This is a genomic window from Micromonospora haikouensis, from assembly GCF_000876225.1.
Lineage (GTDB): Bacteria > Actinomycetota > Actinomycetes > Mycobacteriales > Micromonosporaceae > Micromonospora > Micromonospora haikouensis.
The window spans coordinates 1-57,671 of sequence record NZ_JXSX01000003.1; the positions used below are offsets into that span (position 1 = coordinate 1).

The following is a 57,671-nucleotide window of genomic DNA, read 5'->3' on the forward strand; positions in this document are numbered from 1 at the left end:
ATAGGGCGTTTGAGTCGCATGCTCTAGACCCGAAGCGGAGTGATCTAGCCATGGGCAGGCTGAAGCGTGGGTAAGACTACGTGGAGGGCCGAACCCACCAACGTTGAAAAGTTGGGGGATGACCTGTGGTTAGGGGTGAAAGGCCAATCAAACTCCGTGATAGCTGGTTCTCCCCGAAATGCATTTAGGTGCAGCGTCGTGTGTTTCTTGCCGGAGGTAGAGCACTGGATGGTCTAGGGGGCCCACAAGCTTACCGAAATCAGCCAAACTCCGAATGCCGGTAAGTGAGAGCGCGGCAGTGAGACTGCGGGGGATAAGCTTCGTAGTCGAGAGGGAAACAGCCCAGATCACCAGCTAAGGCCCCTAAGCGTGTGCTAAGTGGAAAAGGATGTGGGGTCGCATAGACAACCAGGAGGTTGGCTTAGAAGCAGCCACCCTTTAAAGAGTGCGTAATAGCTCACTGGTCAAGTGGTTCCGCGCCGACAATGTAGCGGGGCTCAAGCACACCGCCGAAGCTGTGGCACTCACACGATACTTTGTGCCTCCTTGATGGGGTATGCAGGTGTGTGGGTGGGTAGGGGAGCGTCGTGCCGGGGGTGAAGCAGCGGGGTGACCTAGTTGTGGACGCGGCACGAGTGAGAATGCAGGCATGAGTAGCGAAAGAAGGGTGAGAAACCCTTCCGCCGGATGACCAAGGGTTCCAGGGCCAGGCTAATCCGCCCTGGGTGAGTCGGGACCTAAGGCGAGGCCGAGAGGCGTAGTCGATGGACAACGGGTTGATATTCCCGTACCCGCGAAGGAGCGCCCGTGATGAACCTCGTTGTGCTAACCATCCAAACCATCCAAGCCCTTCGGGTTGAGGGTGGGGAGCGTGGGAACCTGGCGGGTAGTAGTCAAGCGAGGGGGTGACGCAGGAAGGTAGCTGATCCCGGCCGGTGGTTGTGCCGGGGTAAGCGTGTAGGCCGTGTTGTAGGCAAATCCGCAACACATGTGGCTGAGACGTGATGCCGAGCCGATTCAGGTGAAGTCAGTGATCCTATGCTGCCGAGAAAAGCCTCTAGCGAGTTCTGAGCGGCCCGTACCCCAAACCGACACAGGTGGTCAGGTAGAGAATACCGAGGCGATCGGGCGAACTGTGGTTAAGGAACTCGGCAAATTGCCCCCGTAACTTAGGGAGAAGGGGGGCCGGAGACGTGAAGCCCCTTGCGGGTGGAGCGTTGTATGGCCGCAGAGAGCAGGGGGAAGCGACTGTTTACTAAAAACACAGGTCCATGCGAAGAAGTAATTCGATGTATATGGACTGACGCCTGCCCGGTGCTGGAACGTTAAGGGGACCTGTTAGCTCTTCGGGGCGAAGCGGAGAACTTAAGCGCCAGTAAACGGCGGTGGTAACTATAACCATCCTAAGGTAGCGAAATTCCTTGTCGGGTAAGTTCCGACCTGCACGAATGGCGTAACGACTTCCCCACTGTCTCAACCACAGGCCCGGCGAAATTGCATTACGAGTAAAGATGCTCGTTACGCGCGGCAGGACGGAAAGACCCCGGGACCTTTACTATAGCTTGACATTGGTACTTGAGTTAGCTTGTGTAGGATAGGTGGGAGCCGGTGAAGTCCATACGCCAGTATGGGTGGAGGCAATCTTGAAATACCACTCTGGTTGATTCGGGTATCTAACTTCGGGCCGTTATCCGGTTCAGGGACAGTGTCTGGTGGGTAGTTTAACTGGGGCGGTTGCCTCCTAAAGGGTAACGGAGGCGCCCAAAGGTTCCCTCAGCCTGGTTGGCAATCAGGTGTTGAGTGCAAGTGCACAAGGGGGCTTGACTGTGAGACTGACAGGTCGAGCAGGGACGAAAGTCGGGACTAGTGATCCGGCACTTGCGTGTGGAAGCGGTGTCGCTCAACGGATAAAAGGTACCCCGGGGATAACAGGCTGATCTTCCCCAAGAGTCCATATCGACGGGATGGTTTGGCACCTCGATGTCGGCTCGTCGCATCCTGGGGCTGTAGCAGGTCCCAAGGGTTGGGCTGTTCGCCCATTAAAGCGGTACGCGAGCTGGGTTTAGAACGTCGTGAGACAGTTCGGTCCCTATCCGCCGTGCGCGTAGGATACTTGAGAAGGGCTGTCCCTAGTACGAGAGGACCGGGACGGACGAACCTCTGGTGTGCCAGTTGTCCCGCCAGGGGCACGGCTGGTTGGCTACGTTCGGAAGGGATAACCGCTGAAAGCATCTAAGCGGGAAGCCTGCTTCAAGATGAGGTATCCCACCCACCTTTGGTGGGGTAAGGCCCCCAGCTAGACGACTGGGTTGATAGGCCGGAGATGTAAGCTCGGTAACGGGTTGAGTTGACCGGTACTAATAGGCCGAGGACTTGACTACAAAGCTGCTACGCGTCCACTGTGCAACTCTGCACAAACAGACGCCCACCCGTGAGGGGTTGTGGGTTGTTTGATATGTTCATAGAGTTCCGGCGGTCATGGCGGAGGGGAAACGCCCGGTTACATTCCGAGCCCGGAAGCTAAGCCCCCCAGCGCCGATGGTACTGCACTCGGGAGGGTGTGGGAGAGTAGGACACCGCCGGACATTCTTTCGTTCAGGGCCACCCCAACCGGGGTGGCCCTGAAACGCATTTGGGGACCAGACGCGGGGACGACCACGCTCGGCGGCACCTGGGCCGGGGACGCCGCCAGCGGATCGCGGATCCCCGGCCGGGATCAGGAACGCGTCTGGATCCCCTCGCGGATCTGGCGCAGCAGGTCACCGGCGGAGTCCACCGGCCGGCCCGGGAACATCGCCATCGCGACGCTGCCGTGGTCGGCCCAGCCGCAGATCGCGAAGTCACCGCCCTCACCGCTGGTCGTGCCGCACTTCATCACCCCGCCGAACCGGCCGGGGGAGACCTCCCGCAGGCCGGTGACCTTCCCGGTCTCGTCCGTCATGAGGCGGAACAGGGTGTCCAGGTCGCGTTCCGGCTGCCAGAGCAGGGTCGTACCGCCGAAGATGAGCACCGACCGCTTGTCGTCCGCCGGGTCCCGGTAGACGGTGCCGAAGCTGCGGTCCAGGTCGATGTCGGCGGACAACCCGTCGCGCAGGTACTCGGCGGTGCTGCGGGCGCGTTCGCTGTCGTCCCGTCGCAGGCCGGCGACGGTGTCGGGGCTGGACAGCTCGGTGTCCTTCTGCTGCGCCACCCGCCAGCCGGCGATGCCGAGCGCGCCCACCCCCGCGAGGCCGGCCGCCAACACCACCGCGAGGACGATGCGCCGGCGCCGGGATCGGGGCGCGCGGCCGGGGCCGTCCGCCGGGTCCTGGTTGCCGAGCCGGATCGGTTCCTCGGTGAGGTCGATCGGCTCGGGCTCGTCGGCGAGCGAACGCTGCGTGAGATGCGCGTCGGACATAGCCGACACCGTACGCGAACAACAGGTGGCGCACGTCAGGTCCTCGGAAGCGCTCCGTAGACTTTGAGGGTGACCGAGAGACTGGATGCCCGACGCCCCGACGCCCCGACCCTGTCCGCCCAGTACCAGCCGGGCGAGGTAGAGCAGCGACGGTACGAGCAGTGGGTAGCCGGCGGCCGGTTCCGGGCGTCGGCCCAGAGCGACAAGCCCCCGTTCACCGTGGTCATCCCCCCGCCGAACGTCACCGGCTCGCTGCACATGGGCCACGCGTTCGAGCACACGCTGATGGACGCGCTGACCCGGCGCAAGCGGATGCAGGGCTACGAGGCGCTCTGGCTGCCGGGCATGGACCACGCCGGCATCGCCACCCAGAACCTGGTGGAGCGGCAGCTCGCGGGGGAGGGCCTGTCCCGCCACGACCTGGGTCGCGAGAAGTTCGTCGAGCGCGTCTGGCAGTGGAAGGCCGAGTCCGGCGGCGCGATCCTCGGCCAGATGCGCCGCCTCGGCGACGCCGTCGACTGGGACCGGGAGCGTTTCACCATGGACGCCGGCCTCTCCCGGGCCGTGCAGACCATGTTCAAGAAGCTCTTCGACGACGGGCTGATCTACCGCGCCAACCGGATCATCAACTGGTGCCCGCGCTGCCTGACGGCCCTGTCCGACATCGAGGTCGAGCACACCGACGACGACGGCGAGCTGGTCTCGATCCGGTACTCGGCCGACGTGGTGGTCGCCACCACCCGGGCCGAGACGATGCTCGGTGACACCGCCGTGGCGGTGCACCCCGACGACGAGCGGTACCAGCACCTGATCGGCACCGAGGTCGAGGTGCCGCTGACCGGCCGGCGGATCCCGATCGTGGCCGACGAGCACGTCGACCCGGCCTTCGGCACGGGCATGGTGAAGGTGACCCCGGCGCACGACCCGAACGACTTCGAGATCGGCCAGCGCCACGGCCTGCCGGCCCTGGCGATCATGGACGAGCGCGGGGTGATCACCGCCCACGGCCCGTTCCAGGGCCTGGACCGCTACGAGGCCCGGCCGGCGATCGTGGCCGCGCTGCGCGAGCAGGGCCTGATCGTGGCCGAGAAGCGGCCGTACGTGCACGCCGTCGGTCACTGCTCCCGGTGCAAGACCACGGTCGAGCCGCGGCTGTCGCTGCAGTGGTTCGTCAACACCGGCCCGCTGGCGAAGGCGGCCGGTGACGCGGTGCGCGACGGCCGGGTGAAGATCGAGCCGGCCGAGCTGGCCAAGCGCTACTTCGCGTGGGTCGACAACATGCACGACTGGTGCATCTCCCGCCAGCTGTGGTGGGGCCACCGCATCCCCGTCTGGTACGGGCCGGACGGCGAGATCGTCTGCGTCGGCCCCGACGAGGAGCCGCCGACCGGCGCGGGCTGGCACCAGGACGAGGACGTGCTGGACACCTGGTTCTCCAGCGGCCTGTGGCCGTTCTCCACGCTCGGCTGGCCCGAGCAGACGCCGGACCTGGCGAAGTTCTATCCGACCAGCGTCCTGGTCACCGGCTACGACATCCTGTTCTTCTGGGTCGCCCGGATGATGATGTTCGGCCTCTACGCGATGGACGGCCGGCAGCCGTTCGACGTCGTCGCCCTGCACGGCATGGTGCGCGACGAGCACGGCAAGAAGATGTCGAAGTCGTTCGGCAACGTGGTCGACCCGCTGGACTGGATCGACCGGTTCGGCGCCGACGCGACCCGGTTCACCCTCGCCCGGGGCGCCAACCCCGGCCAGGACGTCCCGGTCAGCGAGGACTGGTGCCAGGGCTCCCGCAACTTCTGCAACAAGCTGTGGAACGCCACCCGCTTCGCGCTGATGAACGGCGCGCACGTCGACGGCCCGCTGCCGGCGGCCGGGGAGCTCTCCACCGTCGACCGGTGGATCCTGTCCCGGCTGGCGCACGTCACCGCCGAGGTGGACGAGCAGTTCGAGGCGTACGAGTTCGCGAAGGTCTGCGACCTGCTCTACCACTTCGCGTGGGACGACGTCTGCGACTGGTACGTGGAGTTGAGCAAGCCGGTGCTCGCCGAGGGCGGGCCGGGGGCCGACGCCACCCGCCGGGTGCTCGGGCACGTGCTCGACCAGCTGCTGCGGCTGCTGCACCCGGTGATCCCGTTCGTCACCGACGAGCTGTGGATCGCCCTCACCGGCGGGGAGACGGTCATGACGGCCGCCTGGCCGGCTGCCGACCGTACCGGAATCGACGACGCCGCGGAGGGCGAGGTCGGCACCGTCCAGCGGGTGGTGACCGAGATCCGGCGCTTCCGGTCCGACCAGGGCCTGCGGCCCACCCAGCGGGTGGTCGCGCGGCTCGACGGCCTGGCCGGCGCGGGCATCGCGGGCCACGAGCGGCTGATCCGGTCGCTGGTCCGGCTCGACCCGCCCGCCGACGACTTCCAGGCCAGTGCCACGCTCGCCATGCCCGGCGAGGTGAGCGTCGCGCTGGACACCCGCGGGTCGATCGACGTGGCCGCCGAGCGGGCCCGGCTCACCAAGGACCGGGCGGCGGCCGAGAAGGAGGTCGCCCAGGCCCGGGCGAAGCTCGACAACCCGGCGTTCGTGGGGAAGGCCCCGGAGCCGGTGGTCGCCAAGATCCGGGAGCGGCTGGCCACCGCCGAGGCCGACCTGGTCCGCATCGACGCCGCTCTGGAGGCGCTGCCCTCGTGACCGACCGCACCGACCACACCGACCGCGCCCGTGGGGGCGACGGTGGCCGCACCGAGTTCGCCGAGGTGGAGGCCGCGCTCAACGGGCGCGGCTTCACCCGCATGCACTTCGAGCTGGACCGCATCGAGACGCTGCTCGACCTGCTCGGCAGCCCGCAGCGGGCGTACCCGTCGATCCACCTCACCGGGACCAACGGCAAGACCTCGACCGCCCGGATGATCGACTCGCTGCTGCGGGCGTTCGGGCTGCACACCGGCCGCTACACCAGCCCGCACCTGGAGAGCGTCCGCGAGCGGATCAGCCTGGACGGGGAGCCGGTCGGCGAGGACCGGTTCGTGGCCACGTACCGCGAGATCGCCCCCCTGGCCGAGCTGGTCGACCAGCGCTCCGCCGAGCCGCTGACGTACTTCGACATGACGACGGCCCTGGCGTTCGCGACGTTCGCCGACGCCCCGGTGGACGTCGCGGTGGTCGAGGTGGGGCTCGGCGGCGCGGAGGACGCCACGAACGTGATCCAGGCCGGGGTGGCGGTGCTCACCCCGATCGGGCTCGACCACACCGAGTGGCTGGGCGACACGCTCCAGGACATCGCCCTGCACAAGGCCGGGATCATCCACAAGGGGGCCACGGTCGTCTGCGCGGCGCAGGAGGAGGAGGCCGCCCGGCCGATCCTGGAGCGCTGCGCCGAGGTCGGCGCGACCGTCGCCCGCGAGGGGTCCGAGTTCGGCGTGCTGCGCCGGTCGGTCGCCGTCGGCGGCCAGGTCCTGAACATCCAGGGGCTCGGCGGGGTGTACGAGGAGGTGTTCGTCCCGCTGCACGGCGCGCACCAGGCGCAGAACGCGGCGGTGGCGCTCGCCGCCGTGGAGGCGTTCCTCGGGGCGGGGGCGAAGCGGCAGCTCGACGTCGAGGCCGTCCGGGAGGGGTTCGCCGCCGTCAGCTCGCCCGGCCGGCTGGAGAAGGTGCGCACCGCCCCGACGATCCTGCTCGACGGCGCGCACAACCCGCACGGGATGGCCGCCACGGTCACCGCGCTGCAGGAGGAGTTCGCGTTCAGCAAGCTCGTCGGCGTGCTCGCCGTCCTCGGCGACAAGGACGCGGCGGGCCTGCTGGAGCTGCTGGAACCGGTGCTCGACCATCTGGTGGTCACCCGCAACTCCTCGCCCCGGGCGATGCCGGAGCAGGAGCTGGCCGAGCTGGCCCGGGAGGTCTTCGGGGCGGACCGGGTGGAGGTGGCCGAGGAGATGCCCGACGCGATCGAGGCGGCGGTGGCCCAGGCTGAGTCCGACGTGCCCGGCGAACTGGCCGGGGTCGGCGTGCTGATCACCGGCTCGGTGGTGACCGTGGCCGACGCCCGCCGGCTGCTCAAGCGATGACGTCCCCCGAGGAGGGCGCTTCGTCCACCGTCCCCGAGGAGGGCACCTCGTCGCCGGACGGGGCGGGGCAGCGGCGGTCCGGGCTGCGTAACCCCGCGGGGGCCGTGCGCGGCCTCGGCGCGGGGACGCTGGGCCTGGAGGCGCTGGTGCTGCTGCTCGCCATCCAGCCGATCCGGGTGGTCGGCGGCGAGCTCAGCGGCGCGGCCGTCGCGGTGATCGTGTTGTTGGCCGTGGCGGCGGTGGCGCTCGCCGGCATGATGCGCCGCCCGTGGGCGTGGCACGCCGGCACCGTGCTCCAGGGGGCGCTGATGCTCGCCGGGCTGCTGCACTGGTCGCTGCTGGCGCTCGGCATCATCTTCGCGTTGGTCTGGGGCTACGCCCTGCACGTGCGCCGGGTGATCCTCGGCCGCTGAGCCGCCGGTGGGTGTCAAGAAGGCCCCCTGCTCTGCCGAATGCCTGACAGGGGGCCCTTCCTTGCGCCTCAGGCGTCGGCGCGGGTGCGCCACTGGGTGAGGGCCACGCCGTGGCCGTCCGGGTCGCGGAACGCCGCCGCCCACACCTCCAGCTTGGTGCCCCGGTTGACGACCCGGGGGGCGTAGGTGAAGCGGACGCCGGAGTCGCGCATCCGCTCGTACGCGCCCTGGATGTCGTCGACCTCCAGGTTGACGTGGACGAGGCGGCGGCTCATGGGGGCGGCACCGGCGACCTCGCGCAGCACCAGCCGGGTCGCCCCGGAGGCGAGCACGGCGTTGCCGGAGCCCCGGTCGACCTCGGTGAAGCCGAGCGTGTCCCGGTAGAACTCCAGCGAGCGGCCCAGGTCGGTGACCAGCAGGGTGATGCCGACGCCGCTGATCGGGGCGGCGGCGTCGGCCGGCTCGGCCTCCGGGTCGTAGCCGAAGATCGCCTCGTCCAGCTCGGCCTGGTCCAGGGGCGCCGACCGGGCGCCCGGGTCGTCCAGCGGCACGTCGATCGGGTCGATGGAGGGGCGCGCGTCGACCGGGTCGGCGGGCGCGGGGCCCGCGTCGATGGTCTCCACCGGCACCGTCGGTTCGAACCGCTCGTCGGCCGGGTCGAACCGTTCCTCGGTCGCCGCGAAGCGTTCCTCGGCCGGGGACCGGGGGGCCGGGGTCGCCCGGCGGGGCAACTGGCCGGCGCTCGGCTCCACCAGCGTCCCCTCCAGCACGACCGGTCCGCCGGGGCGGTGGTGCATCACGACGGGCTCCCGGTCCTCCGGCAGCGGGCCGAGGTCGTCGTGCAGCGGGTGGAGGTCGTCGCGCAGCGGGTCGGGTGCCGACGGGTCGCGCGGGTCGTCGTGGAAGTCGTCGTCCGGGCCCCGGTCGGCCCACGGCGGCGCCTCCTGCCCGATGAGCACCTCGTCGACCGGGTCGGGGCCGCCGAACTCGGGCGGCAGGTCGGCGACCGCCGCGGCGGCGGTCTCCGCGTGGGTGGGCACGTCGTCCCAGAGGACCCGGACGTGGCGCTGGTCGTCCAGGGCCACCCGGATCGGCAGGGACTGGCCGACCGACGGCCACTTCGCCACCGGCACCCTCGGCTCGATGATCTTCTTCGACCGGGGCGGCATGCCCGGCGCGTCGATGACCAGTTGCAGCTCGCAGCGGCCGAACGCGTACGTGGTGGGGGGCTCGGAGGCGCTGTGCACGTGCCCGATGCCGACGACCCAGGTGCGCCCGCCGCCGCGCACGGTGGCCAGCGCGATCGCCAGCACCACCAGCGCCACGCCGAGCGCCACGATCGCCCAGCTGGTCATGCCCAGCCCGAACAGGACCACGAAGGTCGCCACGGTGCCGAGCACCGCGGCGATGAGCTTGCGTACCGGCGCGATGGGTCGGTTCCCGTTAGCCACAGTGGACCTCCCTGGAGTCAAGGGCCAGGCTAGGCCGGATCGGCGACCCAGGGAAAGAGCAGCCGCCGCGCCGGCGCCGGGACCGGGTCGCTAGGCTGACCGTACCCAGCCGAGCCGCCTTCCGCGCACAGGAGGAACCCAGCGTGTCCAGCAGCAGCCCGGACGAGCGCACCCTCGTCCTGATCAAGCCCGACGCGGTCCGCCGTGGCCTGGTCGGCGAGATCCTCTCCCGCTTCGAGCGCAAGGGCCTGCGGATCGACGCCATGGTGTCCCGGACGATGGACGGCGACTTCGCCGACCAGCACTACGCCGAGCACGTCGACAAGCCGTTCTACCCGCCGCTGAAGGGCTTCATGACCGGCGGCCCGCTGGTGGCCCTCGTGCTCGCCGGCGACCAGGTCATCGAGGTCGTGCGCGGCATGATCGGCAGCACCGACGGTCGCCGGGCCGCCGCCGGCACCATCCGCGGCGACTTCTCCCTGTCCAACCGGGAGAACCTGGTGCACGCCTCCGACTCGACCGACAGCGCCAAGCGCGAGATCGCGCTCTGGTTCCCCGAGCTGGACTGACGGGTCCCCGAGCCGGACTGACGGGTATCCGACCGGGCGGGCGGCGGGGCGGCCCGCCGGTCGCCTCACCCCGCCAGCCCGGCGAGCTTGTCCGGGTTGCCGACCAGGTAGAGGCCGGTGATCCGGCCGTCGGCGGCGGCCACGGCCAGCGCGTACCGCCGGCCGTCGGGCCAGTGGATGACGACCCCCGGCTGGCCGTTGAGTTCGGTCGGGGCGAGGCGGGGCGGCTGCCGCCTGCGGGGCCCGTGGACGCCGGCGAAGAAGCGGGCGACCCGGTCCGCCCCGCGCACCGGGTTGCGGGCCGACCGGACCCGCCCGCCGCCGTCGCTCCACGCCGTGACGTCGTCGGCCACCAGGGCGGTCAGCCGGGCCAGGTCACCGTCGCGGGCGGCGGCGAGGAACGCGTCGAGCAGCCGCCGCTGCTCGCCCGGGCCCGCGGTGAAGCGGCGGCGGTCCGCGGCGACCCGGTCCGTCGCCCGGTGGTGCAACTGCCGGCAGTCCGCCGCCGACCGGCCGAGGATCTCGGCGATCTCCGCGAACGGCAGCGCGAACGCGGTGCGCAGCACGTAGACGGCGCGCTCCGGCGCGGTCAGCCGCTCCAGCAGGTGCAGCAGCGCCAGCGAGAGCGAGTCGCGCAGCTCCGCGTGCTCGGGTGGCCCGAAGGGCGGTTCGACCGGCGGCCCGAAGGGCGAGGGCGCGGTGGCCACCGGCTCGGGCAGCCACGGACCGACGTACGTCTCCCGGGCCGCCTGCCGCGCGCGGAGCCGGTCGATCGCGAGCCGGGTGACCACCCGGGACAGGTAGCGGCGCGGTTCGGCCACGGCCGCCCGGTCGGCGCCGAGCCACCGCAGGTAGGCGTCCTGGAGCACGTCCTCGGCGTCGTGCAGGCTGCCGAGCAGCCGGTACGCCAGCCCGAGCAGCATCGGCCGGTGCGTGTCGAGCGCGCCGGCCGCCCCCGTCGCGTCGGCTGCCGTCGCCCGGCCCGGCTCCGCCGGCGGCAGCGGCGCGCGGCCGGGCCGGCACCCGCTCCCGGCCAGCCGCGCCCCCGGTGCCGTCACTCGTGCGTCGAGGGGCGGCGTCGGGTGGCCGCCACGATCCGGTTCCACACGTTGATGGTGGCGATCGCGACCGTCAGGTCCGCCAGCTCCTTCTCCGACCACACCTTCGCGGCGGCGTCCCACACGTCGTCGGGCACCCCGTGCTCGCCGAGGCGGGTGAGCGCGTCGGTGAGCGCGAGCGCGGTGCGTTCCCGCTCGTCGAAGAAGGGCGCCTCCCGCCAGGCGGCCACGGCGAACAGCCGCCGGCTGGACTCGCCCGCCGCGAGCGCCTCCCGGCTGTGCATGTCCACGCAGAACGCGCAGCCGTTCAGCATGGACGCCCGGAGCTTCACCAGCTCCAGCACCGTGTGGTCGACGTTGTCCCGGGCGTAGCGCTCCAGCCCCGACACCGCCCGGTAGGCGTCCGGCGCCACCGCCGTCAGGTCGATCCGGCTCATCGTGTCTCCCCTCGTCGTGAGCATGCACCCGTCACGACGGTCGGCGGGGGTCCGGATGTGACGGCTCGCGGTGTGACGCGCGTCATTCCGGCGGCGCGCGGGGCACGGCGGCCCCGACTGGTCAGTCGGCCTTCCCCCGCCGGTCATCCGGGCCGCCGCGGCAGCACACCTGCCCCCGGTACACCACTGGTGACCAACTTCCCGTGGAGGGGACAGATGACTTCTCTCGACCGACGTACCCTGCTGCGCGCCGGCCTCGCGACCGGGGCGGGCCTGGCCGGCGGCGCCCTGTTCGGCGCGGCCGGCGCCCAGGCCACCGGTGCCGGGGCGACCCCGCCGGCCGGCGCGCCCGCCTGGCGGCCCTCCGGCCGGCCCGTGCTCACCCACGGCGTGCAGAGCGGCGACGTCACGGCCGACTCGGCGCTGGTGTGGACCCGCGCCGACCGGCCGGGCCGGATGTGGGTGGAGGTGAGCCGCCGGCCCGACCTGCGCGGCGCGCGGCTGCTGCGCGGCCCGGTGCTCGACCCGTCCGCCGATTACACCGGCCGGGTGCGGGTGCGCGGCCTGCCGTGCGGCGAGCGGCTGCACTACCGGGTGTCGGTGGAGAGCCTGGACCGGCACGGGGTACGCAGCGAGCCGCTGGTCGGCTCGTTCGCCACCGCGCCCGGCGCGCACGGCCGGCGGGGCGTGCGGTTCGTCTGGACCGGCGACATCGCCGGGCAGGGGTGGGGGATCGCCCCCGACTTCGGCGGGATGCGGATCTTCCAGGCGATGCGGTCCGTCCGCCCAGACTTCTTCCTGTGCAGCGGCGACACCGTGTACGCCGACGGGCCGCTCGCCGAGACGGTGACGCTGCCCGACGGCCGGATCTGGCGCAACCTGGTCACCCCGGAGAAGAGCAAGGTCGCCGAGACCCTCGCCGAGTACCGGGGGCAGTTCGCGTACAACCTGCTCGACGAGCACCTGCGCGCGTTCGTCGCCGAGGTGCCGCAGGTCAACCAGTGGGACGACCACGAGGTGACCAACAACTGGTACCCCGGCGAGGTCCTGGCCGACGCCCGGTACACCGAGCAGCGGGTGGACGTGCTCGCCGCGCGGGCCCGGCAGGCGTTCGGCGAGTGGCTGCCGGTGCCGGCGGGCGGGCCGCTGTACCGGAAGCTGTCGTACGGGCCGCTGCTGGACGTGTTCGTGCTGGACATGCGCACCTACAAGGACCCCAACGACGGCAACACGTACGCCGACCCGTTGCGCGGCCTGCTCGGCCGGGAGCAGCGGGAGTGGCTGGTCCGGGAGCTGAAGCGGTCCCGGGCGACGTGGAAGGTGATCGCCAACGACCTGCCGATCGGCCTGGTGGTGCCGGACGGGTCGGCGCAGGAGGGCGTGGCGCAGGGCGACCCCGGCGCGCCCGCCGGGCGGGAGCTGGAGTTCGCCGAGGTGCTGGGCTCGGCGCACCGGGCCGGGGTGACCGGGATCGTGTTCCTCACGGCCGACGTGCACTACACGGCGGCGCACCACTACGACCCGGCGCGGGCGGCGGTGGCGGACTTCACCCCGTTCTGGGAGTTCGTCTCGGGGCCGGCGCACGCGGGCGCGTTCGGGCCGAACGCCCTGGACGGCACGTTCGGCCCGAAGGCGGTATTCGTCAACGCCCCGCCGCGGGCGAACACGTCGCCGGCCGAGGGCTTCCAGCACTTCGGCGAGGTGGCCATCGACGGGGAGTCGGGCGCGTTCACGGTGCACCTGCGCGACCGCGACGGGGCGTCGCTCTGGACCACCACCCTGCCCGCCCCGGGCCGCTGACCTGATCCTGACCCGATCCCGGGCGGTTGCCGTCGCGCGCGGACGGCAACCGCCCAGGGCCGAGCGGGGCGCGGTTAAGTCGGCGGCGGGCGCCGTCGCCGATCGCGTATCCTTGACCCTCAGTAAGGCGACGACCCGGCCATCACCGGTGAGCCTCCGGAAGAACAGCCGGCGCAACCCGGCCCAGTAGAACCGGACGGGTCCGGCCCGTCACAGCCGGCAACGAGCGGGCGGTCGATCCTGGCCGCCAAGCGGGGTGGTACCGCGGGCCTGCCCCGGGGCGCCGGTGACGGCGTACCGGAGGAGGGCTCGTCCTCGCAGACCCACACGTGAGTGAGCTGCGCGAGGAGAGCGACCCCCGATGGCCTATCCGTTGCACGACCCGACCGCCGCCGGCGTCCCGGCGAGCCCCGACCTGCCCGCGGTCGAGCGCCGGGTGCTGGAGCACTGGGCGGCCGACAAGACCTTCGAGGCGTCCGTCGAGGCCCGCCCCGCCGGGGACGACGGCAAGAACGAGTACGTCTTCTACGACGGCCCGCCGTTCGCCAACGGCCTGCCGCACTACGGCCACCTCTTCACCGGGTACGTCAAGGACGCGGTGCCCCGCTACCAGACCATGCGCGGCCGGCACGTCGAGCGGCGCTTCGGCTGGGACTGCCACGGCCTGCCCGCCGAGGTCGTCGCCGAGAAGCAGCTCGGCATCACCAGCAAGGCGGAGATCCTCGACCTCGGCGTGGCCCGGTTCAACGAGGCGTGCCGCACCTCGGTGCTGGAGTTCACCCAGGACTGGGAGCGGTACGTCACCCGGCAGGCCCGCTGGGTCGACTTCGCCAACGACTACAAGACCCTCGACCTGGACTACATGGAAAGCGTCATGTGGGCCTTCAAGACCCTGCACGACAAGGGCCTGGTCTACGAGGGCTTCCGGGTGCTGGCGTACTGCTGGCGGTGCGAGACCCCGCTGTCGAACACCGAGACCCGGATGGACGACGTCTACAAGGACCGGCACGACCCCACGCTGACCGTGTGGTTCGAGCTGACCGCCGACGACGCCGCCCCCGAGCTGCTGCGCGGGCCGGTCCGGCTGGGCGTGTGGACCACCACGCCGTGGACGCTGCCGTCGAACCTGGCGCTCGCCGTCGGCCCCGACATCGAGTACGCGGTGCTGGAGCGCGACGGCTCCCGCTACGTCGTGGGCGCGGCGCGGCTGGGCGCGTACGCGAAGGAGCTGGAGGGGTACGAGCAGGTTGGCACCGTGTACGGCCGCGACCTGGTCGGGCGCCGCTATACCCCGCTGTACGACTTCCTCGTCTCCCGGGCCGGCGAGAACGCGTACCAGGTGCTCGGGGCGGAGTTCGTCACCACCGAGGACGGCACCGGGATCGTCCACCTCGCCCCCGCCTTCGGCGAGGACGACCAGAACGTCTGCAACGCCGCCGGCATCCCGACCGTCGTCACCGTCGACGACCACACCCGGTTCACCGCGCTCGTGCCGCCGTACCAGGGCGAGCAGGTCTTCGACGTCAACAAGCCGGTGATCCGGGAGCTGAAGGAGCGGGGGGTGGTGCTGCGGCAGGACACCTACACCCACTCCTACCCGCACTGCTGGCGCTGCGACACCCCGCTGGTCTACAAGGCGGTGTCGTCGTGGTTCGTGGCGGTGACGCAGTTCAAGGACCGGATGGTCGAGCTGAACCAGCAGATCAACTGGACGCCGGGGCACATCAAGGACGGCTCGTTCGGCAAGTGGCTGGCCAACGCCCGGGACTGGTCGATCAGCCGCAACCGGTTCTGGGGCTCGCCGATCCCGGTGTGGAAGTCCGACGACCCGAACTACCCGCGCCTCGACGTCTACGGGTCGCTGGACGAGATCGAGCGGGACTTCGGCGTACGCCTGACCGACCTGCACCGGCCGGCGGTCGACGACCTGGTGCGCCCCAACCCGGACGACCCGACCGGGCGCTCGACGATGCGCCGGGTGCCGGAGGTGCTGGACTGCTGGTTCGAGTCCGGCTCGATGCCGTTCGCGCAGGTGCACTACCCGTTCGAGAACCGCGACTGGTTCGAGCACCACTACCCGGGCGACTTCATCGTCGAGTACATCGGGCAGACCCGCGGCTGGTTCTACACCATGCACGTGCTGGCCACGGCGCTGTTCGACCGGCCGGCGTTCCGCAACTGCCTCAGCCACGGCATCCTGCTCGGCTCCGACGGGCGCAAGATGTCCAAGAGCCTGCGCAACTACCCGGACGTCTACCACGTCTTCGACTCGTACGGCTCCGACGCGATGCGCTGGATGCTGATGTCGTCGCCGGTGCTGCGCGGCGGGGACATGCCGGTCACCGAGGGGTCGATCCGCGACGCCGTCCGGCAGGTGCTGCTGCCGCTGTGGAACGTGTGGTACTTCTTCTCGCTCTACGCCAACGCCGACGGGTACACGGCGCGGCGGCGGGTGGACTCCACCCACCTGCTCGACCGGTACGTGCTGGCGAAGACCAACGAGCTGGTCGCCACGGCGCAGGCGCAGCTCGACTCGTACGACATCTCGGGGGCCTGCGCGACGGTCCGGTCGTTCCTCGACGCGCTGACCAACTGGTACGTCCGCCGGTCCCGCGACCGGTTCTGGTCCGGCGACGCCGACGCGTTCGACACGCTCTGGACGGTGCTGGAGACGCTGTGCCGGGTGGTGGCGCCGCTGGCGCCGCTGACCGCCGAGGAGATCTGGCGCGGCCTCACCGGCGAGCGGTCGGTGCACCTGACCGACTGGCCGGCGGCCGAGGAGTTCCCCGCCGACCACGACCTCGTCGCGGCGATGGACGCCGTCCGGGACGTCTGCTCGGCGGCGCTGTCGTTGCGGAAGGCCAAGGGGCTGCGGGTGCGGCTGCCGCTGTCGAAGCTGACCGTGGCCTCGCCGGTGGCGGCGCAGCTGCGGCCGTTCGCCGACCTGGTCGCCGACGAGGTCAACGTGAAGGTCGTGGAGTTCTCCGAGGAGGTCACCAGCTACTGCCAGCAGGTGCTGACCGTGGTGCCCCGGGCGCTCGGGCCCCGCGTCGGCAAGCAGGTGCAGCAGGTGATCAAGGCGGTCAAGGCGGGCGAGTGGGAGCTGGTCGACGGCGCCCCCGTCGCCGCCGGGGTCACCCTCGCCGAGGGCGAGTACGAGCTGCGCCTGGTCGCCGCCGACGCCGAGCACTCCGCGCCGCTGCCCGGCGGCGAGGGCGTGGTCGTGCTCGACACGGAGGTCACCCCGGAGTTGGCCGCCGAGGGGCTGGCCCGCGACGTGGTGCGGGTGGTGCAGCAGGCCCGCCGCGACGCCGACCTGGACGTGTCGGACCGGATCGCGCTGACGCTGTCGGCCTCGGCGGAGGTCCGGGCGGCGGTGGCGGCGTACCGGGACTTCGTGGCCCGCGAGGTGCTCGCCGACTCGATCGAGGTGGTGGCGGAGGACGCCGACCTCGCCGACCGGGCCGGCCGAGCCGGATTCGCCGGCGAGGTCGGCGACGGCGACCGCGTGACGGCCGCGGTGCGCCGCGCCTGAGATGTGCGGAGGGGCCCCTGTCAACGCTTTCTGTATAGGAGGGGCCCCTCCTAACTGCCCCGGGCCGCGTCGCGCGACGGCCGTGGGGCGGGGCCGGCCATCCGACCGGTCGCGGCGGCCACGGAGCGGGCGCGGCGGCGACCCGTGCGGGCGGGCTCGACAGCGTCGGCTAACGTGACAACACCCGTGCCAGTACGACCGCCGGTATCGGCCCGACCGCTGGTTACCGGCCCGACCGGCCGTCACCGCACGGCCGCCTGTCCCAGCACGACCCCGGAGGACCAGTGCCGCTGCTCTACACCATCGGCAAGCTCACCGTGGCACCCACGCTCCGGTTGGCGTTCCGACCGACCGTGGAGGGGCTCGAGCACATCCCGGAGACCGGGGGCGCGATCTTCGCCGGCAACCACCTCTCGGTCGCCGACGAGCTGTTCCTCGGCACGGTCGTGCCCCGGCACCTGGCGTTCTGGGCGAAGTCGGAATACTTCAAGGGCACCGGCGTGAAGGGTGCCTTCTCCAAGTTCGTGCTCACCGGCCTGGGGGCGATCCCCGTCGAGCGGGCCGGCGGCCGGGCCGCGCTGTCCGCGTTCGACGCGGCGATCCCGGCCCTGCGGGGCGGCGACCTGGTCGCCGTCTACCCGGAGGGGACCCGCTCGCCCGACGGGCGGCTCTACCGGGGGCGCACCGGCGCCGCCCGGCTGGCCGTAGCGGCCGGCGTGCCGATCATCCCGGTCGGCATGATCGGCACCGACAAGGCCCAGCCGATCGGCGCCCGGGTGCCCCGGCCGGGCAAGTCGAAGATCATCGTCCGGTTCGGCAAGCCACTGGACTTCACCGGCCGCCCCGACGACCGGACGTCGCTGCGCGAGATGACCGACGAGCTGATGAGCGAGATCCAGAAGCTCACCGGCCAGGAGTACGTCCCGCGCTACGCCCCGCCGCGCGCCAACGCGCCGGTCGCCGGCGAGCCCCCGGCCGGGGCCTGACCCGCCCGAGCGCCCAGGTCGCGCCGTGCCTACGGGCCGTTCCCAAGGGGCGGGTCGTTTCTCCGGGGCGGATTGAGTCCACGGGGTAGGTCGTCACGGCGCGTCGTTGCCGCGGCGGCGTTCCTGCGCCACGACCCGGTCGACGTCCGCGAGGCGGTCCAGCTGCTTCATCGTGCGGGCCATCCGGGCGTTCGCCGGGATCCGGTCCCGGTTGCGGTCCAGGAATGCCCAGTACCCCGCCGTGTACGGGCACGCGTCCGCGCCGAGACGCTTCCGCGGGTCGTACCGGCAGCCGCCGCAGTAGTCGCTCATCCGGTTGACGTACGCGCCGCCGGAGACGTACGGCTTGGTGGTCATCCGGCCCAGGTCGGCGTACTGGCTCATGCCGACCACGTTGGCGGTCATCACCCACTCGTAGCCGTCCACGAAGCGGGTGTGGAACCACTCCACCAGCTCGGCCGGGCGCCAGCCGCGTTGCAGGGCGTAGTTGCCGAGCACCATCAACCGGGGGATGTGGTGCACCCAGCCGTGGTCGCGCACCCCGGCCAGCACGTCCGACAGGCAGTGCGCCTGCACCGCGTCGGCGTCCAGCTCCTGAAACCAGCCGGGCACCGGGCGGCGGGCCGCGAGCGCGTTGCTGCGCTGCCAGCCGGCGTCGAAGTGCCAGTACAGGTGCCAGACGAAGTCCCGCCAGCCCAGGACCTGCCGCACGAAGCCCTCCACGCTGGCCAGCGGCGCGCCCTGGCTCCGGTACGCCTTCTCCGCGCCCCGGACCGCGTCGAGGGGGTCGAGCAGGCCGAGGTTGAACGAGGAGGAGAGCATGCTGTGCGCCAGCCACGGGTCGGTGGAGAGCATCGCGTCCTCGTACGGGCCGAAGGCCGGCAGCCGGTGCCGCAGGAAGTGGCGCAGCCGGGCCTGGGCCTCCTTCGTGGTGGCCGGGAAGCGCCGTGGCCCGTCCCGGCCGACGAACCGGATGCCCTCCCGCTCCCAGCGGTCGAGGTCGGCGCGGACCTCGGCGTCGATGTCGTCCTCCTTCGGCACCGGCGCGGCGGGGACGGCGAGCTTGCCGTCCTTCGGCGGCGGCTCCCGGTTCTCGACGTCCAGGCTCCACCGGCCGCCGACCGGCTCGTCGCCGTCGACCAGCACCCGGTGGTGCTCGCGGGCGAACCGGTAGAACGCCTCCATCCGCAGCGCGCCGCGCCGCCCGTCGGCCCACTCGGCGAAGTCGTCCAGGCTGGTGACGAAGCCGCGCGGCGGCAGCACGGTCACCCCGTCCCGCCGCCGGACGAACTCCAGGGCCCGGCGCGAGGTGGGATGACACACCTCGACCGGCTCGCGGACCTTGCGTAGCCCCTCCGCGTACGTCTCGGTGCGCAGGTAGGTGGCCTGCGCGCCGAGTTCGGCCGCGCGGTGGCGCAGCGCGGAGAGGATCAGGTGCGCCTTCTGCCGGTGGTAGACGCGGCGGCGGAAGACCGCCTTCGACTCGATCAGCAGGACCGGCTGGCGGCGGTCGTCGAGGAAGTGCGGCCCCAGCTGATCGGCGAAGAGCCAACGCCGCGGCATGCCCCGATTGTGGCCCGGGTCGGCCGCCGTCCGGCCCGGAAGCCGGAAAATCCGAGCACCCGAGACCACCGGCGCGGACCCGCCGCCCGCCGTCCGCTGGTCCGCCTCCCGCCGGTCGCCGTCCGCCGTCCGTCGCCCGGGCGACGGACAGCGCAGGATCCTGGACAGTTCTCGTACGGAGCGGACGACAACTGTCCAGGAATCCGGGCGCCGGCCGGGCGGGGCGCGTCACGTCGCGCTGGAGCCCACCTGTTCCGGGGTGATGATTTGCTCGCGCATCTCGTCGAGCAGCCGGGCGCTGTCGTCCACGGAGAGCTGGGTGAAGATCCCGGTGGTGAGGCTGCCGTGGTCGACCGAGGTGCAGACCACGACGGCGGTGGCGTCGAGCGCGCCGACGGCGCAGCGGGCGAACCGCCCCCGGACGTCGGTGTCGACCACCTGCGGATCGCCGAGCTGGTATCGCGGCTTGAGCCGGGTCAGTTCGTCGTCCGCGTCGCTCTCGGGGGTCAACCGGAAGCCGGTGCCGCCGAACACGACGACGGGCTTGCCGGCCGACGAGGCGTACACGCCGGCGAAGGTGTCCTCGGCCAGCAGGTGCGCCTCGCGCGTCTCGGCCTCGAGCTGGTTCGCGGTGGCCTTGCTGCGGGCGTCCTCGCGTAGCGACAGGTCGGCGATCTGCGCAGGCAGCGCCGCCTTCGCCGGATACTGCTCCCACATCGGCTTCACCCAGTACGCCGGGCAGCCGCAGCAGCAGGCGATGCTCAGCAGCAGCACCCAAGGCCAGCGCCGCCGACGTCGGCGGGGGGCCTTCGGCGCGGGCGGGGGAGGGGCGGGCCGGCGTTTTTGCGGAGGCGGTGGGGGCGGTGCCACCGGGCGAGCCGCAGGCGGGGGTGACACCTGTCGGGCCGGCGGAGGCGACACCTGCCGGGCGGGTGCCGGCGGCAGCGGCCGGGCCATGGGCGGTGGGGCGGACCGGGGGGCCGGCGGTGGGCTGACGGGTCGGGCCGCGGGCGACACGGGCCGGGCCGGCTGCGGCGGGGTCACCGGGTGGGACGCCGCCGGGGTGCCGCGACCGACGACGGGCGCCGAGCCGGCCGCCGGCCCCGGGTACTGCCGGGTGGGTGGCGTCGCGGGGTACGGCGTGGTCGGCGGCAGCGGGGGCAGTTCAGCGGCGTGCAGGTCCCAACTGCCGGTGTCCACGCCGGCCCACGGGTCCACCGGAACCTGGCTCTCCGGGGGCGGCAGCGGCCCGTGCCCGACCGGTGCGGGCGGGGTCGGGGGCGGCGAGGAAGGAGGCGGAGCGGGAGAGGGCGGAGGGGGAGGCGGACTGAACTCGGCGGACTCGCCCCAGCTCCGCTTGCGCGGGGCCGGGGGCGGGACCGACGCGGAACCGCTCCAGCGGGGCGCGGGCGGCTCGGCGGCGGCGGGGTCGACGGTCGTCCGGTCCGGGCGCGGGTCCAGCTTCGTCGCGTCCGGGCGCGCGGCGGGTTTCGGCGCGTCCGGGCCGGCGTCCAGCCTCGTGGCGTCCGGGCGCGCGTCGATCTTCGTCGGGTCCGGGGTGGGGGTCGGCCTGGTGGCTTCGGCGCGGTCCGGGACGGAAGCCGGCGAGGCCACACCGGCCCGGCCGAGCGCGGGCTGTCGTGGTGTGGGCTCGACCCGGGTGGGGTCGAGGCCGGACCGGGGCGGAAGGCCGGACCGCGGCGGCGGAGCGGAGCCGACCGGTCGGGGTGGGGCCGCCGGCGCGGGAGGTGCCTCGTTGCCCAGGGCAGTCTCGGCCCGGGTGGGCTCGACCCGGGTGGGCTCCGGCCCCGGTGACGACGCGGACTCCGGCAGGGCGTCCGCGACCGGGACGGTCGCGTCGGCGGCCCCGCCGTCGGGGAGCGCGGTGGTCCTGGTCGCGTCGGGGGCCTGGTCAGCCGTGACGCCGGTCGCCTCCGGGTGGCCTCCCGTCGAACGGTCGCCGGCCGTCGCGGCTCCGCCGGCCGTCGCGCGGTCGGCGGCCGACGTGCCCCCGCCGGCCGACGTGCCTCCGCCGGCCGTCGTGTCGTCGGCCGCCGTCGGTTTGGTCGCCGCCGTTTCCCTGGTCGCCGGCTCGGCGGTAGGGATCTGCGCGGCGTCGGCCGGCCCGGCAGGCGTGGTGGCGGCCCGCTCAGCGCAGGCAGGCCCGGCGTCGGCTGGCGCGGCGTCGGCCGGCCTGGGCTGCTCGGCGTCGGCCCGCTCGGCAGGCTCTGCCTCGACAGGCCCGGTGCCGGCCGGTGCGGCGTCTGCAGGCTCGGCGGGGCCGTGCGGGGCCGGTGCGACGGGCGATGGTACGGGGGAGGGGGCCGTCTCTCCGGCGACCGCCGGGCCCTGGTCCTGGTCGACGGCCGGGGTGCCCCCGTCGGCCGGTCGATCTGCTCCCGGCTGCGGGTGCGGCATCGCGGCAATCTCCTCTCGCGCCGGTCCGAGGTTAGTACCGGCGTGCCACCGGCGGCGATCCGCCCACGTCCGGGGCGACCGTAGCCAGGCTCGCGGCACGCTTGCCCACGCTGCGCCCCGGGAGATCCGGCAGCGGTGACCGGGCCGGCCTCGGGATCGGACGTTCTTCCGGCTGGGGCCGGGCGGGCGCGGTGGGCGCGACGCGGCGGCCGGCGGGCGGACGCGTACCCTTGGGCATCATGAGCGTTCCGTCCACCACGCCGCGTCCCGCCGTGGAGCCGTCGATCTGGCCCCGTCTGGAGCCGCTGCTGCCCCAGGTGACCAAGCCCATCCAGTACGTCGGTGGCGAGCTGGGCGCGGTGGTCAAGGGCTGGGACGCGGCGGCCGTGCGCTGGGCGCTGATGTATCCCGACGCGTACGAGGTGGGCCTGCCCAACCAGGGCGTGCAGATCCTCTACGAGGTGCTCAACGAGCTGCCGGACGTGCTGGCCGAGCGGACGTACGCGGTCTGGCCCGACCTGGAGAAGCTGATGCGCGCCCACGGCGTGCCGCAGTTCACCGTCGACGCCCACCGCTCGGTGCGCGACTTCGACGTGTTCGGCGTCTCGTTCTCCACCGAGCTGGGCTACACCAACCTGCTCACCGCGATCGACCTGGCGGGCATTCCGCTGCTGGCGGCCGACCGCACCGACGCCGACCCGGTCATCGTGGCCGGCGGGCACGCCGCGTTCAACCCGGAGCCGATCGCCGACTTCGTCGACGCCGCCGTGCTCGGCGACGGCGAGGAGGCCGTCCTGGAGATCACGGCGATCGTCCGGGAGTGGAAGGCCGAGGGCTCCCCGGGCGGCCGGGACGAGCTGCTGCTGCGGCTGGCCCGCACGGAGAGCGTCTACGTGCCGCGCTTCTACGACGTGGACTACCTGCCCGACGGCCGGATCCAGCGGGTGGTGCCGAACCGGGCGGACGTGCCGTTCCGGGTGCACAAGCGCACGACGATGGACCTGGACGCCTGGCCGTACCCGAAGAAGCCCCTGGTCCCGTTGGCCGAGACGGTCCACGAGCGGTACGCGGTGGAGATCTTCCGGGGGTGCACCCGGGGTTGCCGGTTCTGCCAGGCCGGCATGATCACCCGGCCGGTGCGGGAGCGGTCCATCACGACGGTGGGGCAGATGGTGCAGCAGGGGCTGGAGTTCTCCGGCTTCCACGAGGTGGGCCTGCTGTCGCTGTCGTCGGCCGACCACTCGGAGATCGGCGACATGTGCTCGGGCCTGGCCGAGCAGTACGCCGGCACCAACGTGTCGCTGTCGCTGCCGTCGACGCGGGTGGACGCGTTCAACATCGACCTGGCGCAGGAGCTGTCGCGCAACGGCCGGCGCACCGGTCTGACCTTCGCCCCCGAGGGCGGGTCGGAGCGGATCCGCAAGGTCATCAACAAGATGGTGTCGAAGGAAGACCTGATCCGCACCGTCGTCACCGCGTACACCAACGGCTGGCGGCAGGTGAAGCTCTACTTCATGTGCGGCCTGCCCACCGAGACCGACGCCGACGTCCTGGAGATCGCGGACATGGCGCACGAGGTGATCCGGGCGGGCCGGGCCGCCACCGGCAGCAAGGACATCCGCTGCACGGTCTCGATCGGCGGGTTCGTGCCGAAGCCGCACACCCCGTTCCAGTGGGCGGCGATGGAGCGACCGGAGGTCATCGACCACCGGCTGCGGCTGCTCAAGCAGGCGATCAACGCCGACCGGTCGCTCGGCCGGGCGATCGGCTTCCGCTACCACGACGGCGAGCCGTCGCTGATCGAGGGACTGCTCAGCCGGGGCGACCGCCGGGTCGGCGCGGTCATCCGGCGGGTGTGGGAGAACGGTGGCCGGTTCGACGGCTGGAGCGAGCACTTCTCGTACCAGCGGTGGGTGGACGCCGCGGCCGAGGTGCTGCCGGCCTTCGGCGTGGACCTCGACTGGTACACCACCCGCCAGCGCGACGAGCTGGAGGTCCTGCCCTGGGACCACCTGGACTCGGGCCTGGACAAGGACTGGCTCTGGCAGGACTGGCAGGACGCCCTGTCCGAGTACGAGCAGGACGACTGCCGGTGGACCCCGTGCTTCGACTGCGGCGTCTGCCCGTCGATGGACACCGAGATCCAGATCGGCCCCACGGGCAGGAAGCTGCTCCCACTGACCCCGGTCAACGGTGCCGGGCTGCGGATTCCCGCCCCCACCCCGCAGTGATCCCCCCGCGCGGCATGATCAACCGATCCGAGGAGCACGACGATCAGTAGGAAACCACAGCCGGAGGGCGGGCAGGCGCCGGTCGTCCAGCGCGTCCGCATCCGGTACGCCAAGCGTGGGCCGTTGCGGTTCACCTCGCACCGCGACTTCGCCCGCGCGTTCGAGCGGGCGCTGCGGCGGGCCGGGGTGCCGATCGCCTTCTCCCAGGGCTTCACCCCGCACCCCAAGATCTCGTACGCCAGCGCGGCCCCGACCGGGGTGGCCAGCGAGGCGGAGTACCTGGAGATCGGGCTGCGGGAGCCGGTCGACCCGGGGCAGCTCCGGGCGGCGCTGGACGCCGCGCTCTCGCCCGGGCTCGACGTCCTCGACGCGGTCGTCGCCGCCGGGGGCAGCCTGGCCGACCGGATCGAGGCGTCGCACTGGCGGATCGAGCTGCCGGAGGTGGAGCCGGCCGTGCTGGAGCGCGCCGTGGCCGCTTTCACGGCGGCGGCGGAGGTTCAGGTCGAGCGGATGACGAAGCAGGGGCGGCGCACCTTCGACGCCCGCGCGGCAGTCATGAAGATCGATGTGATCCGGTCCGTCGAGACGCCTTCCGGGGCACCGGGCGTGTCGTGTGCGATACTCGAACTGGTCGTCCGGCAGGTCACCCCGTCCGTGCGACCCGATGACGTCCTTTCCGGCCTGCGCGCGGTGGCCGACCTGGAGCCGCCGGTCTCCCCGAGGGTGATCCGGCTGGCGCAGGGCACGCTGACCGCACAGGGCGAGATCGTCGATCCGTTGGACGCGGATCGCGACGGGGCAGCCATCGTGTGAGCGTTGACCGACGGTCAGCGTTCTGGCAGGCAGACTTCGGCGGTCGCGCAGCTCGCGCGCCCGGCGGAAACACTTTTGCGGCGACCCTGCGTGGCAGCGCTCACCCGCGCCCGGGGCAGCCAGAACTGGAGAACGTCCATGCTCGAGAACGAGCCCGAGGGCGGCGAACGGACCGGTTCCCAGCCGGCCGGCGACACCGCTGACCGCACCACCGACACCGGCCGCGCCGGCGGTGACACCGTCACCGGCACGGCGGATCTCACCGCGGGCGGCCCCACCGCCGAGGGGGCGGCCCCGGCCGGCGGGCCCACCGCCGCGCAGGGCGAGGTCGCCGGGGATGCCGCCGCCGAGGCGCCGGCCCCGCCGCCCCGCAAGCGGGCCACCCGTCGGCGGGCCACCCCGCTGAACCAGCCGGAGCAGACCGAGGCTCCGGTGGAGGCGTCCACCTCCGCCGGCTCGGCCAGCGGGGAGGCCCCCCAGGCCGAGGTCCTCGCCCCGGTCGCCGGTGAGCTGGAGGAGGCGCCGAAGACGCCGCGTCGACGCCGGAAGGCGACCACCGCGAAGGCGACGGCGGAGCCGATCGTCGCCGCCGCCGCGGAGGAGGCCGGCGCGGAGGTCGTACCCCCGGTCAAGGTCACCCGGACCCGCCGCCGCAAGGCCGCCGCGCCCCCGGCGGAGGCCCCGGCCGCCGAGCCGGCCGAGGTCGCCGCGACGGGCGAGCAGCCGACGGAGGCCGCGCCGACGCCGGCCGTGACCGAGCCGCCGGCAGCCCAGCCGCCGTCCGTTGCCGCAGCCCAGCCGGATGCTTCCGCTGCCGGCGGTGCCGTGGACCAGCCGGCGGCCGGCGCGACCGAGGCCAGCCAGCCGGCCGCTTCGGGCCGGGCCGCCGCCGGGCGTGGCCGCCGCCGGTCCAGCGGCGCCGAGAACCGTTCCGGGGAGGTGCCGCCCGGGGTGGCCGTCTCCGGTGCCGTCGAACTGCCGGCCGGCACCGCCGAGGCTGCCGAGGCCATCGAGCCTGCCGAGCCCGCCCAGGTCGCCGAGCCCGCGCCGGCCAGCCAGCCCGTCGAGGCCGCCGAGCCCGGCGAGCCCGTCGAGGCCGCCGAGCCGAGGACCCGCCGGCGGCGGGCCGTTCTCTCCGCGCCGACCGTCCTCTTCATGGCCCCGCAGCCGGACGAGCCGCCGGTCGCCCGCGTCGTGGTGTCGACCCCCGTCGAGCCGGAGCCGGTCGAGGAGCAGCCCGAGCCGTCCCGCCGGCGTCGCCGCGCCCGGCGCGAGGTCGAGCCGGTCGAGCAGGCCGAGGCGCCGGAGGTCGAGGAGGAGCCGGCCGCCGAGGCGGAGGAGCCCGAGGCCGCCGAGGACGAGGAAGACGAGGAGACCGCCGCCCGTCGGCGTCGCCGCCGGGGACGCCGGGGCCGGGGCCGGGGCAAGGGCGGCGCGGACGAGGCCGACGACGACGAGGCCGAGGAGGCCGCCCAGGCCGAGGAGCCCGAGGCCGAGGCCGAGGGCGACGAGGACGAGGGCGAGACCGACGAGGGCGGGGACGGGCTGACCCGTCGTCGGCGGCGTCGCCGCCGCCGGGGCGCCGGGGACACCGACGGGGGCGCCGACGACGGCGTGCCGACGGTCGTCAAGATCCGGGAGCCGCGCAAGGCCGTCGACGAGGTGCAGGGCGTCTCCGGCTCGACCCGGCTGGAGGCCAAGCGGCAGCGCCGCCGGGACGGCCGGGAGCAGCGCCGGACCCGCCCGCCGATCCTGAGCGAGTCCGAGTTCCTGGCCCGCCGGGAGGCGGTCGACCGGGTGATGGCCGTCCGCCAGCGCGGTGACCGCACCCAGATCGCCGTCCTGGAGGACGGCGTGCTGGTCGAGCACTACGTCACCCGCAACTCCTCCGGCACCATGGCCGGCAACGTCTACCTCGGCAAGGTGCAGAACGTCCTGCCGAGCATGGAGGCGGCCTTCGTCGACATCGGGCGCGGCCGCAACGCCGTCCTGTACGCGGGCGAGGTCAACTGGGACACCACCGGCCTGGAGGGGCGGGCCCGGTCGATCGAGCAGGCCCTGCGCTCCGGCGACTCGGTGCTGGTGCAGGTCACCAAGGACCCGATCGGGCACAAGGGCGCCCGGCTGACCAGCCACATCGCGCTCTCCGGCCGGCACCTGGTCTACGTGCCGAACGGCAACGCCTCGGGCATCAGCCGCAAGCTGCCGGACACCGAGCGCAAGCGGCTGCGCGACGCGCTCAAGAAGCTGGTCCCGGACGGCGCGGGCGTGATCGTCCGGACCGCCGCCGAGGGGGCGAGCGAGGACGAGCTGGCCCGCGACGTCAAGCGCCTGCAGGCCCAGTGGGAGGACATCCAGGCCAAGGCCGCCTCCGGCGGCGCCCCGGTGCTGCTCTACGAGGAGCCGGACTTGGTCATCCGGGTCGTGCGGGACCTGTTCAACGAGGACTTCCGCGAGCTGGTGATCGAGGGCGACGAGTCGTACGGGATGGTCGAGTCGTACCTGTCGCACGTCTCGCCGGACCTGGTCGACCGGGTGCGCCGGCACGCCGGCACGACCGACGTGTTCGCCACGTACCGGATCGACGAGCAGATCCTCAAGGGCCTGGACCGGAAGGTCTTCCTGCCCTCCGGCGGCTCGCTGGTGATCGACCGCACCGAGGCGATGACCGTCATCGACGTCAACACCGGCAAGTACACCGGCTCCGGCGGCAACCTGGAGGAGACGGTCACCCGGAACAACCTGGAGGCGGCCGAGGAGATCGTCCGCCAGCTCCGGTTGCGCGACATCGGCGGCATCGTCGTGATCGACTTCATCGACATGGTGCTGGAGTCGAACCGTGAGCTGGTGCTGCGCCGGCTCACGGAGTGCCTCGGCCGGGACCGCACGAAGCACCAGGTCACCGAGATCACCTCGCTCGGCCTGGTGCAGATGACCCGCAAGCGGATCGGCGCGGGGCTGCTGGAGGCGTTCAGCGAGCCCTGCGAGTGCTGCAAGGGGCGGGGCCTGATCATCCACACCGAGCCGGTGCCGGAGAAGCCCCGTTCGGGCGGCGGCGCGGGGGAGAAGGTCAAGGCGGTCGCCTCGGCGGCCCCCGCCGCCGCACCGGCCCCGGCCGAGTCGGTCGGGGGGGCGTCGTCGAGGCGTCGGGCGCGCAAGAGCGCGGCCCCGGAGCGCACGGTGGTCGAGGTGGTCGAGGCGCCGGCCGACGCCGACACCGAGGCCGACTACCACGACACGATGGGCTACGACCTGTCCCGGTACGAGGCGGACACCGCCGCCGCGCCGGCCGTGGCGGACAGCCAGCAGGGCGAGTCCGCCCGGCTGGCGGGTGCCGACGACCCGGACGCGCTCGGCGACGACGAGGGCGACGGCGACGGCGGCGACACCGGTGGCAGCCGGCGGCGCTCCCGCCGGGGCGGTACCCGGCGGCGTACCCGCCCGTGACCGGCTGACCGGCCGCGCGTTTCGCAGGGCCCCTGCCCGGGTGACAGCACCGGGGCGGGGGTCCTGTCGCGTGCCGGACCCCGGTTAGGATCGGCCACCCCCGGTCAGGAGAAGAAGAATGCGTCGTCTGCTCGCCCTCACCGTCGCCGCGGTCGTCCTGTCCGCCACGGCGGCCTGCTCCGCCGAGCGCTCCGGCTCCGACCCCGCCGACGGGCCGGGCGGCTCCTCCCCGGCGGCGGCCGGCGGGGCCACCCCGGGCGGCGGGGGCGCGGCACCCGGCGCGTCGGGCGGGCCGCCCGCCGCGAGCGGCGCGGCCGGGGGGAACGCCCCGGAGGTCTGCGCCGCCGCCCAGCAGGCCAGCGGCGCGGCGGTCCGCACGTACGTGGCGGAGCTGGGCCGGATGATCGGTGCGGTCGGCGCGAGCGACAGCGCCACGGCGGAGGCTGCCCGCAAGCGGGCGGAGGCGGCGTTGACCGGCTGGCGCACGGCGCTGCGGGAGCAGTCGACCCGGGCGTCCGACCCGCAGCTGCGGACGCTCCTGGCCGACCTCGCCACCGAGGTGGGGATGCTCGGCACCGACGTGGACGCGATCGACGAGGAGGAGCTGGACGAGCTCCAGCAGCGCCTCGACCAGCTCTGCGCCCGCTGACCGGCTCCCCGCCGGCAGTCGGGACGGCGCACCCCGGTTTGGGTGTCGCCCCGCCGATGGCGTACGCTATCTTGCGGCGCACTTTGGTGTGCCGTGTTCCCGCGTGCCCGCGCCGCCGCGCTTCTGCTACCCGGCGAGCCGCCGAGGGAACGACCGCCAGCAGCCTCAACGACAGGGAGTCCGCCTCCGATGTACGCGATCGTCAAGACCGGCGGCAAGCAGTACAAGGTCGCCGAGGGCGACGTGATCGAGGTCGAGAAGCTCGCCGGTGCCCCCGGCGACGCGGTGAAGCTCACCGCGGTGCTCCTCGTCGACGGTGACGACCTGGTGACCGACGCGGCGAAGCTTGCCGAGGTCGCGGTGTCCGGCGAGATCGCCGCGCACACCAAGGGCCCGAAGATCAAGATCCACAAGTTCAAGAACAAGACCGGCTACCACAAGCGCCAGGGTCACCGCCAGCCGCTGACCCAGGTCAAGGTGACCGGCATCTCCAGCGGGAAGTAGGTCGTCCTCAGATGGCTCACAAAAAGGGTGCGTCCAGCTCGCGTAACGGCCGTGACTCCGCGGCCCAGCGGCTCGGCGTGAAGCGCTTCGGTGGTCAGGTGGTCAGCGCGGGTGAGATCCTCATCCGGCAGCGTGGCACCAAGTTCCACCCCGGTGACCTGGTCGGCCGTGGCGGCGACGACACGCTCTTCGCGCTGGCCGCCGGCTCGGTCCTGTTCGGCACCAAGCGCGGTCGCAAGACCGTCAGCATCGTGCCGCAGCAGTAGTTTCGACGCGTCGCGGGCCGCGGACCGGTTGGTCCCGGCCCGCTTCGCTTTTCTCGTACGTGCGGGGCGTCTCCCGCTGGAAGGATTGACGACGTGACGATGTTCGTGGACCGGGTCGTCCTGCACCTGCAGGCCGGCGACGGCGGGCACGGCTGTGTCTCGATCCACCGGGAGAAGTTCAAGCCGTTCGGCGGCCCGGACGGCGGCAACGGCGGGCACGGCGGCAGCGTGACGCTGGTCGTCGACCCGCAGGTGCACACCCTGCTCGACTTCCACTTCCACCCGCACGTCAAGGGCGAGAACGGCAAGGGCGGCGCGGGCTCGAACCGGGACGGCGCGAACGGGCGCGGCCTGGTGCTGAAGGTGCCCAACGGCACCGTCGTGCAGACCCCCGGCGGCGAGGTGCTGGCCGACATGGTCGGCGCCGGCACCACGTTCGAGGTGGCCCGGGGCGGCCGGGGCGGCCGGGGCAACGCCTCGCTGGCCAACGCCCGGCGCAAGGCGCCCGGCTTCGCCGAGCTGGGTGAGCCCGGCGAGCAGCTCGACGTGGTGCTGGAGCTCAAGAGCGTCGCCGACGTGGGCCTGGTCGGCTTCCCGTCGGCCGGCAAGTCGTCGCTGATCTCGGTCATCTCCGCCGCCAAGCCGAAGATCGCCGACTACCCCTTCACCACCCTCGTGCCGAACCTGGGCGTGGTCCGGGTCGACAACCACACCTTCACCGTCGCCGACGTGCCCGGGCTCATTCCCGGCGCGGCCACCGGCAAGGGGCTCGGGCTGGAGTTCCTCCGGCACGTCGAGCGCTGCGCGGTGCTGGTGCACGTGATCGACACGGCGACGCTGGAGCCGGGCCGGGACCCGCTGGCCGACATCGACGCCATCGAGTCGGAGCTGAGCCAGTACGGCGGGCTGGCCGACCGGCCCCGCCTCGTCGCCCTCAACAAGATCGACGTGCCGGACGGCCGGGACCTCGCCGAGATCGTCCGCGCCGACCTGGAGGCCCGTGGCCTGCGGGTGTTCGAGGTCTCCGCGGCGACCCGCGAGGGCCTCAAGGAGCTGATGTTCGCCATGGCGGAGCTGGTCGAGAAGGCCCGCGCCGCCGCCCCGCCGGCCGAGCCGACCCGGATCGTCATCCGTCCGAGGGCGGTCGACGACACCGGCTTCACCATCACCGCCGAGCCGGACGGCTCGTTCACCGTCCGGGGCGACCGGCCGGAGCGCTGGGTGCGGCAGACGAACTTCGACAACGACGAGGCCGTCGGCTACCTGGCCGACCGGCTGGCCCGCCTCGGCGTCGAGGACAAGCTGGCCAAGGCCGGGGCCAACCCGGGCGACCTGGTGCGGATCGGCGAGCGCGAGTTCGACTGGCAGCCCACCCTCTACGCGGGCGTCGACTTCGTCCCCGGCAACCGGGGCACCGACGTGCGGCTGGAGGAGAAGTCGAGCCGCCCCTCGGCCGCCGAGCGGCTCGCCGCGCGCAAGGCCCGCCGGGTGCGGCCCGCCGACGAGCTGGGGGCCGACGTCACCGACGACGAGCCGACCGCCGCCGACGACCTCGCCGACGACCTCGACGACGAGCAGTGGGCGAGCGACGAGAAGTAGGCGGCGTCGGGGAGCGGCCCGGCGACGCGACGACGACCGCTCGTGGGGCCTCCGCCGGCGGGTCGCCCGCCGGAAACCTGCCGGAAATCCGCCGCGCCTAGCTTGACGGGATGCTGATCGAATCGCGGCCCACGACCGACCCGGAGATCGCCACCCTGGTCGTGGCGCAGCAGCGTGAGCTGCGCGAGGCCGACGGCGGGCTGGACGGGCAGGTGACCGTCACCCACGACGACATCCGCTACCTCGCCGTCGTCGACGCCGGCCGGGCCGTCGCGTGCGGCGGCATCCAGGAACTCGACCCGCGCACCGGCGAGCTGAAGCGGATGTACGTCCGGCCCGCCTTCCGGGGCCGGGGGATCGCCCGCCAGCTGCTGGCCGCCCTGGAGGACCTGGCCTTCCAGCAGGGGTACGCCGAGCTGCGGCTGGAGACCGGCAGCTACCTGCCGGCGGCCATCGGCCTCTACACCTCCTGCGGGTACGCCCCCATCCCCGTGTACGGCGAGTACGTCGACAACCCGTACAGCCGCTGCTTCGCCAAGCGACTCCCGGTGGCCGCTTGACGGCGCGGGCGCGCGCCGGCCGGGCGGGGTGGCCCGGTCAGGGGCGGTCGATCGGGTCGTCCAGCCGACCGCCCGTGCCCACCCGGTTGGACAGCAGCAGGCCCAGGGCGAGCATGCCGAGGCCGAGCAGCAGGTGCAGGAAGTCGTCCGCGCCGTTGAGCGGGATGAAGTTGGCCGCGCCGTGCTCGTTGCCGGCGAACCTGACGAACAGCCCGTAGAGGCAGAGCCCGAGGTAGAGCGCGCCGCCCCCGGCCAGGAAGAGCCGGGCCCCGGCGACGCTGCGGGCCAGGGCCAGTCCGGCCAGCCCGAAGACCAGGTGCAGGGCGTTGTGCAGGACCGAGACCTGGAACAGCCCCAGCAGCTCGGCGCCCGAGTGGTGCCCGGCGAAGGTCAGGTCGTCGTACCCGGTGGTGATGCCGGGGACGAAGCCGAGCACCCCGAGCAGGAGGAAGAGCGCGGCCACCGCGACGGCGGCCACCTGCACCCGGGCCCGTGGGCGCTGCCGGTCACGCGCCATCGATGTCACCTCCGTGGATCAGCAGCCCCCGACGATCCTCCATTGTGTGTGCGCGGCGACACGTTCCGCAGAGAAACCGGGAATCAGGTGTGGGCCGGTGGAGCGAGGGTAGGTCAAAAGACGCCGGCGGGATGAACGCTGGCGAATCCCCTGAATTGACTACCGCGACGGCTTTCCGAGCGGAAGGGACATCATGACCTACGATCTCTCACCCACGACGTCCACGTACGGGCAGGAGTCCAGCAACGGCCACGGCGTACGCGATCAGGCCCGCCAGGTGGGCTCGGAGGCCGCGCACGCGGGCGGCGCGGTCGCGCAGACCGCCCGGGAGCAGGGCCGCGAGGTCGTCGGCGAGGCCGCGCGGCAGGCCCGCAACCTCTACGGCGAGGCCCGCGACCAGCTCGCCGGGCAGGCCGGGGAGCAGCAGCGCCGGGCGGCCGGCGGGCTGCGCTCGCTGGCCGACGAGATGCGCGCGATGGCGCAGCACAGCGGCCAGTCCGGCCCGGTGACCGAGCTGGCCCACCAGGCCGCCGAGCGCGTCAACGGCGTGGCCGGCTGGCTGGAGGAGCGGCAGCCCGGCGACATCCTCACCGAGGTCAAGGACTACGCCCGCCGCAACCCGGGCACCTTCCTCGTCGGCGCCGCCGTGCTCGGCGTGCTCGCCGGCCGGCTGACCCGGGGCCTGTCCGCGGCGTCCGACGGCACCGGCGGCGGCTCGACCGGGGCGTACGACCCGGAGCGCACCGCCGTCATCCCGACGCCGCCGGCCCAGCGTGCCGTGCCGGACCAGATCCCCCCGGGCGGCTACCTCGACCCGACCCCCGAGGTCGGCCACACCGGCCAGGGTGCGGCCTACCCCGACCCGGGCACCACCACCGGCTACGCCGACCCGGCGGACGGCACCGGAACGCCGCTGCCCCCCGTGACCCAGACCGACCCGCTGCCGGGCGTGCCGTCCAGCGGCGCTTCCCGCCCGTGAGCCGTCGAGCCAGCCGAAGGGAGGAGACGGCATGACCGCGCCGACGCAGGACCCGGGACTGGACTCCGGGTACCACCCCACGGGTGCCCCGCACACCGCGGACGAGGTCAGGAGCAGCTCGATCGGTGAGCTGCTGCGCCAGGTGAGCACCGACCTGTCCACGCTGATGCGCCAGGAGGTGGAGCTGGCCAAGGCCGAGATCCGCCAGGAGGGCAGGAAGGCGGGCAAGGCCGCCGGACTGTTCGGCGGCGCCGGCTTCGGCGGGTACATGGTGGCGCTGTTCCTGTCGATCGCGCTCTGGGCCGGGCTGTCCAACGTGCTGGACGCCGGCTGGGCCGCGTTGATCGTCGCCGTGCTCTGGGGCGCGATCGCCGCCGTCCTCTACTCCATGGCCAAGAAGCACGCCCAGCGCGTACGCGGCCTCAGGCAGACCAACGACAGCGTGCAGCGCATTCCCGACGCGCTCAAGCCCCACCCGGAGGGAGTCACCCGATGAGCACCGATCCCGACCAGATCCGCCGGGAGATCGAGGCCACCCGCAACAGCCTCAGCACCGACGTGGACGCCCTGGCGTACAAGGTCAGTCCCGGCCGCATCGTCGACGACCGCAAGCAACGGGCGCGCAACGCGCTGCAGAATGTGAGGGACAAGGTCATGGGCACCGCTTCCGACTACGGCCACAGCACCGGACACGCCGCCCACGCGGTGGCCGACCGGGCGTCGTCGGCCGCGTCCACGGTGAGCGACAAGGCGCACTCGGCGGCCTCCACCGTCGGCGACGCCGCCCAGCGGGCCCCGCAGGTGCTGCGGGAGAAGTCCGAGGGCAACCCGCTGGCCGCCGGCCTGATCGCCTTCGGCGTCGGCATGCTGGTCTCCTCCCTGATCCCGGCGAGCCGCCGCGAGCAGCAGGTGGCCGCCCAGGTCAGGGAGCGGGCCGGCGCGCACGCCGGCGCGGTGAAGGAGAAGCTCGGCGAGGTCGCCGGCGAGCTGAGGGAGGAGCTGCGCGAGCCGGCGCAGCACGCGGGCGAGTCGGTGAAGGCCACCGCCCAGGACGCCGTGCACGCCGTTCGCGACGACACCCGGTCGGCCGCCCACGACGTGAAGGACCACGCGCAGCAGTCCCGCGGCCAGGTGCGGTACTGACCGAGGAGATCCCGCCGCCGCATCCGTCGGCGGCCCGGCCGTCCGCTCAGGAAGGGCCCCCTGGCAACAGAACGCGTCGACAGGGGGCCCTTCCTCGCGTCTCCGTCAGGCGGTGCGGCGCACGTCGGCGATGACGAGGCCGCTCGGCGGCAGGGCGGGCATCCGCCGCAGGTCGATCGCGAGGTCCTGCGGCGGGACCTCGTAGCGCATGGTCGTGGTCAGGTTGGTGACGGCCCGCTTCAACAGCTCGATGGTGATCCACTCGCCGGCGCAGCGGTGGCCGGTCAGGTGCTCGCCGCCGCCCTGCGGCACCAGCGCGTACGGGTCGCCGCGCCAGCCGGCGAAGCGCTCCGGACGGAACCGTTCCGGCTCGGGCCAGAGCGCCTCGTGGTGGTTGGTGCCGTACAGGTCGAGCAGCACCCGCCGGCCCTGCGGGAAGTGGTGCCCCTGCCAGTCGAAGGAGCGCCGCACCCGGGCGGCGGCGACGGGGAAGAACGGGTAGTAGCGGCGTACCTCCTGCACGAAGCACTCGGTGGCGTCGTCGTCGCCGCGCACCTGGTCGCGCCACTGCGGGTGGTCGTGCAGGGCGAGCGCGGCGAAGACCACGAAGCGGTCGACGGCGACGGTGGGTCGCAGCACGTTGAGCAGCTCCACGGCGGCGATCCGGCGGGGCAGCAGCTGCCCCCGGCCGTCCCGGTGCTCGGCGATCGCCCCCAGCGCGCTGCCCGGCGGGGCCGGCAGGACGCCCACCCGGGCGCGTTCGACGACCTCCCCGAGCCACCGCTCGCTGCGGCGGCGGCCGACCCGGCCCCGCCAGTGCCGGGGGCCGAGCGCGGTGGGCCCCTCGATCATCGACCGCATCACGGCGGTGCGCCGGGCCACCTCGGTGTCGGCCAGCGGCACGCCGGCCCAGGCGCAGACGGCCCGGGTGAGCAGCGGGGCCACCTCGTCGTGCAGCACCACCCGGCCGGCGCGCTCCCAGGCCGGCACCCGGGCCCGCCACTCGTCGTCGAAGAGCTGGCCGAGCTGCCGGACCGCCGACGGCGTCATGATCGACATGAACATGGCCTTGCGGTCGTGGTGGGCCGCCCCGTCGAGGCCCTGCACCCCGCCCACGCCGGTGAGGGTCCGCTGCATCCGCTTCGGTGCCGCGCCCGCCCGGACGAAGCGCTCGGGGTCGTAGAAGATCGCCGCCGCCGGTCGGCCGCGCAGGCAGATGGTCGGTTCGAGCAGCAGCCTGGTCTGGAAGATGTCGGTGCCGTACCGGTCGCAGCGGTCGCCGATGAACCGGTAGCCCTCCCGCAGCAGGGCCAGCGTGCTGTCCGGGCTGCGGTCGGCCGGCATGCTGGCCATCGGACCCCTCCTGACGTTCCCCGCCCGGTGGCACCGCGCGGTGGGGGTTCGTCTACCCACGTCGCGGCGGCCGAATCCCCGCCGCCCCGGTTGAACCCGGTCGAGGTCGACGGCGCGGCGTCGGCCCGCGTGGCGGGTGCCGGCTGGCCCCTCCCAGGGCGTCGGGAACCTGGTTGGCTGGAGCGCACGGGCCGGCGACCGGTCGGTCCGGGGCGCTCGGGCCGCCGGTGGCGGGAGCGTCCGGGCAGTCACGACGGGGAGGACACATGCGGGAGAACGCGTCGCGATACTGGCGACAGCGGCGGGTGGTCGACGCGCTGGGCGCGGGCCGGGCCGGCGGCGGGGAGCCGGTGGGCCCGCTGCTCGCCCGGCCCCGCCGGGAGCAGCGCCCACCGCGCTGGTTCACCGTGCATCTCGGCTTCGCCGCCGCCGGGCCCGACCTGGCCCGCGAGCTGGCCGTGACGTACGCCGAGGGGCTGAGCGTGCTCCGCCCCGAGCTGGCCCTCGGGGCCGCCGCGCTGTCCCCGGCCGACGCCTGGCACCGGGCCGAGCGGCTGTTCTGCGGGGCGATCGGCCCCGACGGGGAGCGTTGCGCCGACGTGGCCGGTCACCCCGGCTTCCATCACGCCCCGGGCCCCGGCGGCCTCGGCTGGGGCGACGGCGACTGACGGGCGTTTCGGGCGGTTCGCGCGGTTAGGGCGGTTCGGGGCCGGGCCGTGACCGGCTGCCGCTCCCGGGGACGCACGTCGGCGTGCCGTCCCCGCGGGCGACAGGCGGTCGCGGCCCGGCGGCCCGGTTCAGTCCAGGTCGAACTCGCCGTCCTGGGCGCCGGCGACGAACGCGTCCCACTCGGCCTGGGTGAAGACGAGCACCGGGCCGTCCGGCTCGGCGGAGTTGCGCATGCCGATCAGGTCGTCGACGAAGGCCACCTCGACCGCGCCTTCCGAGGTGTCCCCCTCGGCCCGCTGCCAGACCGCCCGGGACAGGTCGAAGTCGCCCTTGGGGTGCTGACCCATTGTTGCTTCCTCCATCGCATGCCGTGACGGGAAACGAGTGTGGTTCCCCATCGGGCAGGATAAGCGGATGCCGAGCCTGAGCCGTGTAGAGGCGACCGCGCGTGGCGCGTTGATTACCGTCGAGTCCTACCACGTGGACCTCGACCTGACCGCAGGCGAGGAGCGGTTCCGCTCGCACGCCACCATCCGCTTCCGGGCGACCCCCGGCGCGGAGACCTTCGTCGAGGTGCTGCCCGCGCAACTGCTGGGGGCACGCCTGAACGGGCGGCCCCTCGACCCGGCGACGCTCGCCGGCAACCGGCTGCCGCTGACCGGCCTCGCCGAGGCCAACACGCTGGTCGTCGAGGCCGAGATGGCCTACTCGAACACCGGCGAGGGGCTGCACCGGTTCGTCGACCCCGCCGACGGCGAGACCTACCTCTACGCCATGTCCTTCCTGGACAACGCGCAGCGCATCTTCGCCGCCTTCGACCAGCCCGAGCTGAAGGCACCGGTCCGGCTCGCCGTCACCGCCCCGCCGCAGTGGACGGTCGCCGCCAACGGCGCGCTGGCCGCGACGCCCCGGCCGGGGCGCTGGGAGTTCGCCCCCACGGCCCCGCTGGCGCCGTACCTCGTCACGCTGATCGCCGGGCCGTGGCACGTGCGCCGCGCCGAGCACGACGGCGTCCCGCTGGGCGTCTGGTGCCGGCGGTCCCTCGCCGCCCACCTGGACGCCGACGTCGAGGAGATCCTCACCGTCACCCGGCAGTGCCTGGACCGGTTCCACGAGCTGTTCGCCGAGCGCTACCCCTTCGGCAAGTACGACCAGGCGTTCGTGCCGGAGTTCAACGCCGGCGCGATGGAGAACCCGGGCCTGGTCACCTTCCGCGACGACCTCGTGTTCCGCTCGGCGGTCACCGACACCCAGCGCGAGCTGCGGGCCACCACCATCGCCCACGAGATGGCCCACATGTGGTTCGGCGACCTGGTCACCATGCGCTGGTGGGACGACCTGTGGCTCAACGAGTCGTTCGCGGAGTACCTGGGCACCCGGGTCACCGCCGAGGCGACCCGGTTCGCCGGGGCGTGGACGACGTTCGCGCTGCGCCGCAAGGGCTGGGGGTACGCGGCGGACCAGCGCCCCTCCACCCACCCCGTCGCGCCGGAGGAGGTCGCCGACGCTGCCCTGGCGCTGCTCAACTTCGACGGCATCTCGTACGCCAAGGGCGCCAGCGTGCTGCGCCAGCTCGTCGCCTGGCTCGGCGACGACGCGTTCCTGGCCGGGCTGAACGCCCACTTCGCGGCGCACCGGTTCGGCAACGCCACCCTCGCCGACCTGCTCGGCGCGCTCTCCACCGCCGCCGGGCGGGACCTGTCGGGCTGGGCCGAGCGCTGGCTGCGCCGGGCCCAGGTCAACACCCTGCGGGTCGACGTGACGCTCGACGCCGACGGCCGGTACGCGGACGCGGCGATCGTGCAGACCGCCCCGGCCGGCCACCCGGTGCTGCGCCCGCACCGCGTCGGCGTCGCCCGGTATGCCGCCGACGGCACCGTCACCCGCGACGAGGTCGACCTCGACCCGGATTCCGACGGCGGCCGGACGGTCCTCGCCGGGCTGCGCGGGCAGCCGGCCGCCCAGCTGCTGTTGCCCAACGCCGGTGACCTCACCTTCGCCAAGATCCGCCTCGACCCCGCCTCCGTCGACGCGGTGCCGCTGGTGCTGCCGACCCTGGCCGACCCGCTGGCCCGGGCCCTGCTGTGGGGCGAGGCGCTGGACGCGGCCACCGACGGCGAGCGGCCCGTCGCCGCCCTGGTGGAGCTGGTCGCCGCGGCCCTCCCCGGCGAGACCGAGGTGATCATCGTGGAGGACGTGCTGCGCACCGTCCGGCCGCTGGTCGACCGCTATCTCGATCCCCTCGCCCGGGACGCGGCGCTGCTCCGGCTCGCCGGTGCCGGCCAGCGCCTGCTCGCCGCCGCCGAGCCGGGCGGGTCGCGGCAGCTCGCCGCCGCCCGGGCCCTGATCGGGGCCAGCAACGACGCCGACCTGCTCGCCGGCTGGCTGGCCGGCGACGGCGTCCCCGCCGGGCTGGCCGTGGACGCCGAGCTGCGCTGGGCGCTGCTGGGCCGGCTCGTGGTGCTCGGCGCGGCAGGGGAGGCCGAGATCGCCGCCGAAAGGGCGGCCGACCCGAGCGCCACTGGCGCCGAGCGGGCCGCCCGGTGCCGGGCCGCGCTGCCCGACCCGGCCGCGAAGGCGGCGGCGTGGGAGATCGTGGTGCGCAACACCGAGCTGTCCAACCGGCTGGTCGAGGCCGCCGCGCAGGGGTTCTGGCATCCCGAGCAGGCCGAGCTGACCGGGCCGTACGTCGAGCGGTACTTCGCCGACATGCCGGCGGCGGCGCGGAGGCGTACCCCCTGGGTGGCCGACCAGGTCGCGGCCGACGCCTACCCCCGCTACGCCGTGGCGCAGCCCACCCGGGAGCTGGCCGCGGCACTGCTGGCCCGCGACGACGTCACGCCCGGCCTGCGCCGGGTGGTCACCGACGCCGACGACGACCTGCGCCGTGCCCTGGTGGCCCGCACCGCCGTGGCCGCCGCCTCGGCCTGATCCGCCGCGGCCCGGGGCCCGGAACGCCCCGTTCCGTCCCGCTTTCGGTCTTCCCTCGGCCCCGGCCGCGCCCGCGGCCCGGGTCGGGGGAGGGGCCGAGAACCGGGCCGGGGGCGCCGCCGCGCGCTGCCCGCATACGATCTGCGGGTGCGGGAAGACATCCGGCGGGTCGGGATCATGGGCGGCACGTTCGACCCGATCCACCACGGTCACCTGGTCGCGGCCAGCGAGGTGGCCGACCGGTTCGGGCTGGACGAGGTCGTCTTCGTGCCGACCGGGCAGCCGTGGCAGAAGGCGGACCAGCCGGTCACCCCGGCCGAGGACCGCTACCTGATGACCGTCATCGCCACCGCGTCCAACCCCCGGTTCCAGGTCAGCCGGGTCGACATCGACCGGGGCGGGCCGACGTACACCGTCGACACGCTGCGCGACCTGCACGCCGAGTACGGGCCGAAGGTGCAGCTCTACTTCATCACCGGCGCGGACGCGCTGGAGCGGATCCTGTCCTGGAAGGATCTCGACGAGATCTTCGCGCTGGCCCACTTCATCGGCGTCACCCGCCCCGGGTTCGAGCTGACCGACAAGCACGTGCCCGCCGACACGGTGAGCCTGGTGCAGGTGCCCGCGATGGCCATCTCGTCGACGGACTGCCGCGCCCGGGTGGCCCGGGGCGAACCGGTCTGGTATCTGGTGCCCGACGGTGTGGTGCAGTACATCGCGAAACGGCGCCTCTATCAGCAGTGATCGCGCCGGATATGCGGTCGTTCGTCCCCGAAACCGGCCAGAACCGACAGGTCGTCACGCGGACGCGTGTGAGACGCTTGGAGGGTCGCACGGTTGATCGAAGGAGAACGGTGACAGTTTCCGAACGCGCTCACGAGCTGGCGATGGCCGCCGCCCAGGCCGCGGCCGACAAGAAGGCGCAGGACATCGTCATCATCGACGTGGGTGACCAGCTCGCCATCACCGACGCGTTCCTGCTCGCCGCCGCCCCCAACGAGCGTCAGGTGCTGGCCATCGTCGACGCCATCGAGGAGCGGCTGCTGGAGCTGCCGGAGAAGGCCAAGCCGGTCCGGCGCGAGGGCGAGCGGGGCGGGCGCTGGGTGCTGCTCGACTACGTCGACATGGTGGTCCACGTCCAGCACACCGAGGAGCGCGAGTTCTACGCCCTCGACCGGCTCTGGAAGGACTGCCCGCAGATCCCGTTCGTCGACCGGGACCTGGTCGAGGCCGACGCCGCCGCCGGCACCGCACCGGCCGAATGACCCGACTGATCGTCTGGCGGCACGGCAACACCGACTGGAACGCCGCGAGCCGGGTGCAGGGCCAGACGGACGTGCCGCTCAACGACCTCGGCCGCGAGCAGGCCGCCGCCGCCGCGCCCCTGCTCGCGGCGCTGCGCCCCGACGCGATCGTGGCCAGCGACCTGCGCCGCGCCGCCGACACGGCCGCCGCTCTCGCCGCGCTCACCGGCCTGCCGGTGCGCGCCGACGCCCGGCTGCGCGAGCGGCACTTCGGGCGGTGGCAGGGGCTGGAGCTTACCGAGGCGGAGCAGCGCTACCCCGACGAGCACGCCCGCTGGCGGGCCGGCGACCCCGACCCGGGCGCCGACATCGAGAGCCTCGACGACCTCGGCAAACGGGTCGGCGCCGCCCTGCAGGACGCGGCCGACGCCGCGCCCGGCGGGACGATCGTGGTCGCCACCCACGGCGGCGCGGCCCGGCAGGGCTGCGGGCACCTGCTCGGCTGGGACCACGCGGTGCTGCGGGCGATCGGTTCCCTGCGCAACTGCCACTGGACCGAGCTGCGCGACAGCGGCACGCGGGGCTGGCACCTGCGGGCGCACAACGTCGGCGTGCTGACCACCACGGCGGCGGCCGAGGCGGTCTGACCCGGCGGCGTCCCGGGCCACCGGTTCCCCGGGCCACCCGTTCCCGGGCGGCCTGGGTCAGGTGGCCCCGGCGGTCCGGGCCCGGATCGGCTACGGTGCCGGGATGCCCGTCGCGGTCGTCACCGACTCCACCGCCTACCTCCCGCCCGAGCTCGTGCGCCAGCGCGGGCTCACCGTCGTGCCGCTGACCGTGGTGCTCAACGGCGCGGAGGGGCTGGAGGGCGTCGAGACGTTCCCCGACGACGCCACCCGGGCGCTCGGCGGCCGGCGGGTCTCGGTCAGCACCTCCCGGCCGGCACCGGAGCAGTTCGCGCGGATGTACCGCGACCTGCTCGACGCCGGTGCCGACGCGGTGGTCTCGGTGCACCTGTCCGCCGAACTGTCCGGCACCGTCGAGGCCGCCCGGCTGGCCGCCGCGCAGGTCGGCGGCGACCGGGTCGCGGTCGTCGACAGCCGCTCCACCGGCATGGGCCTCGGCTTCCCGGCGCTCGCGGCCGCCGAGGCCGCCGCCGAGGGCGCCGACCTTCCGGGGGTACGCCGCGCGGCGGCCGACGCGATCGACCGCACCATGATCTACTTCTACGTCGACACCCTGGAGTTCCTGCGCCGGGGCGGCCGGATCGGGGCCGCCGAGGCGCTGCTCGGCACCGCCCTGTCGGTCAAGCCGATCATGCACATGCCGGACGGGGCGATCGTGCTCAAGGACAAGGTGCGCACCGCCAGCCGGGGCGTGGCCCGCCTGGTCGACCTCGCCGTCGAGGCGGCCGGCGACGCCGACGTCGACCTCGCCGTGCACCACCTCGCCGCCCCGCAACGCGCCGAGCAGCTCCTCGCCGCGCTCACCGAGCGACTCGGCGGCCGGGTCCGTTCGACGTACGTCACGGAGGCCGGCGCGGTGGTCGCCGCGCACGCCGGCCCGGGGCTGGCCTGCGTCGTCGTGCACCGCCGTCCCGGCCTGGGCGGGCGGGGATCCGGCTCGGGTCCGGCCAGCTCGGGTCTGGTCGGTGCGGGTTCGGTCGATTCGGGGCCGGTCGGCTCGGGGCCTGACGGAGAGGTGGAGGCGCGCTGATGGGTGGCTCCTTCGTGGTGACGGGCGGGGGCCGGGGGATCGGCCGGGCGATCGTCGAGCGGCTGCTCGCCCCCGGTGACACGGTGGTGGTGCTGGAACGCGACCCGGCGACGACGGAGTGGACCCGGACGCACCACGCCGGGGACCGGGTGCGCGCCGTCGTCGGCGACGCCGGTGACGCGGACGACGCCGCCCGCGCGGCGGACCTCGCCGAACGCGCCGCACCGCTGGCCGGCTGGGTCAACAACGCGGCGGTGTTCCGTGACGGCGCGGCCGACTCCACCGACCCCGCCGAGCTGTACGAGCTGATCGGGCTCAACGTGCGGCCGGCCGTGGTCGGCGCCGCGACGGCCGTCCGCCGGTTCCGGGCCGCCGGGCGGGGTGGGGCGATCGTCAACGTCTCCTCCCACCAGGCCCGCCGGGCAGTCCCCGGCGCACTGCCGTACTCCGTGGCGAAGGCCGCCCTGGAGGGGCTGACCCGGGCGCTGGCCGTCGACCACGGCCGGCACGGCATCCGGACCAACGCCGTCGCGCTGGGCTCGGTGGTGACTGAGCGGCACGAGACGTTCCTCGCCGGCCTTCCGCCGGCCGAGGCGGCGCGGGTCGAGGCGGAACTCGGCCGGCTGCACCCGGTGGGCCGCATCGGCCGCCCGGACGAGGTGGCGGAGGCGGTGGCGTACCTGCTCTCGCCGCAGGCGAGCTTCGTCAACGGCGTCACCCTGCCGGTCGACGGCGGTCGGGCCGCGCTCGGCCTGGACCCCGAGGCCCACTGACCGCAGATCCCGTCGCCGAGCGCTGTCGCCTGCCGTCCCGATGGTAGGTCCGGCCCCTGGCCCCGGACCAGGTGGCGGGACCGTCGGTGCCGGGTGCTCTCCCTGCTGCGTAGGGAGCTGAGTCGAATACGACATCACCGACCACCCCCGTTCCCCCGACTCGTCGATCAAGAGAAAAGCGTCAGGATTGATCTCGACGGTGACGCAAACTTCTTGATCACCGGGTGGCTGGGCGCGGGCTGCGGGGGGCCTTAGCACATGGTGGGCATGATCAGGCGGTTGTCCACAAGGGCCTTCGTTGTCCACAGGCGGCGGTCGGTGGACCCCGGAGGGGCCTCGTGCCGGCCTAACCTCGCGCCGTGTCAGACGACGAGGAGACGGTCGTGCGGCGGCGACTGCGATGGCTGGCGGGCGACCCGTCGCCGGCTACACCCGCGGTACGCCCGGCCGTGCCGGCGGAGCCGGTCGCGCCACCGGCGGTCGGGCGGCCCGAGGCGGCCGGACCGCCGCCGGCACCGGGACCGACGGGTGGGCCTGCTGTGGGGCGGGCCGTCGTGGTGCCGCCGGAGGACCGGTGGCCGCCCGCCGGCGGGCCGATGGTCGAGCGGCCGGTGCCCTGGCCGGGGGAACGGCACCCCGGCTCGGGCCGACGGATCGCCCGCGCGTCGTCTCCCGTCCGGGACCCGCTCGGGGGTGACGCTCTGGGCCGGTCCGGCTCGTTCGGGGGTGACGCTCTGGGTCGGGCCGGCTCGTTCGGGGACGGTGGTCTGGGCCTGCCCGGCTCGGCCGGAGACGACGGTCTGGGGCGCGCCGGTTCACCCGGGGGCGATGGTCTGGGGCGCGACGGCCTGCTCGGCGGCGACGATTCGGGGCGTTCCGGTGAGTCGACCCTCGGCCCCGACGGCGAGCCGGCGTCCGCGTCGTGGTCGTCGCGGCTGCCGGGGCCCGGCGCGTTCGACCCCGGCCGGCGGGGTGTGCGGGCGCTGGCGGCGGTCGCCGTCGCGGTGGTGCTCGCCGCCGGCTTCTGGGCGTGGCGCTCCCGCCCGCAGGCCGAACCGGTCCGGGCCGAGCCGTCCGCCGCCGGCTTCGACGCGACACCGGGGGCGGAAGCGCCGGTCGCCGCCCCGACGCCGGGCAGTGAGCTGGTGGTGGCCGTCGCCGGCAAAGTACGCCGCCCCGGGCTGGTCCGGGTGCCGGCGGGCGCGCGGGTCGGCGACGCGGTGCAGGCCGCCGGCGGCGCGTTGCCCGGCGTCGACGTGGCATTGCTCAACCCGGCCCGCAAAGTCGCCGACGGCGAGCTGATCCTGGTCGGTGTCACCGCCCCGCCGGGTCAGCCGGGTGCCGCCCCGGCCGCACCTGGGCAGCCGGCCGCCGGGGGTGCGGCGGCCCCGGCCGGGTTGATCAACCTGAACACGGCCACCCTCGCCCAGCTCGACACGCTGCCCGGGGTGGGACCGGTGCTGGCCCAGCGCATCCTCGACCACCGCGACCGCACCGGCGGGTTCCGTTCGGTGGGCGACCTGCGCCAGGTGGAGGGCATCGGCGACTCCCGGTACGAGCAGCTCAAGGAACTGGTGACGGTGTGAGCGTGAGCGCGGGGTCGCCCGACGCCGGTGTGCCGGCCCGCGGCGCACCGCCCGACCGGCCCGCCGGTGTCGGGGACGGGCCCGACCTGCGGCTGGCCGGGCTGGCCGTGGCCGCCTGGCTGGCCGCGCTGGCGAGCCTGCACCTGAGCGCCCGGTCGGCGGCGCTGCTCGCCGCCGGGGCGGCCGGGCTGGCCGTGCTCGTCGCGGCGCATCTGCTCGGCCGGTTGGGACGCCCGGCGGACCCCGTCCGGCGGCACGGGTGGATCGCCGTGGCCGTGCTGCTCGGCGTGGTGTGCGGGGCGACGGCGACGGCCGCCCGGCTCGGCGTCCGGGACGCCCCCGCCGTCCGTGCGCTCGTCGACGACCGGGCCACTGTCACCGCCGACCTGGTCGTACGGGCCGATCCGCGCCCGCTCCGGGGCGTCGCGGGCCGCCCCGCGACCCTGCTGGTCCGGGCCGAGTCGGTCGCCCTGACCGGCCCCGACGGCGTGCGGGTCGCCGCGTCCCTGCGGGTCCTGCTGCTCGCCACCGACCCGGCGTGGCGGGCGTTGCTGCCCGGGCAACGGCTGACCGCCGAGGGGCGACTCGGCGCGCCGCGCGGCGGCGACCTGACCGCCGCGGTGCTCACCGTGCGCGGCCCGCCGACGCCGCACGGACCGCCCCCGTGGTCGCAGCGGGCCGCCGGCACCCTCCGGGCGGGTCTGCAACGCGTCTGCGAGCCGCTGCCCGACGAGCAGGGCGGGCTGCTGCCCGGCCTCGTGGTCGGCGACACCAGTCGACTGCTGCCGGCGGTGGAGGAGGACTTCCGCACGACGGGCATGACCCACCTGAACGCCGTCTCGGGCTCCAACGTGGCGATCGTCGTCGGCGCGGTGCTCCTGTTGGCCCGGTGGGCCAGGGCCGGTCCACGGGTGGCCGCCGGGCTGTGCGTACTGGCCCTGGTCGGTTTCGTCATCCTGGTCCGCCCCTCGCCGAGCGTGGTGCGCGCCGCCACCATGGGCGCGATCGGGTTGGCGGCGCTGGCCGCCGGCCGGCCCCGGGCCGCCCTGCCGGCGCTGGCCGCGGCGGTGGCAGCGCTGGTGTTGTTCGACCCGGAACTGGCCGGCGACCCGGGGTTCGCCCTGTCCGTGCTGGCCACGGCCGGGCTGTTGCTGCTCGCCCCCGGGTGGCGCGACGGGCTGCGCCGGCGGGGTGTGCCGCCCGGGTTCGCCGAGGCGCTGGCCGTGCCGGCCGCCGCGCAGCTCGCCTGCGGCCCGGTGGTCGCCGGGATCTCCGGCACGGTGAGCCTGGTGGCGGTCCCGGCGAACCTGCTGGCCGTCCCGGCGATCGCGCCCGCCACGGTGCTCGGCGTCGCGGCGGCGGTGCTGTCCCCGGTCTGGTCCCCCGGTGCGGAGCTGGCGGCGTGGCTGGCGAGCTGGCCGGCCTGGTGGCTGGTCACGGTCGCCCGGTACGGTGCCCGGCTGCCCGCCGGCATGCTGCCCTGGCCGGACGGGGTGCCGGGCGCGCTGCTGCTGGCCGGGCTGACCGTGGCGCTGCTGGTCGCCACCCGGCGGCCGGTGGTGCGCCGGCTGGTGGCGGTGGTCGCCGTCGCGGTGGTCGCCGGCACCCTGCCGGTCCGCCTCGTCGCCGGCGGCTGGCCGCCCGACCGCTGGGTGGCGGTGGCGTGCGCGGTGGGCCAGGGCGACGCGCTGGTGCTGCCGGTGGCCGTCGGCCGGGCGGTGGTGGTCGACGCCGGTCCGGACCCGGCGGCGGTGGACGGCTGCCTGCGGCGGCTCGGCGTACGGGAGGTGCCGCTGCTGCTGTTCAGCCACTTCCACGTCGACCACACCGGCGGGGTCGCCGGGGTGTTCCGGGGGCGCCGGGTCGCGGCGGTACGCACCCCGCAGTGGCCCGAGCCCGCCGCCGGGCGGGACCTGGTGCGGGCCGCCGCGGCGGCGGGCGGGGCGGTGCTGGCTCCGGCCCCGGCCGGGTGGGCGTACCGGGCCGGCGGGGTGGAACTGGTCGTGCTCGGGCCGCCGTATCCGCTGCGGGGCACCCGGTCCGATCCGAACAACAACTCGCTGGTGCTGCGGGCCACGGTCGCCGGGGTGCGGATCCTGCTCGCCGGGGACGCCGAGACGGAGGAGCAGCGGGCGCTGCTGGACCGGATGCCGCCCGGCGGCGTACGGGCCGACGTGCTGAAGGTCGCCCACCACGGGTCGGCGTACCAGGACCCGGCGTTCCTGGACGCCGTCCGGCCGAGCGTCGCGCTGGTGCCGGTCGGCGCCGGCAACTCGTACGGGCACCCGAACGCCGCCGTTCTCGCCCGGCTGGTGCGCGGCGGTGCCCGGGTGCTGCGCACCGACACCGACGGGGACGTGGCGGTAGTCCGCAGTGGCGGCGGCATGGCCGTGGTGGTCAGGGGCGTGCCGCCCGGACAACGCCCGTGAAACCCCAGGGCATTGGCGGCATTGATGGTATAGAGAGGTGAATGTCTAGATTTGCGTTGAGTGCGGGGTCTGGCGTCACGGGGCTCGACGAGCAGGCACGCGCGGCGGAGGGGACGTGCGAACATGGGCGGCGTGACCGCGCCCGACCTCGCCCCCATTCTGCTGGTCCTCGGCGACGAGGAGTTGCTCGCCACGCGCGCGGTGACCGAAGCGGTGGCCCGGGTCCGCGCCGTCGATGCGGGCGTGGACGTCCGGGAATACCAGGCCGGAGCACTGGCCGTCGGCGAGATCGCCGAGATGCTCAGCCCGTCGCTGTTCGGCGGCCGGCGGGTGCTGGTCCTGCGCTCCGGTCAGGACGCCCGCAAGGACCTGGTCGCCGCCCTGCTGGCGTACGCGAAGAACCCCGACCCCGAGGTCCACCTGGTGGTGCTGCACCTCGGGGCGGCCAAGGGCAAGGCGTTCGCGGACGGGCTGCGGGCGGCCGGCGCGACCGTGGTGCCGGCGGCGAAGCTCAAGGGGCACCGCGAGCGGGTGGCCTTCGTCCGCGACGAGGTGCGCCGGGCCGGCGGCAAATGCACCGACGACGCGGCGGAGGCGCTCATCGCGGCGGTCGGCACCGACCTGCGCGAGCTGGCCGCCGCCTGCTCCCAACTGGTCGCCGACACCGACGGCCGGATCGGTGCCGACACCGTGGCCCGCTACTACAAGGGGCGGGTGGAGGTGACCGGCTTCACCGTCGCGGACGCCACCATGGTCGGCGACGTCCCGGCGGCGCTGGAGGCGCTGCGCTGGGCGCTGCACGTCGGTGTCGACCCGGTCCCGATCGCCGACGCGCTGGCCGACGGCGTACGCACCGTCGCCCGGGTCGCAGCGGCGGGGCGGGGCGACCCGTACCAGCTGGCCAGCAGCCTCGGCATGCCGGCGTGGAAGGTCAAGAGCGCCCAGCAGCGGGCCCGGGGCTGGACGCCGGAGGGACTGGTGCGGGCGATGCAGGCGGCCGCCGAGTGCAACGCGGCGGTCAAGGGCGGCTCGGACGACCGGGCGTACGCCCTGGAGCGGGCGGTCTTCTCGGTCGCGGCGGCCCGGCAGGGCGGCGCCCGGTGAACCGGCCGGTCCGGGCGTCGTGGGCGACCGTGCCTACCGAGGAGGAGCGGTACCGTCCCCTCTACGCCCGGGCCCTCGGCCTGCGGTTCGTCAACCCCGGCGGAGTGCTCTGCTTCCTCTTCTTCGAGGGGGCCGTCTCGCTGGCCGCCCTGCTCGCCTTGGCCGAGCTGGTGACCTGGTGGGCGGTGCTCGTCCTGCCCGCCGCCGTGGCCGTGATGGTCAAACTCAACGACATGGTGGCCGAGCTGGTGGTCCGGACGGCCGCCCTGGTGCCCGAGCAGGAGCGGGACCGCTTCCGCCGGCAGTTGGAGCCGGTCGTCGGCCGCGCCTCGGTGCGGAGTGCGGCCGCCCCGTTCGGCGGTGCCGGTGTCCCGCTCGGGAACCCTGCTGCCTCGGCCCGGAACGTCGGTGCCACTGTGCCCGGTGCCGGCGGCCACGCCGGCGCGGCTGGTGCGGCCGGTGCACGGGGCCGGGTCGCCATCAGCAGCGTGCGGTCTGGCGGACCGCCCGTGGCTCCGGGCGTGGGCCCCGACGCTCTCGTCGACTCCGAATCGGTCGGCCCCGAGATCGTCGATCCCCGGTTCGTGGGCTCCGAGTTCGCCGACCCTTGGTTCGTCGGCTCCGAGTTCGCCGGGTTCGGCCCGGCGCCCTGGGTGGAGGAGACCCGACCCGACCGGTGACCCGACTCCCGGCCTGGGACGGGGCGATCCTTCGGGACGGGGCGATCCTCGCGGGGCCGGTGGCGGACTGAGGTGATCGACTCCATGTCGCCGACATGGTGGTATCAGCTCCGCCGGAAGGCCCCATGTCGCCGACATGGCAGTGCCCGCGTCGCCCGAAGCCCCGCGTCGCCGCCTACATGACGGCACTCGCGTCGCCGACGTGGCAGCGCCTGCGTCGCCGGAAGGCCCCGCGCCGGGCGGGCAGGCACGCGGAAAGCCGGAAGCCCCGGTGGTCCCGGGGCTTCCGGCTCAGGTCTGTGTTCGCCGCGTCAGGCGGAGAGCGAGACCACGCGCTTGGCGATCGCCGACTTGCGGTTGGCCGCCTGGTTGGAGTGGATCACGCCCTTGCTGACCGCCTTGTCCAGCTTGCGCGAGGCGTCCCGCATGAGAACGGCGGCCTTCTCGGCGTCACCGGCCTCAGCGGCCTCGTGGAACTTCCGGATGGCGGTCTTCAGCGACGACTTGACCGACTTGTTACGCAGCCGGCGCTTCTCGTTCTGCCGGTTGCGCTTGATCTGGGACTTGATGTTCGCCACGCGACAGCCTCGTCTTGATAGCTCGGGTTGGTCTGCTTGTGCGCGCGACGAGCATGCGTCATCGCTGCGCGAAGAGCCAGGTTACCAGGTCCGCCGGGACGAGCCAAAACAGCCCTTCGCGCCCCGCCGGCCGGGCCTCCACCGGACCGGTCACCGCAGGCCGGGCGCGGTAGGCCCGGCACCGCAGGCCGGACAGTGTCGGCAGGGCACAGCAGGTCGGGCACCGCCGGGCGACGCGGCCCAGCCCCGTGCGGCACCGAGCCTCACGCGGTCAGGCACCGAGCCTCACGCGGTCAGGCACCGAGCCTCACGCGGTCAGGCACCGAGCCTCACGCGGTCAGGCACCGAGCCTCACGCGGTCGGGCACCGAGCCTCACGCGGTCGGGCGGCGAGTCTCACGCCGCCTGACAGCGAGCGAGCCCCACGGCGTCAGGCGGCGAGGTCCCAGCCCTGTCGGGCGGCGAGCCAACCGAGAGCCTGCTCACCGCTCCAGCGCTGGTGAGCCCGCAGGTGCGGGGACGCATCCGTCGGGCCGGAGGCCGCCGAGGTGAGCAGGTACCCCGAGAGCGCAGCGAGCGTCACGTCGAGGGCGTCCGTGGGTGCCCCGGCGGTCGCCGGGTGCCCCGCGAAGAGCGCATCGGCGTCCAGGCCGCTGGCGTGGGCGGTGATCAGCAGGCTGACCAGGTCGAACCAGGCCGGCCCGTGGCAGAGCCAGTTCCAGTCGCAGAACCAGGCCCGCCCGGCCGGGTCGACGAGCACGTTGTCCAGGCGCAGGTCGCCGTGGGCGAGCCCGCCGCGCGCGGCGTAGCCGGGGAGGCGGGACTCCAGCGCGACCAGGTCGGGCAGCCGCCGCCGCGCCCCGGGCGGCAGGTCCGGGGCCGGCTCCCGGCCGGCGGCCACCTCGCACCACCAGAGGATGTCCTCCCGGGCCAGGTCTGCCAGCCGGGGAAGGCCGAGCGCGACCAGTTCGGGCGGCGGGTCGGCCAGGGCCGCCGCCACCTCGGCATATCCGGCCAGGGTGGCGTCGAGGTCGGCGCGGGCCCAGGGCAGCGTGGGCGTCCGGCCGTCGATGGCATCCAGGCCGAGGGCGTACCAGCCGGCCGCCGAGACCGTCCAGCGCGGGCGGGGGACCGGCAGGCCGGCGGGGAGCCGGTCGAGCACGGCTGCCTCCCGGGCGTACCAGTCGACGAGGTGACGCTGCTCGGTCAGCGACGCCGCCTTGACGAACACGCGCCGGCCGTCGGCGCCCGCCACCAGGGCGGCGAAGCCCCGGGTGAACCCGGCGCCGGCCACCTTCACCACCGACACGGGCGCGCCCAGCCGGGCGGTCACCGCCGCCCGCAGCCCCGCCGGCAGTTCCGCCCAGGAGGGGCGGTGGGCGGTCGAGTCGTACGACACCGGGGGGAGCGCGATCGGGGTCACCCGCCCATGCTGCCCCACCCCGCCCACTCCCGCCGTACCGTGTCGCCCGCTGGCGTCGGACGGCTCTGCCAGACTGCCAGACCATGAGGACCGACGACTTCTGGCAGTTGATCGACCAGGCCCGGGCCGGCGGGGGCGGCGCGGCCGGCGCGGTCGCCGCCCGGGCGGTCGCGCTGCTGGCCGAGCGCGACGCTGCCGACATCATCGGGTACGCGCGGCACCAGCGCCGGGTGATGGCGGCGTCCTACCGGGCCGAGCTCTGGGGCGCGGCCTACCTGATCAACGGCGGCGCGTCGGACGACGGGTTCGAATACTTCCGGGGCTGGCTGATGACCCAGGGGCGGCAGGTCTTCGCCCGTGCCGTGGCCGACCCGGACTCGCTGGCCGAGCTGCCGAAGATCCGTCAGGCGGCGCTCACCGGCGAGGAGTTCGAGGCGGAGGCGATGCTGACGGTCGCGGAGGAGGCGTACCGGAAGGCGACCGCCGCCGAGCTGCCGCCGGTGGAGGAGGTCCCCTACCCGGAGCTGGGCGAGTTCTGGGACTTCGACGACGAGGAGGAGGCCCGCCGCCAGTTGCCGAAGCTCGCCGCGTTGTTCGTCGAGGCCCCGCAGGAGTGAGCCGTGCTGCGCAGGAGTGAGCCCTGCCCGCGGGAGTGAGCCGGGGCCGGCGGGGGTGAGCCGGAGTGACGGGCCGGGGCGGGGCCGGCGGCCCGGTGGGACGCCAGGAGGAGTGATCCGACCGCCCCAAGGGCGACGTGGGAGCATAGAGGGGGCTGGCGTCCGCGCCGGCCCGCTCACGTCAGCCGACCAGAACGGACCGCTGTGCCACCGACGCTCGATTCCGGCGCGAACGCTCCTGGTGCCACCGACCCGGCGCGCATCCGGAACTTCTGCATCATCGCCCACATCGACCACGGGAAGTCGACCCTGGCCGACCGGATGTTGCAGCTCACCGGCGTGGTCGACCCCCGGCAGATGCGCGCGCAATATCTGGACCGGATGGACATCGAGCGCGAGCGCGGCATCACCATCAAGAGCCAGGCCGTGCGGATGCCGTGGACGATCCGGGAGGGCGACCGGGCCGGCGAGCAGGCCGTCCTCAACATGATCGACACCCCGGGGCACGTCGACTTCACGTACGAGGTGTCCCGGTCGCTGGCCGCCTGCGAGGGCGCGCTGTTGCTGGTCGACGCCGCCCAGGGCATCGAAGCGCAGACCCTGGCGAACCTCTACCTGGCGCTCGAGAACGACCTCAAGATCATTCCGGTGCTCAACAAGATCGACCTGCCGGCCGCCCAGCCCGAGAAGTACGCCGAGGAGCTGGCCCACCTGATCGGCGGCGACCCGGCGGACTGCATCAGGGTCTCCGGCAAGACCGGCGACGGCGTGCCGTACCTGCTCGACGAGATCGTCCGGCAGTTCGTCCCGCCGGTCGGCGACGCCGACGCGCCCGCCCGCGCGATGATCTTCGACTCGGTGTACGACGTCTACCGGGGCGTGGTCACCTACGTCCGGGTGATCGACGGCCGGATCAGCGCCCGGGACCGGATCAAGATGATGTCCACCGGCGCGGTCCACGAGCTGCTGGAGATCGGCGTCATCTCCCCGGAGATGGTGAAGGCCGACGCGCTCGGCGTCGGCGAGGTGGGTTACCTGATCACCGGCGTGAAGGACGTCCGCCAGTCCCGGGTCGGTGACACCGTCACCATCAACAGCCGGCCCGCGACCCAGGCCCTGGGCGGCTACAAGGACCCGAAGCCGATGGTCTACTCCGGCCTCTACCCGATCGACGGGTCCGACTACCCCAACCTGCGCGAGGCGCTGGACAAGCTCAAGCTCAACGACGCCGCGCTGGACTACGAGCCGGAGACCTCGGGCGCGCTCGGGTTCGGTTTCCGCTGCGGCTTCCTCGGCCTGCTGCACCTGGAGATCATCCGGGAGCGGCTGGAGCGGGAGTACAACCTCGACCTGATCTCCACCGCCCCGAACGTGGTCTACCGGGCCATCACCGAGGACGGCCAGGAGCTGGTGGTGACCAACCCGAGCGAGTACCCCACCGGCAAGATCGCCGAGGTGTACGAGCCGGTGGTGCGGGCCACCGTCCTGACCCCGAACGACTACGTCGGCGCGGTCATGGAGCTGTGCCAGGGCCGCCGGGGCAGCCTGCTCGGCATGGACTACCTCTCGGCCGACCGCGTCGAGCTGCGGTACACCCTGCCCCTGGCCGAGATCATCTTCGACTTCTTCGACCAGCTGAAGAGCCGCACCAAGGGGTACGCCTCCCTGGACTACGAGCCCTCCGGCGAGCAGGCGTCCGACCTGGTGAAGGTGGACATCCTGCTGCACGGCGAGCCGGTGGACGCGTTCAGCGCCATCGTGCACAAGGACAAGGCGTACAACTACGGCGTCACCATCGCCGCGAAGCTGCGCAACCTGATCCCGCGCCAGCAGTTCGAGGTGCCGATCCAGGCGGCCATCGGCAGCCGGGTGATCGCCCGGGAGACCATCCGGGCGATCCGCAAGGACGTGCTCGCCAAGTGCTACGGCGGTGACATCAGCCGCAAGCGCAAGCTGCTGGAGAAGCAGAAGGAGGGCAAGAAGCGGATGAAGATGGTGGGCCGGGTCGAGGTCCCCCAGGAGGCCTTCATCGCGGCCCTCTCGTCCGACTCCGGCGACGGCAAGGCCGCCGGCAAGAAGTGAGGGTGTCGTCGGTGGCGTGACACCGACCCGGCCGGGGCGCGACGCCCCGGCCGGGTTTGGAATTTCGGGCCCTCGGGAACTTAGCGGTCACGACAGCTACAACACACCGTTGTGACACTTCTTGAGGAGGAGGGCGACCGTGGAGCTCACCGTTTGGGGCATCATCACCGCCATCGTCGTTGGTCTCATCGTCGGCGCTCTGGGCCGCCTGGTCGTCCCGGGTCGGCAGAACATGCCGATCTGGCTGCACATGCTGATCGGCATCGGCGCGGCCCTGCTCGGCACCGTGCTCGCCCGGGCCATGGGCATCGCCACCGAGACCGCCGGTGTCGACTGGGGCGAGCTGCTGGTCCAGGTCGTGCTGGCCGCCATCGCCGTGGCCCTGGTCGCCGGTGTGGGCCGCCGCCGGAGCGTCACCCACCGGTAACGACACATCGCTGGCTCGACGGGCGCCCGACCATTCCGGTCGGGCGCCCGTTCACATTCCATTCGGCCCCCTGGCCTGCGGAGACGTGTCTCGTTGGCACCTTCCTGAACGCATGTCGCGATGACGGGTTTGAATTTCCGGCGGCCCGGGAACTTGATGGTCGCGACAGTGAACAAGCCTTTTAAGCTTTCTGAGGAGAACGACCATGACCGTTGTCGGAATCATCACCGCGCTCATCGTCGGTCTGATCGTGGGCGCTCTGGGCCGCCTGGTCGTCCCCGGTCGGCAGAACATGCCGATCTGGCTGCACATGCTCGTCGGCGTGGGTGCCGCCCTGCTCGGCACGGTGCTCGCCCGGGCCATGGGCATCGCCACCGAGACCGCCGGTGTGGACTGGGGCGAGCTGCTGGTCCAGGTCGTGGTCGCCGCCATCGCGGTGGCGATCGTGGCCGGCGTGGGCGGTCGCCGCAGCGTCACCCACCGGTAAGCATCCCGCAGCGCACGAACGGGCGTCCGGCCTCCGCGGCCGGGCGCCCGTTCGCGCGCGTACGCCCGGTTTTGCCCCGATGTCGGACTGCCCCCGGGTTCCTCGCCTGCGGTACGGTCGCCTCGCCCCCCGCCCGCCCCCTGTCGTAAAGGAATTTTTCCTACTAGGGTGCGGCAGAGAAGGTTAGTGCCAGGACGGCGCGAGGGAGATGTGGCGTGAACAGGTGGAAACGGCTGGCCCCGGTCACCGCCGTGGTGGCGTCGGCCGCGATGGTGCTCGCCGGCTGCGGCGGCTCGGGCGACGACGAGGCCGCCGACAACAGCAAGCTGACCGTCTGGATGATGGGCGAGGGCAGCGAGGCGCAGACGGCGTTCCTCGACGGCGTCGAGGCCGAGTTCAAGAAGAAGCACCCCGACACCGACGTCGTCGTCCAGTACATCCCCTGGCTCGAGGCGCCGAAGAAGTTCCAGGCGGCCCTCGCCGGCGGCGAAGGCCCCGACGTGACCGAGCTCGGCAACACCGAGACGCAGGGCTGGGCCGCCCAGGAGGCGCTCGCCGACGTCACCGCCAAGTTCGCCGCCTGGCCCGAGGGCAAGGACATCCTGCCCGACCTCGTCCGCAACGCCCAGCTCGACGGCAAGCAGTACGGCGTGCCGTGGTACGCCGGCGTGCGCGCCCTGTACTACCGCACCGACTGGTTCGCCGAGGCCGGCGTCAAGCCGCCGACGAACTGGGACGAGCTGGTCGCCGCCGCCAAGGCCGTGCAGGCCAAGAAGCCGGGCACCTACGGCATCGCGTTGCCGGGCAACTCGGAGCTGCCCTTCTACTCCTTCCTCTGGGGCGCGGGCGGCGAGATCGCCACCCAGCAGGGCGACACCTGGAAGTCCGGCTACACCAGCCCGCAGGCCCAGCAGGCGGTCAAGTTCTGGACCGACCTCGTCACCGTGCACAAGGTCGCCCCGCCCGCCGCCGCCGGGTGGAACGAGATCGACGCCCGCACCCAGTTCGCCACCGGCAAGGCGGCGATGGCCTTCGCCGGCAGTTGGCAGGCCGGCGCCATCAAGAAGGACAACCCCGAGATCGAGAAGGTCTGGGGCACCTTCCCCATCCCCGGCCCGGACGGCAAGCCGGCCCCGGCCTTCGCCGGCGGCTCGGACATCGCCCTGTGGCAGGACAGCAAGAAGCAGGACCTCGCCTGGGACTACCTGACCGTGCTGCTGAGCAAGCAGAAGGACAAGGAGTTCGCCAGCAGCCTCGGTTTCTTCCCGGTCTACTCCGACCTCGTCGGCGGCGGCGAGTACGCCAACGACAAGATCATGGCCGCGTTCGCCACCTCGTTGCAGAACACCAGGCTGACCCCGCTCACCCCGAAGTGGGTCGAGGTCAGCCGCACCAAGACGGTGACCCAGGCTATGAACAGCTCGGTCATCAAGGGTCAGAAGACGGTCGAGCAGGCCACCGCCGACGCGGCCGCCGAGATGGAAAGCATCCTCAACGCGAAGTGACCACGCTGACCCAGGCACCGGAGACGCCTGCCGCGCGGGAGACCCCCGCGCGGCGGCGTCGCCGGGTCGACCGCCTGCCCTACCTGCTGCTCCTGCCCTGCCTGGCGATCATCGGCGTGCTGCTGCTGTGGCCGCTCGGCCAGGTCGTGGCGATGTCCTTCTTCCGGCTCGACAACGTCCGGCAACTGCGCGGCGACCGGGACTGGCCGTGGGTCGGGCTCGGCAACTACGCCGAGATCCTCGGCGACCCGTTCTTCCGCACGGTGCTGCGCAACACGGTGCTCTTCGCCGCGGCCAACGTCGTCCTCACGATGATCCTCGGCACGCTGGTCGGGCTGCTGCTCAACCGGCTCGGCCGGCGGATGGCCACCTTCGTCGCCAGCTGCGTGATGCTGGCCTGGGCCACCCCGGCGCTGACCGGCACCATCGTGTGGAAGTGGCTGTTCGACGACACCTCGGGCCTGGTGACCTGGCTGTTCAACGCCCTGCCCGACGGGCTGTCGAACGCGTTGTTCGGCCGCGCCGACTGGACCGGGTACGGCTGGTTCAACTCGCCGCTGATGTTCTTCTCGATCCTCACCCTCGTGGTGGTCTGGCACTCGTTCCCGTTCATCGCGGTGAGCGTGCTGGCGGGGCTGAAGAGCGTGCCGAGCGAGCTGCACGAGGCAGCCCGGGTCGACGGGGCCGGCCCGTGGAAGGTCTTCTGGAAGATCACCTTCCCGCTGCTGCGGCCCGTCTTCGGCATCCTCGTGGTGCTCTCCACGATCTGGGACTTCAAGGTGTTCACCCAGCAGTTCGTGCTGGCCGGCGGCACCCAGGACCGGCCGACGTTCATGCTGTCGATCTACTCGTACGCCGAGGCGTTCTCCCCGCCCCCCAAGTACGGCCTGGGCGCGGCGATCGCCGTCATCCTCACGCTGATCCTGCTGGTGGTGACCGGCCTCTACGTGCGGATGGTGCTCAAGCAGGAGGAGGACGCGTGAAGCGCGGCGCGGTGGTGAAGCGGGTCGCCCTCAACGGGGCGGGCCTGCTGGTGGCGCTCTTCGCGGCGTTCCCCGTCTACTGGATGATCGCGACGTCGCTCAAGCCCAACCGGGAGATCTTCTCGGCCACGCCCCGGCCGGTGCCGACCGCGCCGACGCTGGAGCACTACCGGGAGATCCTCACCGGCAACCTCATCCCCGGCGTCACGTTCCTGGACTTCTTCCTCAACTCCGTGCTCGTGGCGGTGTCGACCGTGGTGCTCAGCGGCCTGGTCGCGCTGCTCGCCGCGACGGCGGTGGCCCGGTTCCGGTTCAAGCTGCGCACCAGCTTCCTGATCATGCTGCTGGTGGTGCAGATGATCCCGCTGGAGGCGCTGGTCATCCCGCTGTTCCTGATGATCCAGCGGCTGGGCCTCTACAACACGCTGCCCAGCCTGGTCCTGACGTACCTCGGCTTCTCGCTGCCGTTCGCGGTCTGGATGCTGCGCGGCTTCGTGGCCGCCGTGCCCAAGGAGTTGGAGGAGGCCGCGGCGATCGACGGCGCGAGCCGCGCCCAGACCTTCCGCCGCGTCCTGTTCCCGCTGGTCGCGCCGGGCCTGGTGGCCACGAGCATCTTCTCCTTCATCACCGCCTGGAACGAGTTGATCTTCGCGCTGACCTTCGTCAACGACCAGGACCGCTACACCCTG

General features: G+C 73.4%; 47 protein-coding genes and 2 rRNA genes (1 of these 49 running past the window's edge). 38 read left to right on the forward strand and 11 right to left on the reverse strand.

Translation table 11 applies throughout. The annotated features are described in order from the left end of the window. Positions 1–2,381, forward strand: a 23S ribosomal RNA gene (locus TK50_RS21660); the annotation flags it as partial. Positions 2,382–2,468: 87 nt separating this feature from the next. After that, positions 2,469–2,585: ribosomal RNA gene (rrf, locus tag TK50_RS21665) — 5S ribosomal RNA — on the forward strand. Positions 2,586–2,716: 131 nt separating this feature from the next. On the opposite strand, the gene TK50_RS21670 is transcribed toward rrf, so the two are convergent. Next, positions 2,717–3,397 carry a hypothetical protein gene (locus TK50_RS21670; RefSeq protein WP_043966697.1) on the reverse strand — a complete coding sequence of 227 codons (681 nt, stop codon included), beginning with the start codon at positions 3,395–3,397 and terminating at the stop codon, positions 2,717–2,719. 69 nt (positions 3,398–3,466) lie between these two features. On the opposite strand from TK50_RS21670, the gene TK50_RS21675 reads away from it, so the two are divergent. From TK50_RS21675 to TK50_RS21685, 3 genes are all read left to right on the forward strand, one after another. Continuing rightward, positions 3,467–6,085 carry a valine--tRNA ligase gene (locus tag TK50_RS21675; protein ID WP_043966699.1) on the forward strand — a complete coding sequence of 873 codons (2,619 nt, stop codon included), beginning with the start codon at positions 3,467–3,469 and terminating at the stop codon, positions 6,083–6,085. A gap of 101 nt (positions 6,086–6,186) precedes the next feature. Then, positions 6,187–7,458, forward strand: coding sequence for a bifunctional folylpolyglutamate synthase/dihydrofolate synthase (locus tag TK50_RS21680; protein WP_241774156.1), 1,272 nt, complete (start codon positions 6,187–6,189; stop codon positions 7,456–7,458). Beyond that, a complete protein-coding gene (locus TK50_RS21685; RefSeq protein ID WP_043966703.1) occupies positions 7,455–7,871 on the forward strand; it encodes a DUF4233 domain-containing protein in 417 nt (138 codons plus the stop codon). The genes TK50_RS21680 and TK50_RS21685 overlap by 4 nt, the downstream gene beginning before the upstream one ends. A gap of 68 nt (positions 7,872–7,939) precedes the next feature. On the opposite strand, the gene TK50_RS21690 is transcribed toward TK50_RS21685, so the two are convergent. Next, a complete protein-coding gene (locus tag TK50_RS21690; RefSeq protein ID WP_043966705.1) occupies positions 7,940–9,322 on the reverse strand; it encodes a VOC family protein in 1,383 nt (460 codons plus the stop codon). A 143-nt stretch (positions 9,323–9,465) separates the two neighbouring features. Between TK50_RS21690 and ndk the strand changes: the two genes are divergently transcribed. Beyond that, positions 9,466–9,891: a nucleoside-diphosphate kinase gene (gene ndk / locus TK50_RS21695; protein ID WP_043966706.1), complete on the forward strand. Its 426-nt coding sequence runs from the start codon at positions 9,466–9,468 to the stop codon at positions 9,889–9,891. Between the two features lie 65 nt (positions 9,892–9,956). Here ndk and sigJ read toward each other — a convergent pair whose 3' ends face one another. Further along, complete coding sequence (gene sigJ, locus TK50_RS21700) at positions 9,957–10,997, reverse strand: RNA polymerase sigma factor SigJ (protein WP_241774087.1); 1,041 nt, start codon at positions 10,995–10,997, stop codon at positions 9,957–9,959. Next, on the reverse strand, positions 10,946–11,386 hold the full coding sequence (locus TK50_RS21705; protein WP_043966708.1) for a carboxymuconolactone decarboxylase family protein: 441 nt from the start codon (positions 11,384–11,386) through the stop codon (positions 10,946–10,948). Before TK50_RS21705 ends, sigJ begins: the two co-directional genes overlap by 52 nt. A gap of 216 nt (positions 11,387–11,602) precedes the next feature. Here TK50_RS21705 and TK50_RS21710 point away from each other — a divergent pair, with 216 nt between their 5' ends. The 3 genes from TK50_RS21710 (at position 11,603) to TK50_RS21720 (ending at position 17,707) form a co-directional block, all read left to right on the forward strand. Next, on the forward strand, positions 11,603–13,186 hold the full coding sequence (locus TK50_RS21710) for an alkaline phosphatase D family protein (RefSeq protein ID WP_043966710.1): 1,584 nt from the start codon (positions 11,603–11,605) through the stop codon (positions 13,184–13,186). A 361-nt stretch (positions 13,187–13,547) separates the two neighbouring features. Further along, entirely contained in the window at positions 13,548–16,721 is a 3,174-nt protein-coding gene (ileS, locus tag TK50_RS21715; RefSeq protein ID WP_043966712.1) for an isoleucine--tRNA ligase, read from the forward strand. Positions 16,722–17,005: 284 nt separating this feature from the next. After that, positions 17,006–17,707 carry a lysophospholipid acyltransferase family protein gene (locus tag TK50_RS21720; protein ID WP_043966714.1) on the forward strand — a complete coding sequence of 234 codons (702 nt, stop codon included), beginning with the start codon at positions 17,006–17,008 and terminating at the stop codon, positions 17,705–17,707. A 93-nt stretch (positions 17,708–17,800) separates the two neighbouring features. Here the strand turns inward: TK50_RS21720 and TK50_RS21725 are convergent, their stop codons facing one another. Both TK50_RS21725 and TK50_RS21730 read right to left on the reverse strand, forming a co-directional pair. Then, the gene (locus tag TK50_RS21725) at positions 17,801–19,270 is read right to left on the reverse strand and encodes a cryptochrome/photolyase family protein (RefSeq protein WP_043966716.1); all 1,470 of its coding nucleotides are present in this window, start codon (positions 19,268–19,270) and stop codon (positions 17,801–17,803) included. A gap of 228 nt (positions 19,271–19,498) precedes the next feature. Next, positions 19,499–20,044 (reverse strand): hypothetical protein, encoded by a 546-nt coding sequence (locus TK50_RS21730; protein ID WP_043966718.1) that lies wholly within the window; start codon positions 20,042–20,044, stop codon positions 19,499–19,501. Between the two features lie 1,883 nt (positions 20,045–21,927). Between TK50_RS21730 and TK50_RS21735 the strand changes: the two genes are divergently transcribed. From TK50_RS21735 to TK50_RS21770, 8 genes are all read left to right on the forward strand, one after another. Further along, positions 21,928–23,919 carry a TIGR03960 family B12-binding radical SAM protein gene (locus TK50_RS21735; RefSeq protein WP_043969217.1) on the forward strand — a complete coding sequence of 664 codons (1,992 nt, stop codon included), beginning with the start codon at positions 21,928–21,930 and terminating at the stop codon, positions 23,917–23,919. A 99-nt stretch (positions 23,920–24,018) separates the two neighbouring features. After that, on the forward strand, positions 24,019–24,732 hold the full coding sequence (locus tag TK50_RS21740) for a TIGR03936 family radical SAM-associated protein (protein WP_082106489.1): 714 nt from the start codon (positions 24,019–24,021) through the stop codon (positions 24,730–24,732). Positions 24,733–24,870: 138 nt separating this feature from the next. After that, positions 24,871–28,179, forward strand: a complete 3,309-nt coding sequence (locus TK50_RS21745; protein WP_043966720.1) for an Rne/Rng family ribonuclease — start codon at positions 24,871–24,873, stop codon at positions 28,177–28,179. A gap of 118 nt (positions 28,180–28,297) precedes the next feature. Continuing rightward, complete coding sequence (locus TK50_RS21750; protein WP_043966723.1) at positions 28,298–28,828, forward strand: hypothetical protein; 531 nt, start codon at positions 28,298–28,300, stop codon at positions 28,826–28,828. A 189-nt stretch (positions 28,829–29,017) separates the two neighbouring features. After that, on the forward strand, positions 29,018–29,332 hold the full coding sequence (gene rplU, locus TK50_RS21755; protein WP_007072512.1) for a 50S ribosomal protein L21: 315 nt from the start codon (positions 29,018–29,020) through the stop codon (positions 29,330–29,332). A gap of 11 nt (positions 29,333–29,343) precedes the next feature. Beyond that, a complete protein-coding gene (gene rpmA / locus TK50_RS21760; protein WP_043966727.1) occupies positions 29,344–29,598 on the forward strand; it encodes a 50S ribosomal protein L27 in 255 nt (84 codons plus the stop codon). Between the two features lie 93 nt (positions 29,599–29,691). After that, complete coding sequence (gene obgE / locus TK50_RS21765; RefSeq protein ID WP_043966729.1) at positions 29,692–31,197, forward strand: GTPase ObgE; 1,506 nt, start codon at positions 29,692–29,694, stop codon at positions 31,195–31,197. 110 nt (positions 31,198–31,307) lie between these two features. Next, entirely contained in the window at positions 31,308–31,757 is a 450-nt protein-coding gene (locus TK50_RS21770; RefSeq protein WP_043966731.1) for a GNAT family N-acetyltransferase, read from the forward strand. A 37-nt stretch (positions 31,758–31,794) separates the two neighbouring features. On the opposite strand, the gene TK50_RS21775 is transcribed toward TK50_RS21770, so the two are convergent. Then, positions 31,795–32,274: a DUF4383 domain-containing protein gene (locus tag TK50_RS21775; protein ID WP_043966733.1), complete on the reverse strand. Its 480-nt coding sequence runs from the start codon at positions 32,272–32,274 to the stop codon at positions 31,795–31,797. Positions 32,275–32,467: 193 nt separating this feature from the next. Here TK50_RS21775 and TK50_RS21780 point away from each other — a divergent pair, with 193 nt between their 5' ends. The 3 genes from TK50_RS21780 to TK50_RS21790 are packed head-to-tail and all read left to right on the forward strand — an operon-like array spanning position 32,468 to position 34,396. Then, the gene (locus TK50_RS21780; RefSeq protein WP_043966734.1) at positions 32,468–33,253 is read left to right on the forward strand and encodes a hypothetical protein; all 786 of its coding nucleotides are present in this window, start codon (positions 32,468–32,470) and stop codon (positions 33,251–33,253) included. A 31-nt stretch (positions 33,254–33,284) separates the two neighbouring features. Further along, complete coding sequence (locus TK50_RS21785; protein ID WP_082106491.1) at positions 33,285–33,749, forward strand: phage holin family protein; 465 nt, start codon at positions 33,285–33,287, stop codon at positions 33,747–33,749. Then, on the forward strand, positions 33,746–34,396 hold the full coding sequence (locus tag TK50_RS21790) for a DUF3618 domain-containing protein (protein WP_043966736.1): 651 nt from the start codon (positions 33,746–33,748) through the stop codon (positions 34,394–34,396). The genes TK50_RS21785 and TK50_RS21790 overlap by 4 nt, the downstream gene beginning before the upstream one ends. Positions 34,397–34,501: 105 nt before the next feature. Here the strand turns inward: TK50_RS21790 and TK50_RS21795 are convergent, their stop codons facing one another. Next, positions 34,502–35,749 carry a cytochrome P450 gene (locus tag TK50_RS21795; protein WP_043966737.1) on the reverse strand — a complete coding sequence of 416 codons (1,248 nt, stop codon included), beginning with the start codon at positions 35,747–35,749 and terminating at the stop codon, positions 34,502–34,504. Positions 35,750–36,015: 266 nt separating this feature from the next. Here TK50_RS21795 and TK50_RS21800 point away from each other — a divergent pair, with 266 nt between their 5' ends. Next, positions 36,016–36,417 carry a hypothetical protein gene (locus TK50_RS21800; RefSeq protein WP_043966738.1) on the forward strand — a complete coding sequence of 134 codons (402 nt, stop codon included), beginning with the start codon at positions 36,016–36,018 and terminating at the stop codon, positions 36,415–36,417. 129 nt (positions 36,418–36,546) lie between these two features. Here the strand turns inward: TK50_RS21800 and TK50_RS21805 are convergent, their stop codons facing one another. Beyond that, positions 36,547–36,765: a DUF397 domain-containing protein gene (locus tag TK50_RS21805; RefSeq protein ID WP_013287999.1), complete on the reverse strand. Its 219-nt coding sequence runs from the start codon at positions 36,763–36,765 to the stop codon at positions 36,547–36,549. Positions 36,766–36,832: 67 nt separating this feature from the next. Between TK50_RS21805 and pepN the strand changes: the two genes are divergently transcribed. From pepN to TK50_RS35735, 10 genes are all read left to right on the forward strand, one after another. Next, positions 36,833–39,349 (forward strand): aminopeptidase N, encoded by a 2,517-nt coding sequence (gene pepN, locus TK50_RS21810; RefSeq protein WP_043966744.1) that lies wholly within the window; start codon positions 36,833–36,835, stop codon positions 39,347–39,349. Between the two features lie 147 nt (positions 39,350–39,496). Continuing rightward, the gene (gene nadD, locus TK50_RS21815) at positions 39,497–40,093 is read left to right on the forward strand and encodes a nicotinate-nucleotide adenylyltransferase (protein ID WP_043966745.1); all 597 of its coding nucleotides are present in this window, start codon (positions 39,497–39,499) and stop codon (positions 40,091–40,093) included. Between the two features lie 110 nt (positions 40,094–40,203). After that, complete coding sequence (gene rsfS, locus TK50_RS21820; protein WP_043966746.1) at positions 40,204–40,614, forward strand: ribosome silencing factor; 411 nt, start codon at positions 40,204–40,206, stop codon at positions 40,612–40,614. After that, positions 40,611–41,240 carry a histidine phosphatase family protein gene (locus TK50_RS21825; protein ID WP_043966747.1) on the forward strand — a complete coding sequence of 210 codons (630 nt, stop codon included), beginning with the start codon at positions 40,611–40,613 and terminating at the stop codon, positions 41,238–41,240. The genes rsfS and TK50_RS21825 overlap by 4 nt, the downstream gene beginning before the upstream one ends. A gap of 103 nt (positions 41,241–41,343) precedes the next feature. Beyond that, complete coding sequence (locus TK50_RS21830; protein WP_082106809.1) at positions 41,344–42,309, forward strand: DegV family protein; 966 nt, start codon at positions 41,344–41,346, stop codon at positions 42,307–42,309. Then, complete coding sequence (locus TK50_RS21835) at positions 42,309–43,082, forward strand: SDR family NAD(P)-dependent oxidoreductase (RefSeq protein WP_043966749.1); 774 nt, start codon at positions 42,309–42,311, stop codon at positions 43,080–43,082. The genes TK50_RS21830 and TK50_RS21835 overlap by 1 nt, the downstream gene beginning before the upstream one ends. 800 nt (positions 43,083–43,882) lie before the next feature. Continuing rightward, a complete protein-coding gene (locus TK50_RS21840) occupies positions 43,883–44,668 on the forward strand; it encodes a ComEA family DNA-binding protein (protein WP_422119964.1) in 786 nt (261 codons plus the stop codon). A gap of 29 nt (positions 44,669–44,697) precedes the next feature. Next, entirely contained in the window at positions 44,698–47,097 is a 2,400-nt protein-coding gene (locus tag TK50_RS21845; RefSeq protein ID WP_043969222.1) for a ComEC/Rec2 family competence protein, read from the forward strand. A 123-nt stretch (positions 47,098–47,220) separates the two neighbouring features. Next, complete coding sequence (gene holA, locus TK50_RS21850) at positions 47,221–48,201, forward strand: DNA polymerase III subunit delta (protein WP_043966751.1); 981 nt, start codon at positions 47,221–47,223, stop codon at positions 48,199–48,201. Continuing rightward, entirely contained in the window at positions 48,198–48,881 is a 684-nt protein-coding gene (locus tag TK50_RS35735) for a hypothetical protein (RefSeq protein ID WP_422119953.1), read from the forward strand. Before holA ends, TK50_RS35735 begins: the two co-directional genes overlap by 4 nt. Before the next feature lie 311 nt (positions 48,882–49,192). On the opposite strand, the gene rpsT is transcribed toward TK50_RS35735, so the two are convergent. Both rpsT and TK50_RS21865 read right to left on the reverse strand, forming a co-directional pair. Continuing rightward, positions 49,193–49,459 (reverse strand): 30S ribosomal protein S20, encoded by a 267-nt coding sequence (rpsT, locus tag TK50_RS21860; RefSeq protein ID WP_043966753.1) that lies wholly within the window; start codon positions 49,457–49,459, stop codon positions 49,193–49,195. A 429-nt stretch (positions 49,460–49,888) separates the two neighbouring features. Further along, positions 49,889–50,881 carry a phosphotransferase family protein gene (locus TK50_RS21865; RefSeq protein ID WP_043966755.1) on the reverse strand — a complete coding sequence of 331 codons (993 nt, stop codon included), beginning with the start codon at positions 50,879–50,881 and terminating at the stop codon, positions 49,889–49,891. A gap of 83 nt (positions 50,882–50,964) precedes the next feature. Here TK50_RS21865 and TK50_RS21870 point away from each other — a divergent pair, with 83 nt between their 5' ends. From TK50_RS21870 to TK50_RS21900, 7 genes are all read left to right on the forward strand, one after another. Continuing rightward, positions 50,965–51,498, forward strand: coding sequence for a DUF4240 domain-containing protein (locus TK50_RS21870; protein WP_043966757.1), 534 nt, complete (start codon positions 50,965–50,967; stop codon positions 51,496–51,498). Positions 51,499–51,702: 204 nt separating this feature from the next. Then, the gene (lepA, locus tag TK50_RS21875) at positions 51,703–53,580 is read left to right on the forward strand and encodes a translation elongation factor 4 (RefSeq protein ID WP_043966760.1); all 1,878 of its coding nucleotides are present in this window, start codon (positions 51,703–51,705) and stop codon (positions 53,578–53,580) included. Between the two features lie 139 nt (positions 53,581–53,719). Beyond that, complete coding sequence (locus TK50_RS21880; RefSeq protein ID WP_043966762.1) at positions 53,720–54,007, forward strand: GlsB/YeaQ/YmgE family stress response membrane protein; 288 nt, start codon at positions 53,720–53,722, stop codon at positions 54,005–54,007. Between the two features lie 205 nt (positions 54,008–54,212). Then, on the forward strand, positions 54,213–54,494 hold the full coding sequence (locus tag TK50_RS21885) for a GlsB/YeaQ/YmgE family stress response membrane protein (protein WP_043966765.1): 282 nt from the start codon (positions 54,213–54,215) through the stop codon (positions 54,492–54,494). 215 nt (positions 54,495–54,709) lie between these two features. Next, the gene (locus TK50_RS21890) at positions 54,710–55,999 is read left to right on the forward strand and encodes a sugar ABC transporter substrate-binding protein (protein WP_043966767.1); all 1,290 of its coding nucleotides are present in this window, start codon (positions 54,710–54,712) and stop codon (positions 55,997–55,999) included. Next, entirely contained in the window at positions 55,996–56,982 is a 987-nt protein-coding gene (locus TK50_RS21895; RefSeq protein WP_043966769.1) for a carbohydrate ABC transporter permease, read from the forward strand. Before TK50_RS21890 ends, TK50_RS21895 begins: the two co-directional genes overlap by 4 nt. An 11-nt stretch (positions 56,983–56,993) precedes the next feature. Further along, positions 56,994–57,671 carry the 5' portion of a carbohydrate ABC transporter permease gene (locus TK50_RS21900; RefSeq protein ID WP_043969224.1) on the forward strand. The gene runs 156 nt beyond the window's last position, so 678 of the gene's 834 nt are visible here — the first part of the coding sequence; it begins with the start codon at positions 56,994–56,996; its stop codon lies off the right edge, out of view.

What these genes read in the sequence shown, in the direction of transcription:
- ileS (WP_043966712.1), top strand. Translation starts at nt 13,548, where the DNA reads ATGGCCTATCCGTTGCACGACCCGACCGCCGCCGGCGTCCCGGCGAGC.
- TK50_RS21885 (WP_043966765.1), top strand. Translation starts at nt 54,213, where the DNA reads ATGACCGTTGTCGGAATCATCACCGCGCTCATCGTCGGTCTGATCGTG.
- TK50_RS21710 (WP_043966710.1), top strand. Translation starts at nt 11,603, where the DNA reads ATGACTTCTCTCGACCGACGTACCCTGCTGCGCGCCGGCCTCGCGACC.
- rplU (WP_007072512.1), top strand. Translation starts at nt 29,018, where the DNA reads ATGTACGCGATCGTCAAGACCGGCGGCAAGCAGTACAAGGTCGCCGAG.
- holA (WP_043966751.1), top strand. Translation starts at nt 47,221, where the DNA reads ATGGGCGGCGTGACCGCGCCCGACCTCGCCCCCATTCTGCTGGTCCTC.
- TK50_RS21770 (WP_043966731.1), top strand. Translation starts at nt 31,308, where the DNA reads ATGCTGATCGAATCGCGGCCCACGACCGACCCGGAGATCGCCACCCTG.
- TK50_RS21830 (WP_082106809.1), top strand. Translation starts at nt 41,344, where the DNA reads ATGCCCGTCGCGGTCGTCACCGACTCCACCGCCTACCTCCCGCCCGAG.
- TK50_RS21870 (WP_043966757.1), top strand. Translation starts at nt 50,965, where the DNA reads ATGAGGACCGACGACTTCTGGCAGTTGATCGACCAGGCCCGGGCCGGC.
- rpmA (WP_043966727.1), top strand. Translation starts at nt 29,344, where the DNA reads ATGGCTCACAAAAAGGGTGCGTCCAGCTCGCGTAACGGCCGTGACTCC.
- TK50_RS21735 (WP_043969217.1), top strand. Translation starts at nt 21,928, where the DNA reads ATGAGCGTTCCGTCCACCACGCCGCGTCCCGCCGTGGAGCCGTCGATC.
- TK50_RS21790 (WP_043966736.1), top strand. Translation starts at nt 33,746, where the DNA reads ATGAGCACCGATCCCGACCAGATCCGCCGGGAGATCGAGGCCACCCGC.
- TK50_RS21725 (WP_043966716.1), bottom strand. Translation starts at nt 19,270, where the DNA reads ATGCCGCGGCGTTGGCTCTTCGCCGATCAGCTGGGGCCGCACTTCCTC.
- TK50_RS21825 (WP_043966747.1), top strand. Translation starts at nt 40,611, where the DNA reads ATGACCCGACTGATCGTCTGGCGGCACGGCAACACCGACTGGAACGCC.
- pepN (WP_043966744.1), top strand. Translation starts at nt 36,833, where the DNA reads ATGCCGAGCCTGAGCCGTGTAGAGGCGACCGCGCGTGGCGCGTTGATT.
- TK50_RS21800 (WP_043966738.1), top strand. Translation starts at nt 36,016, where the DNA reads ATGCGGGAGAACGCGTCGCGATACTGGCGACAGCGGCGGGTGGTCGAC.
- TK50_RS21680 (WP_241774156.1), top strand. Translation starts at nt 6,187, where the DNA reads ATGCACTTCGAGCTGGACCGCATCGAGACGCTGCTCGACCTGCTCGGC.
- TK50_RS21775 (WP_043966733.1), bottom strand. Translation starts at nt 32,274, where the DNA reads ATGGCGCGTGACCGGCAGCGCCCACGGGCCCGGGTGCAGGTGGCCGCC.
- TK50_RS21745 (WP_043966720.1), top strand. Translation starts at nt 24,871, where the DNA reads ATGCTCGAGAACGAGCCCGAGGGCGGCGAACGGACCGGTTCCCAGCCG.
- TK50_RS21805 (WP_013287999.1), bottom strand. Translation starts at nt 36,765, where the DNA reads ATGGGTCAGCACCCCAAGGGCGACTTCGACCTGTCCCGGGCGGTCTGG.
- TK50_RS21795 (WP_043966737.1), bottom strand. Translation starts at nt 35,749, where the DNA reads ATGGCCAGCATGCCGGCCGACCGCAGCCCGGACAGCACGCTGGCCCTG.
- TK50_RS21780 (WP_043966734.1), top strand. Translation starts at nt 32,468, where the DNA reads ATGACCTACGATCTCTCACCCACGACGTCCACGTACGGGCAGGAGTCC.
- TK50_RS21670 (WP_043966697.1), bottom strand. Translation starts at nt 3,397, where the DNA reads ATGTCCGACGCGCATCTCACGCAGCGTTCGCTCGCCGACGAGCCCGAG.
- TK50_RS21835 (WP_043966749.1), top strand. Translation starts at nt 42,309, where the DNA reads ATGGGTGGCTCCTTCGTGGTGACGGGCGGGGGCCGGGGGATCGGCCGG.
- TK50_RS21750 (WP_043966723.1), top strand. Translation starts at nt 28,298, where the DNA reads ATGCGTCGTCTGCTCGCCCTCACCGTCGCCGCGGTCGTCCTGTCCGCC.
- TK50_RS21785 (WP_082106491.1), top strand. Translation starts at nt 33,285, where the DNA reads ATGACCGCGCCGACGCAGGACCCGGGACTGGACTCCGGGTACCACCCC.
- TK50_RS21705 (WP_043966708.1), bottom strand. Translation starts at nt 11,386, where the DNA reads ATGAGCCGGATCGACCTGACGGCGGTGGCGCCGGACGCCTACCGGGCG.
- TK50_RS21685 (WP_043966703.1), top strand. Translation starts at nt 7,455, where the DNA reads ATGACGTCCCCCGAGGAGGGCGCTTCGTCCACCGTCCCCGAGGAGGGC.